46 protein-coding genes and 2 tRNA genes (1 of these 48 only partly in view) are annotated in these 49540 nt (G+C 59.1%); 19 read left to right on the top strand and 29 right to left on the bottom strand.

Annotation, left to right across the window (positions count from 1 at the left end; all coding sequences use genetic code 11):
- Positions 1 to 313 precede the first annotated feature (313 nt).
- Positions 314 to 2407: a TonB-dependent receptor gene (locus tag PVZ80_RS17235; RefSeq protein ID WP_124301047.1), complete on the bottom strand. Its 2094-nt coding sequence runs from the start codon at positions 2405 to 2407 to the stop codon at positions 314 to 316.
- A gap of 254 nt (positions 2408 to 2661) precedes the next feature.
- Here PVZ80_RS17235 and PVZ80_RS17230 point away from each other — a divergent pair, with 254 nt between their 5' ends.
- The 3 genes from PVZ80_RS17230 to PVZ80_RS17220 all read left to right on the top strand — a co-directional run bounded on the left by PVZ80_RS17230 (position 2662) and on the right by PVZ80_RS17220 (position 5321).
- Positions 2662 to 3357 (top strand): DsbA family protein, encoded by a 696-nt coding sequence (locus PVZ80_RS17230; protein WP_016702584.1) that lies wholly within the window; start codon positions 2662 to 2664, stop codon positions 3355 to 3357.
- 27 nt (positions 3358 to 3384) lie between these two features.
- On the top strand, positions 3385 to 3780 hold the full coding sequence (locus tag PVZ80_RS17225; RefSeq protein ID WP_009046492.1) for a nuclear transport factor 2 family protein: 396 nt from the start codon (positions 3385 to 3387) through the stop codon (positions 3778 to 3780).
- 236 nt (positions 3781 to 4016) lie between these two features.
- Positions 4017 to 5321, top strand: coding sequence for an OprD family porin (locus tag PVZ80_RS17220; RefSeq protein ID WP_025808389.1), 1305 nt, complete (start codon positions 4017 to 4019; stop codon positions 5319 to 5321).
- Positions 5322 to 5516: 195 nt separating this feature from the next.
- On the opposite strand, the gene PVZ80_RS17215 is transcribed toward PVZ80_RS17220, so the two are convergent.
- Positions 5517 to 5906, bottom strand: a complete 390-nt coding sequence (locus PVZ80_RS17215; protein ID WP_038582947.1) for a c-type cytochrome — start codon at positions 5904 to 5906, stop codon at positions 5517 to 5519.
- 312 nt (positions 5907 to 6218) lie between these two features.
- On the opposite strand from PVZ80_RS17215, the gene PVZ80_RS17210 reads away from it, so the two are divergent.
- Genes PVZ80_RS17210 through PVZ80_RS17190 form a run of 5 tightly spaced genes read left to right on the top strand, consistent with a single transcriptional unit; the run spans position 6219 to position 11241 of the window.
- Entirely contained in the window at positions 6219 to 7685 is a 1467-nt protein-coding gene (locus PVZ80_RS17210) for a cytochrome c oxidase subunit II (protein WP_150084979.1), read from the top strand.
- 40 nt (positions 7686 to 7725) lie between these two features.
- A complete protein-coding gene (gene ctaD / locus PVZ80_RS17205; protein WP_028683821.1) occupies positions 7726 to 9501 on the top strand; it encodes a cytochrome c oxidase subunit I in 1776 nt (591 codons plus the stop codon).
- Positions 9498 to 10187, top strand: coding sequence for a cytochrome c oxidase subunit 3 (locus PVZ80_RS17200; protein ID WP_124339480.1), 690 nt, complete (start codon positions 9498 to 9500; stop codon positions 10185 to 10187). The genes ctaD and PVZ80_RS17200 overlap by 4 nt, the downstream gene beginning before the upstream one ends.
- A 4-nt stretch (positions 10188 to 10191) precedes the next feature.
- Positions 10192 to 10902: a heme-copper oxidase subunit III family protein gene (locus tag PVZ80_RS17195; RefSeq protein ID WP_273864237.1), complete on the top strand. Its 711-nt coding sequence runs from the start codon at positions 10192 to 10194 to the stop codon at positions 10900 to 10902.
- A gap of 21 nt (positions 10903 to 10923) precedes the next feature.
- A complete protein-coding gene (locus PVZ80_RS17190; RefSeq protein ID WP_016702591.1) occupies positions 10924 to 11241 on the top strand; it encodes a cytochrome C oxidase subunit IV family protein in 318 nt (105 codons plus the stop codon).
- Between the two features lie 31 nt (positions 11242 to 11272).
- On the opposite strand, the gene PVZ80_RS17185 is transcribed toward PVZ80_RS17190, so the two are convergent.
- The 7 genes from PVZ80_RS17185 to PVZ80_RS17155 all read right to left on the bottom strand — a co-directional run bounded on the left by PVZ80_RS17185 (position 11273) and on the right by PVZ80_RS17155 (position 18232).
- The gene (locus PVZ80_RS17185) at positions 11273 to 11827 is read right to left on the bottom strand and encodes a hypothetical protein (RefSeq protein ID WP_009046500.1); all 555 of its coding nucleotides are present in this window, start codon (positions 11825 to 11827) and stop codon (positions 11273 to 11275) included.
- A 390-nt stretch (positions 11828 to 12217) separates the two neighbouring features.
- Positions 12218 to 12817, bottom strand: coding sequence for an NAD(P)H:quinone oxidoreductase (wrbA, locus tag PVZ80_RS17180; protein ID WP_007922573.1), 600 nt, complete (start codon positions 12815 to 12817; stop codon positions 12218 to 12220).
- A 403-nt stretch (positions 12818 to 13220) separates the two neighbouring features.
- Positions 13221 to 14015 carry a hypothetical protein gene (locus PVZ80_RS17175; RefSeq protein ID WP_016702593.1) on the bottom strand — a complete coding sequence of 265 codons (795 nt, stop codon included), beginning with the start codon at positions 14013 to 14015 and terminating at the stop codon, positions 13221 to 13223.
- Positions 14016 to 14028: 13 nt separating this feature from the next.
- Positions 14029 to 14856, bottom strand: coding sequence for an acid phosphatase (locus PVZ80_RS17170; RefSeq protein WP_273864236.1), 828 nt, complete (start codon positions 14854 to 14856; stop codon positions 14029 to 14031).
- A 43-nt stretch (positions 14857 to 14899) separates the two neighbouring features.
- Positions 14900 to 15751: a MipA/OmpV family protein gene (locus PVZ80_RS17165; protein WP_273864235.1), complete on the bottom strand. Its 852-nt coding sequence runs from the start codon at positions 15749 to 15751 to the stop codon at positions 14900 to 14902.
- Between the two features lie 146 nt (positions 15752 to 15897).
- Positions 15898 to 16932: a DUF1254 domain-containing protein gene (locus PVZ80_RS17160; RefSeq protein WP_016702596.1), complete on the bottom strand. Its 1035-nt coding sequence runs from the start codon at positions 16930 to 16932 to the stop codon at positions 15898 to 15900.
- A 316-nt stretch (positions 16933 to 17248) separates the two neighbouring features.
- A complete protein-coding gene (locus tag PVZ80_RS17155) occupies positions 17249 to 18232 on the bottom strand; it encodes an AraC family transcriptional regulator (protein WP_009046506.1) in 984 nt (327 codons plus the stop codon).
- Between the two features lie 699 nt (positions 18233 to 18931).
- Between PVZ80_RS17155 and PVZ80_RS17150 the strand changes: the two genes are divergently transcribed.
- Both PVZ80_RS17150 and PVZ80_RS17145 read left to right on the top strand, forming a co-directional pair.
- A complete protein-coding gene (locus PVZ80_RS17150; protein ID WP_273864234.1) occupies positions 18932 to 20884 on the top strand; it encodes an ATP-dependent nuclease in 1953 nt (650 codons plus the stop codon).
- Entirely contained in the window at positions 20869 to 22863 is a 1995-nt protein-coding gene (locus PVZ80_RS17145) for a UvrD-helicase domain-containing protein (RefSeq protein ID WP_273864233.1), read from the top strand. The genes PVZ80_RS17150 and PVZ80_RS17145 overlap by 16 nt, the downstream gene beginning before the upstream one ends.
- A 159-nt stretch (positions 22864 to 23022) precedes the next feature.
- Here the strand turns inward: PVZ80_RS17145 and PVZ80_RS17140 are convergent, their stop codons facing one another.
- From PVZ80_RS17140 to PVZ80_RS17080, 13 genes are all read right to left on the bottom strand, one after another.
- Positions 23023 to 23298 carry a hypothetical protein gene (locus PVZ80_RS17140; RefSeq protein ID WP_047576651.1) on the bottom strand — a complete coding sequence of 92 codons (276 nt, stop codon included), beginning with the start codon at positions 23296 to 23298 and terminating at the stop codon, positions 23023 to 23025.
- Positions 23295 to 24275 carry an integrase domain-containing protein gene (locus tag PVZ80_RS17135; protein ID WP_273864240.1) on the bottom strand — a complete coding sequence of 327 codons (981 nt, stop codon included), beginning with the start codon at positions 24273 to 24275 and terminating at the stop codon, positions 23295 to 23297. Before PVZ80_RS17135 ends, PVZ80_RS17140 begins: the two co-directional genes overlap by 4 nt.
- 904 nt (positions 24276 to 25179) lie before the next feature.
- Positions 25180 to 26502 (bottom strand): tyrosine-type recombinase/integrase, encoded by a 1323-nt coding sequence (locus PVZ80_RS17130; RefSeq protein WP_273864232.1) that lies wholly within the window; start codon positions 26500 to 26502, stop codon positions 25180 to 25182.
- 171 nt (positions 26503 to 26673) lie between these two features.
- Positions 26674 to 26749: transfer RNA gene (locus tag PVZ80_RS17125), tRNA-Thr, on the bottom strand.
- A gap of 206 nt (positions 26750 to 26955) precedes the next feature.
- Entirely contained in the window at positions 26956 to 28053 is a 1098-nt protein-coding gene (locus PVZ80_RS17120) for a type VI immunity family protein (RefSeq protein ID WP_038630394.1), read from the bottom strand.
- Between the two features lie 16 nt (positions 28054 to 28069).
- Positions 28070 to 28783 (bottom strand): VRR-NUC domain-containing protein, encoded by a 714-nt coding sequence (locus tag PVZ80_RS17115; protein ID WP_039967602.1) that lies wholly within the window; start codon positions 28781 to 28783, stop codon positions 28070 to 28072.
- Complete coding sequence (locus tag PVZ80_RS17110) at positions 28780 to 29289, bottom strand: PAAR domain-containing protein (RefSeq protein WP_096372819.1); 510 nt, start codon at positions 29287 to 29289, stop codon at positions 28780 to 28782. Before PVZ80_RS17110 ends, PVZ80_RS17115 begins: the two co-directional genes overlap by 4 nt.
- Before the next feature lie 351 nt (positions 29290 to 29640).
- Positions 29641 to 30471: an FkbM family methyltransferase gene (locus tag PVZ80_RS17105; protein ID WP_273864231.1), complete on the bottom strand. Its 831-nt coding sequence runs from the start codon at positions 30469 to 30471 to the stop codon at positions 29641 to 29643.
- A 354-nt stretch (positions 30472 to 30825) separates the two neighbouring features.
- Positions 30826 to 32037 (bottom strand): methyltransferase, encoded by a 1212-nt coding sequence (locus PVZ80_RS17100; RefSeq protein WP_273864230.1) that lies wholly within the window; start codon positions 32035 to 32037, stop codon positions 30826 to 30828.
- Positions 32038 to 32117: 80 nt separating this feature from the next.
- Positions 32118 to 32807 carry an ABC transporter permease gene (locus PVZ80_RS17095; RefSeq protein ID WP_007922607.1) on the bottom strand — a complete coding sequence of 230 codons (690 nt, stop codon included), beginning with the start codon at positions 32805 to 32807 and terminating at the stop codon, positions 32118 to 32120.
- The gene (locus PVZ80_RS17090) at positions 32804 to 33499 is read right to left on the bottom strand and encodes an ABC transporter permease (protein ID WP_009046512.1); all 696 of its coding nucleotides are present in this window, start codon (positions 33497 to 33499) and stop codon (positions 32804 to 32806) included. The genes PVZ80_RS17095 and PVZ80_RS17090 overlap by 4 nt, the downstream gene beginning before the upstream one ends.
- 78 nt (positions 33500 to 33577) lie before the next feature.
- The gene (locus tag PVZ80_RS17085) at positions 33578 to 34333 is read right to left on the bottom strand and encodes an ABC transporter substrate-binding protein (RefSeq protein WP_009046513.1); all 756 of its coding nucleotides are present in this window, start codon (positions 34331 to 34333) and stop codon (positions 33578 to 33580) included.
- 13 nt (positions 34334 to 34346) lie between these two features.
- Positions 34347 to 35120: an ABC transporter ATP-binding protein gene (locus tag PVZ80_RS17080; protein ID WP_009046514.1), complete on the bottom strand. Its 774-nt coding sequence runs from the start codon at positions 35118 to 35120 to the stop codon at positions 34347 to 34349.
- A 554-nt stretch (positions 35121 to 35674) separates the two neighbouring features.
- Between PVZ80_RS17080 and gabP the strand changes: the two genes are divergently transcribed.
- The gene (gene gabP, locus PVZ80_RS17075; RefSeq protein ID WP_009046515.1) at positions 35675 to 37072 is read left to right on the top strand and encodes a GABA permease; all 1398 of its coding nucleotides are present in this window, start codon (positions 35675 to 35677) and stop codon (positions 37070 to 37072) included.
- A 195-nt stretch (positions 37073 to 37267) separates the two neighbouring features.
- On the opposite strand, the gene PVZ80_RS17070 is transcribed toward gabP, so the two are convergent.
- Both PVZ80_RS17070 and PVZ80_RS17065 read right to left on the bottom strand, forming a co-directional pair.
- Positions 37268 to 37666, bottom strand: a complete 399-nt coding sequence (locus tag PVZ80_RS17070) for a hypothetical protein (RefSeq protein WP_016702600.1) — start codon at positions 37664 to 37666, stop codon at positions 37268 to 37270.
- Positions 37667 to 37770: 104 nt separating this feature from the next.
- Entirely contained in the window at positions 37771 to 38736 is a 966-nt protein-coding gene (locus PVZ80_RS17065; protein ID WP_273864229.1) for an alpha/beta hydrolase family protein, read from the bottom strand.
- Between the two features lie 350 nt (positions 38737 to 39086).
- Between PVZ80_RS17065 and PVZ80_RS17060 the strand changes: the two genes are divergently transcribed.
- Complete coding sequence (locus PVZ80_RS17060) at positions 39087 to 39545, top strand: hypothetical protein (protein ID WP_009046518.1); 459 nt, start codon at positions 39087 to 39089, stop codon at positions 39543 to 39545.
- Between the two features lie 87 nt (positions 39546 to 39632).
- Here the strand turns inward: PVZ80_RS17060 and PVZ80_RS17055 are convergent.
- The 5 genes from PVZ80_RS17055 to PVZ80_RS17035 form a co-directional block, all read right to left on the bottom strand.
- A tRNA-Phe gene (locus tag PVZ80_RS17055) sits at positions 39633 to 39708 on the bottom strand.
- Positions 39709 to 39811: 103 nt separating this feature from the next.
- Positions 39812 to 40084 carry an oxidative damage protection protein gene (locus tag PVZ80_RS17050; RefSeq protein WP_007921798.1) on the bottom strand — a complete coding sequence of 91 codons (273 nt, stop codon included), beginning with the start codon at positions 40082 to 40084 and terminating at the stop codon, positions 39812 to 39814.
- Positions 40081 to 41148: an A/G-specific adenine glycosylase gene (mutY, locus tag PVZ80_RS17045; RefSeq protein WP_273864228.1), complete on the bottom strand. Its 1068-nt coding sequence runs from the start codon at positions 41146 to 41148 to the stop codon at positions 40081 to 40083. Before mutY ends, PVZ80_RS17050 begins: the two co-directional genes overlap by 4 nt.
- Positions 41145 to 43388, bottom strand: coding sequence for an AsmA family protein (locus tag PVZ80_RS17040; RefSeq protein WP_273864227.1), 2244 nt, complete (start codon positions 43386 to 43388; stop codon positions 41145 to 41147). Before PVZ80_RS17040 ends, mutY begins: the two co-directional genes overlap by 4 nt.
- A gap of 68 nt (positions 43389 to 43456) precedes the next feature.
- Positions 43457 to 43867 (bottom strand): acetyl-CoA sensor PanZ family protein, encoded by a 411-nt coding sequence (locus tag PVZ80_RS17035; RefSeq protein ID WP_028683804.1) that lies wholly within the window; start codon positions 43865 to 43867, stop codon positions 43457 to 43459.
- 389 nt (positions 43868 to 44256) lie between these two features.
- Here PVZ80_RS17035 and PVZ80_RS17030 point away from each other — a divergent pair, with 389 nt between their 5' ends.
- From PVZ80_RS17030 to PVZ80_RS17000, 7 genes are all read left to right on the top strand, one after another.
- On the top strand, positions 44257 to 45918 hold the full coding sequence (locus PVZ80_RS17030; protein ID WP_041985450.1) for an OFA family MFS transporter: 1662 nt from the start codon (positions 44257 to 44259) through the stop codon (positions 45916 to 45918).
- 264 nt (positions 45919 to 46182) lie between these two features.
- Positions 46183 to 46776, top strand: a complete 594-nt coding sequence (gene hisB / locus PVZ80_RS17025; RefSeq protein WP_007921806.1) for an imidazoleglycerol-phosphate dehydratase HisB — start codon at positions 46183 to 46185, stop codon at positions 46774 to 46776.
- Positions 46776 to 47414, top strand: coding sequence for an imidazole glycerol phosphate synthase subunit HisH (hisH, locus tag PVZ80_RS17020; RefSeq protein ID WP_009046523.1), 639 nt, complete (start codon positions 46776 to 46778; stop codon positions 47412 to 47414). Before hisB ends, hisH begins: the two co-directional genes overlap by 1 nt.
- Positions 47415 to 47678, top strand: a complete 264-nt coding sequence (locus PVZ80_RS17015) for a DUF2164 domain-containing protein (protein WP_009046524.1) — start codon at positions 47415 to 47417, stop codon at positions 47676 to 47678.
- 95 nt (positions 47679 to 47773) lie between these two features.
- Positions 47774 to 48523, top strand: coding sequence for a 1-(5-phosphoribosyl)-5-[(5-phosphoribosylamino)methylideneamino]imidazole-4-carboxamide isomerase (gene hisA, locus PVZ80_RS17010; protein WP_009046525.1), 750 nt, complete (start codon positions 47774 to 47776; stop codon positions 48521 to 48523).
- A gap of 85 nt (positions 48524 to 48608) precedes the next feature.
- Positions 48609 to 49379, top strand: a complete 771-nt coding sequence (gene hisF, locus PVZ80_RS17005; RefSeq protein ID WP_007921812.1) for an imidazole glycerol phosphate synthase subunit HisF — start codon at positions 48609 to 48611, stop codon at positions 49377 to 49379.
- A 63-nt stretch (positions 49380 to 49442) separates the two neighbouring features.
- Positions 49443 to 49540, top strand: partial view of a substrate-binding periplasmic protein gene (locus PVZ80_RS17000; protein WP_009046527.1) — the start only. Its footprint extends 658 nt past the window's final position; only the first 98 of its 756 coding nucleotides appear in the window; the start codon lies at positions 49443 to 49445; the stop codon falls past the right edge of the window.

The following is a 49540-nucleotide window of genomic DNA, read 5'->3' as shown; positions in this document are numbered from 1 at the left end:
CGCGGTCGATCGCAGCCTCGCGGTGCTCGGCAGCGGCTACAGGGTGCAATCCGATAGTACGGTACATGCGATCGTGTGTAGCCGCTGCCGCAGGCTGCGATAGGTCCGAAGGACCTCCAGCGGGCCCAAGAGCGGCGCCCGCTTCGCGGTCGATCGCAGCCTCGCGGTGCTCGGCAGCGGCTACAGGGTGCAACCCGATAGTTCGGTACACGCGATCATGTGTAGCCGCTGCCGCAGGCTGCGATCGGCCGCGCAGCGGACGCCAGGCCGCCACCGCGCTCACGCGATGGCTGGCCGTATCCATGGCTGCGTTTTAGAAGCTGTAGGTACCGGTCACCACCAGGCTGCGCGGGTCGCCGAACTGGATCTGCCCGGCGCTGGTAGCCGAGGAGTAGTAAGTGCGGTCGCTGATGTTGTTCAGCGCGGCCCGCAGGTCCCAGTCCTTCTGCCGGAAGCCGGCCAGGGCGTCCCAGCGGCCATAGCCCGGAAGCATCACGGTATTGGCGTTGTCGGCATAACGATCACCCACCAGGGTCAGGCCGGTCTCGGCGTACCAGCCCATTTCCGGTTTCCAGGTCACGAACAGGCTGCCGTTGCGCTTGGCCACGTTGTTCACCCGGTTACCTTCGTCACCGTTATTGCTCTTGACCACAGTCGCGTCCTGCAGGCCGATGCCACCGCGTATCGACCAGTTGCCAACGATCTTGCCGGCCGCGGTCAGTTCCACGCCGCGTGAGCGTTGCAGGCCGGTCAGCAGGATCACGTTCGGGTCTTCCACGCTGCGGCTGCGGCGGTTGTAGAGCTCCAGCTCATAGACCGCCAGGGTGGTGCTGAAGCGGTCGTCGAGCCAGTCGCTCTTGACCCCGATTTCCTTCTGCCGGGTACGCTCGGGGCTCAGGTCGTTGGTGTTGCCGTTGGCGTTCGGGGTGATGCCGATCAGGCCACCGCCGACGGGGGAGAAGCTCTTGCTCCAGGAGGCGTAGAAGGAATGGTTCTCCAGCGGAGTCCAGACCACACCCAGGCGGGGGCTGGTGCTGTGGCTGTCGCGGTCGTCCTTGCGATCCAGAAGCTTGTTGTGGGTCTCGACGTTGAAGTTGTCGTAGCGCAGGCCGGCGAGCACTTGCCACTGATCGTTCAGGCGCAGCTGGTCCTGGACATAGACGGCGCGGCTTTCCACCTCGCTGTGGTTGTAACTGGACGCCACCATTTTCCCGGTATGGCGCAGGTTTTTATCCGGGTTGAACGGGTCCAGGGACGGCACGGCCTGGCCACCGGCGCTGACCGCCGCTGCGGTGTAGAGCTTCGGATCGCGTCGCTGGCTGCCCAGCTCGACACCCGTCAGCAGCCGGTGTTCGAGGCCGAAGGTATCGAAGGTGCCTTCGACTTCGAGGTTGTTGTAAATGTTGCGGGTGTTCAGGTCCTGCTGCCAGCGCTGGCGGTTCACCCGCTTGGTGCGGCTGTCGTAGCCGGTCTGGTAGGTGTTGTCGAAATCGCTGTTGAGCTTGAACAGGCTCAGGGTATGGCGCAGTTGCCAGTTGTCGTTCAGCTCGTAGCTGAGCTTGGAACGCAGGGACTGGGACTTGTCGTCGATGTAGTCGCGCTTGTCGCCGTAAGTGGTGTCGCGGCTCACGTCCGCCGGGCGCCCGTCGATCCCCGGGATGCCGCGGTCCGGCGTGCGGTTGTAGCGGCTGTATTCGTACTGCACCAGCCAGTTCAGGTCCGGCGTCAACTGCCAGCTCATGGACGGCGCGAACAGCTGGCGACTGCCACTGACGCCGTCGCGGAAGCTGTTGTTGTCCTGGTTGCCCATGTTCAGGCGCAGGCTGATGTTCTCGCTGGGGTCGGCGCTGAGGTCGGCATACAGGCTGCGCAGGTCTTCGCTGCCGCCTTTGACTTCGACGCTGGAGTGGCGGCCGAACTGCGGCAGCTTGCTCACCCGGTTGACGATCCCGCCCTGGCTGCCACGGCCGTAAAGCACCGCCGCCGGGCCCTTGAGCACCTCGATGCGCTCGATGTTGTGCAGGTCGCGCACGTACTGGCTGTCGTCACGGACGCCGTCGAGGTAGAAGTCGTTGCTGGCGTCGAAGCCGCGAATGCGCAGGCTGTCGAAGCGAGTGTCGGCGCCGCTGCTGACGTTGGGAATGCCGCTCAGGGCCGTGCCCAGATCGTTGATGCCGTAGTCCAGCACGTTGCTGGTCTTCACCGAGTCGATGGCTTGCGGCACATAGCGCACCGGCGTGGCGGTGCGGGTCGCGGTGCTGACTTCCTTGACTCGTGGATCGTCGGCATCGACTTCTGCGCTGATGGCGGTGGCTGGCAGGGTGGTCGGGGCGGCGCAGGTGAAACCGGCCGTCAGTGAGGCGCAAAAGCCAAGGGTGAGGGGAGTCAGGCGGAAGGGGGCAGGCATGGAAAAACGCATCCAGAAGGGTGAAGGAAACAGTGGTCGCGAATGGTAATGCTTGCTATTTACTTTCGTTAATTATTCTTGGAAAGTTCCCCGGGCGGATTGTTTCAATTTGTGTCTTGATTGAAATGAAGTGGATACACGCCGATTCGACCGATTCCCGAAACAGACTAAAAGCCATTCCAGCGTTTTTTCCTGTGGGCCACGGGCATAGTCTGCCGCCATCGAATTTATCGGCCTTTGTCCCGGAGCCTTGCATGTCGGCAGCGACCCTTCATTACATCTACGATCCTTTGTGCGGCTGGTGCTACGGCGCCAAGCCGCTGGTGCAGGCGGCCCAGGCGGTGCTGCCGGTGGTGGCCCATGGCGGCGGCATGATGACCGGGCGCAACTGCCAGCAGGTTTCGCCGCAACTGCGCGACTACGTCATGCCCCATGACCGGCGCATTGCCGAATACACCGGGCAGCCGTTCGGCGAGGCCTACTTCGAAGGTTTGCTGCGCGATCATTCGGCGGTCTTCGATTCGGCCCCGCCGATCGCCGCGGTCCTGGCGGCGCAGGCGCTCGCCGGGCGCGGCCTGGAATTGCTCGGACGCTTGCAGACGGCGCATTACGTCGAAGGGCGACGCATCGCCGATGTCGACGTACTGTTGGAGCTCGCCGAAGGCCTGGGCTTTGAGCGCGGCGAGTTCGAGGAAGCCTTCGAATACGCCGCGGCGAATAGCCTGGACGAGCACATCAAGGCCAGCCGCGCCTTGTTGGCCCGGGTCGGTGGCCAGGGTTTTCCGACCCTGGTGCTGGAACAGGACGGTCAGTTCAGGCTGATCGATATCAGCCCCTGGCTGGGCAAGCCGCAGGCGTTCGCCGACTGGCTGCGCGAGGCCTTCGGTACGCCTGAGGTCGAGCTTTCACCGAGCCTGCAGGCCTGTGGCCTGGACGGTTGCGCCCTTTGAAACACCCACTTATTGACGGAGTCACCCATGGATAACCTGGCACTGATCAAAAGCACCTACGAAGGGGCCAACTCCCAGGAGAACGCGAAAAACACCGCCGCCGCCCTGGCCGCCGATGCGCGCTGGACCGAGGCGGCAGGCTTTCCCTACGCCGGCACCTACATCGGTTTCGATGCCGTGGTGGAGAATGTCTTCAAGCGCCTGGCCACCGAATGGGAAGGCTTTGCCTTCACCGTCGAGAACTATGTGGCCCAGGGCGACAAGGTGTTCGCCTACGGCAATTACAGCGGCGTCTATAAAGCCACGGGCAAACCGCTGAATGCCCGCGTGGCCCATTTGTGGACCCTCAAGGATGGCAAGGTCACGCACTTCGAACAGTTCGTCGACAGCCATACCGTGCAACTGGCCATCAAGGATCGTTAAGTTCTTAGACGATTTTCGCCTATTTTCAGACGATTCTTGAAATTGACACACTGTTCGGGGCGCAGATAGGATTCGCGCCAACGCCTGTGGCCAACGGCCATAACATTCAAATAATAAAAGGCCCGCCGCGACTCTTCGTGGGCGGGTCTTTTTGTTCTGGCCTGAAAAAAGAGCGCTTAAGCGCCGTTTCCAAGGAGCACCACAGCGCGTCATCAACCCGTAATAAGGAAAATAAAATGTTGAACAAGCGGATCGGTCTGATCGCACTGGGGATTCTGAGCAGTACTCAAGTTATGGCTAACGACCAGGCTGAGTCCAAGGGTTTTGTCGAGGACAGCAGCCTGAAAATCCTGCTGCGCAACGCCTACATCAATCGCGACAAGAAAAACGGTAACGATGACCAGCGCGAGTGGGGTCAAGCGGCCATCGGTACCTTCTCGTCGGGCTTCACCCAAGGCACCGTGGGCGTGGGCGTCGACGCCTTTGGCCTGTACGGCCTGCGCCTGGATAAAGGCAGCCACAGCGGCGGCCAGGGCATCGACTTCTTCAAGCCAAGCGAAGGCGGCAACAAGAGCCCGGCAGGCGACCTGGCCAAGGCCGGCGCCGCGGTCAAATTCCGCCTGTCCAACACCGTCCTGACCTACGGTGACCAGATGCCGGCCCTGCCGGTGCTGAGCTACGACAATGGCCGTCTGCTGCCGGAAAGCTACACCGGTACCCTGATCACCTCCAAAGAGATCAAGGGCCTGGAGCTGAACGCCGGTCGTTTCACCGCCGAATCGCGTAAAAGCGCCGAAGGCCGTGACAGCGGTGGCCTGAAGTCGATCAACGTATTGGGCGGCAGCTACCAGTTCACCGAACAGTTCAAGGGCTCGCTGTACGCTTCCGACGTCGAAGACGTGCTGAAGAAGCAGTACGTGAACCTGAACTACGTGTTCCCGCTGGCCACCGATCAGTCCCTGACCTTCGACTTCAACGGCTACCGCACCAAGCTGGACAAGTCCTACGCCGAGTTCAAAGAAGCAGGCGGCCAGGACAACAAGATCTGGAGCCTGGCAGCCACCTACGCCACCGGCCCGCACTCCTTCACCCTGGCGCACCAGCGCAGCACCGGCGACAGCAACCTGGGCTACGCCTACGGCGGCTACCAGAAAGAGCAGCACCGCGTGGGCGATGGCGGCAACACCATCTACCTGGCCAACTCCTACTGGTCCGACTTCAACGCTGAAGACGAGCGCAGCTGGCAGCTGGGCTACGGTCTGGACTTCGGCGCCTTCGGCGTACCGGGCCTGACCTACAACCTGGCTTACGTGCGTGGTGACAACATCACCTCCACCAACAGCGAGGGCCACACCACCACTGGCGGCACCGAGCGCGAAATTTTCAACCAGTTCAAGTACGTGGTCCAGAGCGGCCCGGCCAAGGACCTGAGCGTCAAGGTTCGTAGCTCGATCCTGCGCGTATCGCAGAAGTCCAGCGGCTACAACGACAGCGGTAACGAACTGCGTGTGTTCGTCGACTACCCGATCAACGTGTTCTGATGAATGCCTGATCGCGGCCTGATACCAGGCCAACAATAGAAAAAGCCCCGACTGGTTCGGGGCTTTTTTGTGGGTGTTGTCCCATCCAGGGACGAGCCTCCTGTAGCCGCTGCCGCCAGGCTGCGATCGGGCGCGAAGCGCCCGCGGATCGGAGAGCGGTTGTTGCTCAGTCCGGGTTGATCTCCGACCGACGAGTTATTGCGCCTGAAAGCTCTGCAGATAAGCCAGCAGATTATCGATCTTCTCCTGATCGCTCAGCCCCCAGAAAATCATCCGCGTACCAGGCACCACCGCCTTCGGATCTTCCAGGTAGGCCACCAGCTTGTCGCGGGTCCAGACGATGCCGGACGACTTCATCGCATCGGAGTACTGATAGTCCGCCACGCTCCCCGCCGTGCGCCCGAAAATGCCATTGAGCTGCGGCCCGAAAGAGCTGCGCACCGAAGGCCCGATATTGTGGCAGCCGCCGCAAATGCGCTTGAACAGCTTGCCACCGGCCTCGGCATCGCCCACTGCTTCTGCCTGGGCGTGGAGCGACAGCAGGCTGAGCATCAGGGTCAAGGTCAGGGCGGCGGTTCTTTTCATGTTCGGCTCCGGATCGGGTGTGGCTTGTGGCAAAAGCGGGGGGGGGGCTATTTGAGCATGGTTGGCGGGTGTTGGGGATGGCCATCAGGGGAAAGGGACGTGGTGGTGCCACAGCTCCCTGGCTCGGTGTCGCGTAGGGACCCGGCGCCGCACGTCCGTTGGGGCGCACTATACTTTTCAGAAGATTTGCCCCGGGGATAGAGGCAATGTTCCAGCAGGCTTGGGAGGAGGATTAGACATCGGTGTGACGCTGCGGTTGGGCGACGTTGCGTTTGCATGGCCACAGAACAACCGGCACAGGATGACGAGAAAATGGCGATAGCAATCATCTTGGTTCTAGTCGTTGTCGCTTCAGTGCTGTTTCACCTGCTTGCTCCCTGGCAGATGACGCCGGCGGCCTCCAACTGGGGGTCGATAGACACCACGCTGCTGATCACCCTGGTCATCACCGGCATCTTTTTCATCGCCATCACGGTATTCATGGCCATCGCCGTGATTCGCTTCCGTCATCGGGAAGGTGTCCGGGCGCACTACCAGCCGGAAAGCAAGAAGCTGGAAGGGTGGCTGGTCATCCTCACCTCGCTGGGCATCATCGGCATGCTGGCGCCCGGCCTTGTGGTCTACAACGATTTCGTCCAGGTGCCGCAAGAGGCTACCCAGCTCGAAGTGGTTGCCCAGCAGTGGCAGTGGGCTTTTCGCTTTCCCGGACAGGACGGAAAACTCGGCAAGGCGGATGTCAAATGGATCGATCCCGGCAACCCCTTCGGTCTTGATCGCAATGACCCTGCGGGGCAGGACGATGTGCTGGTCATGAACAATGAAGTGCGCCTGCCCATCGATCGGCCGGTAAAAGTCCTGCTGCGGGCAAAGGATGTCCTGCACGATTTCTATGTTCCGCAGATGCGCGCAAAGATGGATATGGTGCCGGGCATGGTGTCCCACTTCTGGTTTACCCCGACCCGGCTCGGCAAGTTTGAAGTGCTGTGCGCCGAGTACTGTGGCCTGGGGCATTTCAATATGCGCGGCCATCTGATTGTCGAGGAGCAGGGTGCTTTCGACCAATGGTTCGCCAGCCAGCCGACCTTTGCCCAGACGCTGACGAGCGTCGCCACGCCAAGCCGGGACAGCCTGCTGGAAAAAGGTCGCCAACTGGTGGAAAGCCATGGCTGCCGCGCGTGCCATAGCCAGGACGGCAGCACCAGCCTGGGCCCGGGCTGGAAGGATCTGTACGGCCGCTCGGAACCGCTGGCCGATGGCAGCAGCGTCCAGGTCGACGAGGCCTACCTCAAGGAGTCGATTCTTAAGCCGCAGGCCAGGCTGGTCCAGGGATTCCCGCCGGTCATGGTGGCCTATACTTTCACCCAGGATGACCTGGCCGCCGTGGTGGCCTTCATCAAGTCGCTGAGTGCCGCGGGGCAGAACGAGCAAGGCCCTGCGGGCGCACAGGATGAGCTGGCGGCGCAGGGACAACGGCTGGCCGAATCGCTGGGTTGCCTGGCCTGCCACAGTGTCGATGGCAGCCAGGGTATCGGCCCGAGCTGGCAGGGTTTGTACGGCAAGACGGAAACCCTGGCCGATGGTTCTCAGATCAAGGTCGATGAGGGCTACCTGAAGGATTCCGTGCGCCAACCTGGCGCTGCGATCGTCAAGGGTTATGCCGCAGTGATGCCGACCTTTACCCCCAATGACAAGGAACTGGACGCTCTGATCGCCTTCATCAAGTCGAAAGCTGCTGTCGACGCGGATGCCGGCAAGGTGGAATCGGGCAAGTCGCCGTAAATAGCCGGAAATGCTCCGAAACTTAGCGGAGGATGACCTGATGGCTTATGTCGAGCACGCAGAAACAGAAGTCCTGCACGAACCGAAGAGCTTCTTCACGCGCTATATCTGGAGCCAGGACCACAAGGTCATCGCTATCCAGTATTCCTTGACGGCGATATCCGTGGGGCTCGTCGCCCTGGTGCTGTCCGGCCTGATGCGCATGCAGATCGGCTTTCCCGGCAGCCTCGAGTTCATGGATGCCAGCACCTATTACCAGGCGATGACCATGCACGGCATGATCATGGTCATCTACCTGCTGACGGCGCTGTTCCTGGGCGGTTTCGGCAACTATCTGATTCCGCTGATGGTTGGCGCCCGGGACATGGTCTTCCCCTACGTCAACATGCTGAGCTTCTGGTTCTACCTGCTCTCGGTCCTGGTGCTGCTTTCCAGCTTCTTCGTCCCGGGCGGGCCCACCGGGGCGGGCTGGACACTCTATCCGCCGCAATCGATCACCCAGGGCACCCCGGGAACCGAATGGGGCATCGTGTTGATGCTGGTGTCGCTGGCGATCTTCATCGTCGCCGCCACCATGGGCGGGCTGAACTACGTGACCACGGTGCTGCAGGCACGCACTCGCGGCATGACGCTGTTTCGCATGCCGCTCTCCGTCTGGGGCATCTTCATGGCCTCGATCCTGGCCCTGCTGGCCTTTCCCGCCTTGTTCGTCAGCGCCGTGATGATGCTGTTCGACAAGCTGCTGGGCACCAGCTTCTTCATGCCGGCGGTGATCTCGATGGGGCAGCAGCTCGCGCACCAGGGCGGCAGCCCGATACTGTTCCAGCACCTGTTCTGGTTCTTCGGCCATCCGGAGGTCTACATCGTCGCCCTCCCGGCGTTCGGCCTGGTCTCCGACCTGATCAGCACCCATGCGCGCAAGAACATCTTCGGTTACCGCATGATGGTGTGGGCCATCGTCGCCATCGGCGTGTTGAGCTTCGTGGTCTGGGCGCACCACATGTACGTCAGCGGGATGAACCCGTACTTCGGCTTCTTTTTCGCCGCCACCACCTTGATCATCGCCGTGCCGACCGCGCTGAAAGTCTACAACTGGGTGCTGACCCTGTGGCATGGCGACATCCACCTGACGGTGCCGATGCTGTTCGCCCTGGCCTTTATCGTCACCTTCCTGGTCGGTGGGCTCACCGGCTTGTTTCTCGGCAACGTGATTGTGGATATCCCGCTGTCGGACACCTATTTCGTGGTGGCCCACTTCCACATGGTGATGGGGGTGGCGCCGATCCTGGTGATATTTGGCGCCATCTATCACTGGTTTCCGAAGATCACCGGGCGCCTGATGAACGACACCCTGGGCAAGCTGCATTTCTGGATAACCTTCCTGGGGACCTACTGCATCTACTTCCCCATGCACTACCTGGGGCTGCTGGGCATGCCCCGGCGCTATTACGCCTGGCAGAACTACGACTTCATCCCGCAATCGGCGCAGCAACTGAATGCGTTCATCACCGTTGTCGCGCTGACGGTCGGGGTATGCCAGCTGCTGTTCCTCTTCAACCTGGCCTGGAGTGCCTTCAAAGGCAAGCCGGCAGGCCCGAACCCATGGGGGGCGGCCAGCCTGGAGTGGCAGACGCCGGACACCCCGCCCGTCCATGGCAACTGGGGGCCGGAGCTGCCGGTGGTGCACCGTTGGGCCTATGACTACAGCGTGCCCGGGATAGAGCAGGACTTCGTGCCGCAGACGGTCTCTGCCCAGGAGCTGGAGCAGATGAGGCAGCGCAGCGCAGAAGCCAGGATCGCGGGCGAAAGACCATGAACGGGCCGCTATTGAAAAACACCGAAAGCGCCGGCGCCGGAGGCCGTTGGAGCCAGCCCCCCGACAGCTCTCGGGTGCCAGGCTTCGATAGGGCGAAAGCCGCAAAAGTGGGCCTGCGCGTGTTCCTGGGGGCGGTGACCTCGTTGTTCCTGCTGTTCCTGTTGGCCTTTATCGCGCGTTCGCAAATGGTGGACTGGCAGCCGCTGACCGACCCGTTGGCGCCGCTGGCCAGTGCCCGGCAACTCTGGCTGAACACGATCCTGCTGGTGCTGGGCAGTGTCAGCCTGCAGTGGGCGCGACTGGCCGCCCGGCGGGGCGCGTTGAGCGGGACCCGCCTCGGCTTCACCCTGGGCGGCGTCTTTGCGATCGCCTTTATCGGGGGGCAACTCTGGGTCTGGAAGCAGTTCGTCGACTGGGGTTATTTCGTCTCCGCTAATCCGGCCAACAGCTTTTTCTATCTGCTGACCGGCGTGCACGGGCTGCATCTGCTGGGAGGCCTGGTGGCCTGGGGCACCGTCGGCGCCCGGTTCCTGCGACGGGTTGCGCTGTCGCAACTGGCCTCCAGCGTGGAGCTCTGCGCGATCTATTGGCATTACCTGCTGGGGCTCTGGATCGTCCTCTTCTTCCTGCTGACCAGCACGCCGGAAACCTATCAAGCCATCGCCGCGTTCTGCGGCCTGAGGTGAAGCCATGGCATTGCCCTCAGCAACCCCTCCGGAAGATCCCGTCCCGCCCCCACCCGATACGCTGGTAGCGGGGTGGAAGAGCATCGCCACCGACTGGGCCTCGGATCAGGATGTGTTCAAGCGGGTGCCCTGGGGCAAGGCGATGATGTGGATCTTCCTGCTCAGCGACACCTTTATCTTCACCTGCTTCCTGACCGGCTACATGTCGGTGCGCATGAGTGCCACCGCCCCCTGGCCGACCCCCAGCGAAGTGTTCGCCCTGACCATCGGTGGCGTTGAAATCCCGTTGATCCTGATCGCCATCATGACCTTCGTGCTGATCAGCAGCAGCGGCACCATGGCCATGGCCGTGAACTTCGCCTATCGCCGTGTACGCGGCAAATGCGCGGCCCTGATGCTGGCTACCGCGGCCTTCGGGGCGACCTTTGTCAGCATGCAGGCGTTCGAGTGGAGCAAGCTCATCGCCGAAGGCGTACGCCCCTGGTCGAACCCCATGGGCGCCGCGCAATTCGGTGCCAGCTTTTTCATGATCACCGGATTCCACGGGCTGCATGTATCGATCGGCGTCATTTATCTGTGCATCGTCGCCTTCAAGGTATTGCGCGGTGACTACGAGCGCTCCGGCAACTATCAGATCGTCGAGATCGCCGGGCTGTACTGGCACTTCGTGGACCTGGTGTGGGTATTTATCTTCGCTTTCTTCTACTTATGGTGAGCCCGCAGAGGAGTACCGGCGATGGCACATGCACAAGGTCAACAGCATCCAGTGAGCTTGTACCTGAAGATCTGGGGGCTGTTGTTCGTACTCAGTACCCTGTCCTACCTGGTCGACTACTTTCACTTCCAGGGCTATTTCAGGTGGTCGCTGATCCTGGTCCTCATGCTGTTGAAGGCGGGCCTGATCGTTTCCATCTTCATGCACATGGCGTGGGAACGCCTGGCGATGGTCTACGCCATACTCGTCCCGCCCTTGTGTCTGCTGGTGCTGGTGGGCCTGATGGCAGCCGAGGCGGATTACGTGTTTTCCACCCGGGGGATTTTCCTCGGGCAATGACCTGCTTCCGCCTCCGGCGTTCAACGGCGTTCTATATCGTTCGCTTGAACTGATGCCATTTCTGCAGCCAGGCCACTACCCAGTGAGGGGCTGCTGCGCCGGTTCCGGCGACCTGCAGCTGTGGGTGATGGCTGATGACCCGATCCAGGACAGCTTCCTGAGCGGGTTCCACATCCACGAAGAAGATGTGCTCGCCGTCCCTTACCGTCTTTTTCAAATTGCTGAAATGGGCATTGGGTACCTGGATACCAAAGAAACCGCCTTCCCAGATACAGAAGCCCAGGATCACGATCGCCAGGAAGATGAACGGCACCCAGCCTGCCGCGGACTCGGTCCAACCTGCCAGATAGGCACCGAGCAGTACCAATGCCGCGAGCGGTATGCCAATGACCGCGCCAATCTCACCGGAGTGAACGACATCCTGCTTCATGAGTGAATTCACATCATGCAGGTGATGCTGCTCGACATCGGCATCCCGGTCGCTGAGCACATGAATCTGCTCGGTACTGATGCCGCTGGCTTCCAGTTCGCTTTCAACGGTTTCCAGCTCGTCGAGATTATCGCTGATGTAAAAGTGTCGGTTCATGAGTCACCTCCTACTTCATCGTCGCAGAGGCCCCCATTTTTTCTGCAGTCGTTATCTGAAATTCCAGACCGTTTTTCCTGCCGCTCTGGATAACACCGCACGCTTGTCGCTAGCTAAAAAAGTATAGCACCACCCTCCGCAACGCCTTGCCGGCCGGGGGCTGCGGGCACATAGGGCAATCTGAGGGGGGTGAGTCCTTCTGTTCGAATTGGCCTGGTGAAGTGGGTATTAGCAGTCGGTGCCCGCTGTCTCGGGAGGCAGGGGCATTAGCCCAGAAACAACAAAGCCCTCGCAACGATGCGAGGGCTTTGTTTTGTAGGGTGCCACGCCGGGAGTCGCAGCCAGACACTGCTTATGCAGTGTCTGCCTCAGCGCTTACCTGGCGATTTATTACTTGCTCAGTTTGACCGCCAGTTGTGCCACGTATTGGCCTTGATGACGGGCGATCTCCAATTCACGGGCATCAGGCTGGCGAGAGCCGTCACCACCGGCAATGGTGGATGCGCCATAAGGCGTGCCACCGCCGACACTGGAAGTGTCGAACAAGGCTGGCGAGCTATAACCGATGGGCACAATGATCATGCCGTGGTGAGCCAGGGTGGTCCACGTGGAGGTAATGGTCATTTCCTGGCCACCACCAGTACCCGTCGAGGTGAATACACTGGCGAGCTTGCCAACCAGGCCACCCTTGGCCCACAGCCCGCCGGTCTGGTCGAGGAAGTTGCGCATCTGGCCCGACATGTTGCCGAAGCGGGTCGGAGTACCCAGGATGATTGCGTCGTAGTCGCCCAGCTCGCCTGGTGTGGCCACCGGAGCGCTCTGATCCACTTTCCCATGGGCAGCCTTGAAGGCTTCCGGGTCCATGGTTTCGGGTACGCGTTTGAGGGTGACCTCGACCCCGGGAACGCTCCGGGCACCTTCCGACACGCTCTGGGCCATTGTTTCGATATGACCGTACATCGAATGATAAAGAACCAATACCTTAGCCATGCGTACTTCCTCTTGAGGTGTGTTTTGAGCTGACTGACTGCCTGTTAAATAGGCGATCAGATTAGTTATCCATCCCACCGTTTCACCCTGCATCTGCGTGAGTCGTGGCGCATGATCGATCTAATTGGCTTCTGTGAATATGAGAAAATATCGAACGGGATGTTCGAGAAAATTGATCGTTGTAAAACAACGATGACTGATGGGGGCGACTGTTCTTTTATGAACAGGTCATGAATGTTTTTACTTTCTGCGGCAGGAGTGCGTTTTTAATTGATTGAAATATATAAGGAATATATTTGGATTAAATAACTGATAGCCCCCTTGATAGGGGCTTGGAGAGCGGCGTGGTACTGAAGGGAATTTGAAAGCGAGGAGGGATGTCGGGCAAGGCTCTATGAAAGACTCAGAATCGCCCACTGATACCCAACAGTGGCCCCTTCTGGACAATGTCGTAGACAAAACCGTCATGGCGATAATTCACCCCCATGGCCCGGTAACCGGCCACCGCGGAAAAGCCGGGCAAGAACTCCCAGCCCGCCAGTGCGGCCAGATCCCAGTCTTCCCGGGACTGCCCGGCACCCACCATGCCCCAGGATGACAACCAGAATCGGTCATTCACGGCATAGTGCCCGCGCAGCCCCACCATGGCGTCCGCCCAGGTAGCCTGGTCGGACCCGGACAGGCCGCCAGCAGGTCCACCATGCAGGGTGATGGCGGTGCTGCTGTACCAGACGCGCACGCCGCCCGCGACGTCCAACCGATGATTGTCATCCCCCAACACGGTATATCCGCCCCCCAGGAATCCGGAAGCCGTCTTGCTTTCCACCTCAAGCTTGGACGCCGGAGCACCCGCTGGTAGACGGTTGCGGGTATCGGTGTCGATGTACATCAAGTCGGCGAGCACGCTGTAGGGGCCGCGCCGCGCCTCGCCCATCAGCATCACCGACATATCGACAGTGCGCGCGATGTCCGAGAAGTCGGACTTTATAAACTGCGTCCCGGTGCTACGGTGGCCCACGTGTCCACGGATCCCGGCGCCCCACAGGTAAGGCCCGCCGTTGAACTGCCAACTGTCATCGTCTGCTGCCATGGCCACGATCGGCAGGCTGGAGCCGGCGGCCGTGAAGGCGCTGACCAGCAGAGCCAGGCGGGCATGCCTGAGCCGTGACGATGAACGGGGGTGATCACTGTGCATCATGGTGTTTCTCCGATCAGTGCTGGGTCAGCGCGAGCGCCACATCCTCGGCCCCACAGTCTTGTGTAGGCTTCAGACCGGCCTTCTGAGCCGCCTTGACCTCTTCCTTCGCCGCCGCCAGGTCCGCCAGGAACGCCGGATTGCTGTGCAGGCTCGCCACCGTGGCGGCCCCCATGATGCGGCCGGCATCCACGTCGCTCTGCCAGTGTGCGTCGCATATCACCCGGCTCTGGCCGTATGCCAGGCCACGGGTCATCAATTCGGTGGCGCGCGCAGGATTGATCTCGGCCAGGACCAGGCCCCAGGCCCAGCCCGCAGCGGAGTGGCCGGATGGCCAGGAACCATCCGTGCGCAGCAGTGGCTCCATGTCCTTGCGGCACGTGCCTTCGTTGTGCACCACGAAGGGGCGGGTACGGTTGTAGGCATTCTTCCCGGCGTAGGTGGAGCCGCCTGCATCCGTCAGGGTGCGCTGCATCAACGTATAGAGATGAGGCGTGTCTTTTTCGCTGATCTGGGTGCCCAGCGCGCAGGAGAATGTTTTCGCCGGGCCCGGGAATGACAGTTCCGCGTCCGCCGCCGCGAGTTTCTCCCGGACCGAGCCACGCAGCGCCAGCGCGGCACGGCGTGCTTCCTCGTCCCGTGCCAGCGCCGCAGAGTCAGGTTTGGGTGGGGCGCCGAGCAACGCCAGGCGCACTGGCAATTCGGCCGGGGCGAGATAGCCTGGAGCCAGCTTGAAATGAGGGTCCGTGACGGTCGTGGTGGCATCCTCGGCAAGTACCAGCCCCGACCAGAGCAAGCCGGCCAGGGACAGCGTCACCCCCCAGGGTTCATGTACTTTTTTCATCGACTGCTTCCTTCTTTATGTCGCACACGGTCCCGGCGGTTGATCAGAACCGGTACAAGGCATTCAGGTAGGCACCTGCTCCGACCTTCTCACCCGTCAGCGGGCTGTCGCGGGCGTCGGAGACCAGGGCATAGGTCTTGATGCCACCTTCCAGTGCCAGCTGTGGCTGCCATTGCCAGGTCAGGCCCAGCTTCAAGGTCACGTCCCGCATTCCGCCACCCGGGTGGTACTCATCGAACCGGGTGCGTGCGGCTTGCTGGGCCGTGACGCCGAAGCGGGCCATCATGTCGTTCTCGTTGCTCCAGGTGCCGTACAGCGTCGAGTCCAGGGTCAAGGTCGAAGACAGTGGGTATGCAGTGGCGACCCCGGCTTCCAGGTACGCCGTGCGCCCCAGGCTTTCGCCATCGTAGTTACGGTTCTGGCTCGATTGCAGACCGCGAACGAACAGGCGGCCGTTCGGCAGGATCCAGTACACTTCCGCCCCGACCAGGGCAGTGCTGTCCAGGTTGCCCATTCCCTTCAAGTAGTCATCACGACCGTCCAGGGTATGAATTCTTTCCTTGCGCCCCTGGTCATAACCGATCAGCAGGGCCACCCCGAAAGGCGCCAGCCCCGGCAAGTCCCAACGCAGCCCATCCGGGAAGGCTGCGGTAAAGGTGCCCCAGTCTTCGGTAGGCAAGACCGCTTTCAGCTTCAGGGACGGGAACGCGGCGTAATGTGAAGAGCCTTCATACAAAGGGCCAACGGCAATTCCGCCGCCTACCGTCACGGATGGCGTGCCGTTTGAATCGTCGAGGGCTGCGTGTGCAGGCAATGCCAGCGTCAATGCGAGTGTCGCACCTATGATGAACATCACCGGATGTCTGAAAAAATTTGGATTATCTTTGGTCGTCATTGTTTATTTCCTTTGGTGTGAACTCTGTAGTGCAGAGCCATCCCTGGCTTGATAAGCCATATCAAACTTGGTGACCTTTGCGTTTAACTCTACTGAGGTGTCAGCCCATTAATCTGACGAACCAGCCACTATTCGAATAATTAAACTTATAGAGCGACGGGCTGCGGCTGTGGAAAACTCCATTGGCCATTCAGTATTTCGTTACTTGGCTGATAAAGCCTGACCGTATAGTTCCATCCGGGCATGGTAGGCAGGCAATTAGCTATCTTTCCGTCGCAACTACCGAACTGAATGACAATCGAACCATCATCACTTTTTTTGGCCGTGAGGTTATTCAACGAATAGGCGTCATATGGGTTTTTTTGAAAGTATCCATCTGCGTTGTAAACACTTACAGACCAGAAACTGTTGACCGGGACATGTCCAACTTTGAGACGGTAAACGGTTTTCCCATCGTTCTGCGGTATCACACCGCCGAGGTAGATTGCGTCCTTGCTCGGGTTTCCGCCCCACCCCGTCGCAGTTCCGATCAGGTGGTGGATCGGATCGACCCCACCTTTAGGGCCAAAGGACTGGTTGTAGTTGGGAATCGTCGAACCAAGAACCGCCAGGGCATCACGCATCTTTTTCTGGCTCGCCTGATCCCACTTCGGCACTGCGAATGCCCCCGGCTTGGCCTGGCTGACCTTGATTGCGTCCTGCAGTCCATGCACCTGCTCAAGGTCTTCTCGATCTGTGGGATCGAAGAACATGCGGACAGCGACAAAAATATAGCGTGTGCCGATATCCTCTTTCGTCAGCGTATGGCGGCCGGCACCGTAAACGACGGCGGTTACGTAGTGATCTTCGTTGACCACTTGCATCGACATGAACCGCTCGCCGGCCTCAGGCAATGTGATCGTGACTGGACCGGCATCGAGATCGAACACCGCTGACGAGTAAAGCGTGTCCCGATTCATTCGGATGACATCCTGAGCGTCGATGGGAACCGGTTCGCGGCTATGGACAAACCGACCAAAACCTCCACTGGCCACCCTTTTACCCATGTAGAGGTCGGACTCGGCACGGATAAAATTATCGACACCCACCAGCGTCGCCCCATCAGAGGATGACTGAGTGTTTGCACTCGCAAAAGTTGCCAGCGTCAGGGCGACGATGCCGGCCGTGAATGAGTAGGGCATTTAAACCTCTTGATCTTATAAGAAGTGATTCCATTCACCAGCTTCAGACTTTTGCTTGTGCCTGGATTGCTTGCTGCACCGCTCGCTGGTGTTGGCATTACCTTTTCAGACTGTATAGGAACGTCTTGATGGAAACTTGCCATTTGGTGCCAAAAGGCGAAGCCATTACGCATCGCCTGTTGGCGGAGTTCGCACAGAAATGGCTGCAGGGATCAGGACGACAAGCCATATCCCGGTAGTTGCAGGCTTCGCAGGTCTCTATTAGATGGTCCGGCGGGAGGGGGGAAGTGGTTAGGCGAAGACGCTGTCTTGAGTTTTAATAATCAAGTTTCAAGGCCGAGCGGTAGCGCGACGGTGAACTCCCAGTCCAGCGTTTGAAGGCTCGAGTAAAGTGCGCTTGATCGCTGTAACCCACCATGTAGGCAATCTCGGTCGCAGTGTATTTACCGCTGGCAATGAGCTGAAGGGCTTCGCTGCGACGCGTCTCGTCGCGTAAATCTTCGAAGTCGATGCCGCAGTATTTGAGACGACGTTGCAGCGTTCGAGAAGACAGTCCGATGTTTCTGGAAATAGCGGTAAGTTTGGATTGATCCTGGTCCGATATCTGCTCGATAAGCACGCCTGCCGCTTCCGCGGTCGACCTCAAGGCTTCGGTGACTTTCCAGGCGTCATCCCGAACAGCTTGCAGGGGAGTGCCTAGCAGCTCACGGTCGAATTCGATCATGTTGTACTGCGCGTTCATTTCGAGATTCGGCCCCAGGTATTCTTCGAGCGCCTCGTCTCCTCTTTCCCTTGGGTTTTGCAGATGCACGCGTATGGCGCCAGGCTCACCGGACATGAGCGGTACTTTTCTAAGCAGCGCAAGAGTGCCGAGAATGACTTGCTTCGGATCAGCCCCGTGCTGTCCGGTAAATTGCTGGATCAGTTTTGTCGTACGGCCTTCGGTGACGATTTTTACTTCTCCTCCTTGATGCAGTAAGTCCGTATAGATCGACGCCACTGCACAAGCCTGAGCGAGGTTGGTTGAGTCCAATATCAACTCGCCCCAGGCACCGAGAGAGCGTACTTCGATCAGGTGTCCCACACATGCGCCGCCGAAGGGGTCCTGTGCGATAGCTGCCATTTCATTGGCTATATGAAAGCAGGCCGCTCGCGGTACCCAGGCATCAGGGTTTTGAAAAACATGAGGGGAAATACCGTAACGCCGAAAGAACTCCAGCGGCGACACCCCTCGCATGCTCAGATAGGGGGCTATGTGCCGAAGAGTGCTGAGTTTGATGGACGGCGTAGCATTCGTCATAAGCGTTCGCACCTGTTTTTAAAGGCAATGCACGTGAAAACCGTCTTAGCCCGCAGGGAACACTAGCGCAAAACTTTTGCCAAGGTAGAGGTCGTCGCCGTCGAAAGCTTGTAGGCGCAGTTGGTGGGCTTGGCTGAGCGGCAAGCCGAATCGGCGAGGAGCTCGACATAAGGGGGCTCCCTTTGTATCGAATGGCCTTAGCCCTAAAACGGCCGCAATCCACCCGGTTTCTGACGGAAACCGATGGAACCCCAAAACGAAAAAACCCGCCAGAAGGCGGGTTTTTCGGGGGTTCCAGAGATTTTGAAAGCCTTCTCTGGAACCTTGTATGGTGCGGCACCAGGAGTCGAACTTTACCTAAAGTCTATATTAATCAATAAGATGTAAAACTTTCGTCAATTAGTACCCCTATTTATACCCCTTAAATTTGCACGAAGTATTGCGCCCTCCGTGCTATCTCCCCTCTAGGTGTACATGCTCCGAGATAATGCGGAGGTTTAAAGCCCTATCTCTGTATGGCAAAATGCTATCCTTGAGCTATATTAAGCCATTTGTTCCGCCAAACATGGGGTGTTCATGAGGGATGCATCTATTCCAAAACGTACGTGGTGAGTCAATTCTACTCGGTGGCTTCCCGTTATTGGTAAGTCAAAAAAGTTAAGTTCTAAGATTTTCTCGAAATGGATGTATGAGATAAATATGAAGATTACCAAAATTTCTGCTGTTAATTTCCGAGCTCTCCAGAATGTGACGCTAGAGCTGCGGGACAGCCTATCTCTGCTTATTGGCAGAAATAATAGCGGCAAAACTTCACTGCTTGTATTGTTTGAGAAGTTTTATGAGCCTGGGGTGTCGTTCAATTATCATGATTTTCCGTTAGCGGTGCGTAAAGATTTAGCGGCAATTGACCACAAAACTGACATGTTGCCGCTATCTATAAGTATGAGGGTTGAGATCGAATATGATGAAAAAGACAGCTTGAGGCATCTGTCAGAATTCATGTTGGATCTTGACAGCGAGATTAACAATGTCAAGATTCTGTTTGAGTGCGTTGTAAATAAGGACTTGTTGCTGAGGGATATTGAGCAGTTCGAGGGGGAACGAGAAAGGTTTTTGAGGAAAAACCTCGATAGGTATTTGCAGGTCAACGTATACGCATATGCTGATGAGGACGACCTGTTACTTGAAAATCGAAGTAAGTTGGTAAAAAAGGAAATAGCCGCAGTTAGAGATCTGATCAACTTTCAGATAATTCATGCTAAGCGAGATGTTGCTAGTAGCGAAGGCGGAAAGAAAATGCTTTCTAAGTTAACTACGCAATATTTCAATAAGGCAAACAAGGATGTAACAGATTTCGATCCGATAAATAACTTGCTTCTTAAGATTGATGAGAGTCTTGAAAGTAGCTACAAGGATTTTTTCGAGCCTTTCCTGAAAACCTCAAAGGCATTTCTGGGGATTGAGGATATTAAGGTCGTATCTAATCTCGAGTCCAATGAAGTGCTGGAGAATAGTTCGCAAGTAGTTTATGGTGACCGTTCTGAGTTTCTCCCGGAAACATTCAATGGTCTCGGGCACATGAATATTCTTTATCTCCTACTAAGCGTAGAGATTAAGAAGGAGTCATTTGCTAAGACAGGTAAAAACATAAATCTATTATTCATAGAGGAACCTGAGGCGCATACACACCCTCAGATGCAATATGTTTTTGCTAATCAGATAAAAAGCATATTGAACGACATTGAAAATATCCAGGCGGTAATTACTACTCATTCCTCTCATATTGTATCTCAATGCGATTTCAAAGATATTAGATATTTGCAAAACTCAGGTGGTTGTACAAGGGTAAAGAATTTCTATTCGGAATTGAAAGCCAAATACGGTAAGGACGAAGATTCATTTAAATTTCTAGAGCAGTACCTGACCCTCAACTCTTGTGAGCTTTTCTTTGCAAGCAAAGTTATATTTATTGAGGGTGTTACTGAGCGGATGTTGTGGCCGTACTTCGTAGAGTTATTTGATAAGTCGAAGGTTCAAAGTAAAGATCATATTTCGTTATTCTCCCAGAATGTCACAATTTTGGAAGTCGGTGCTAATGCTAAGGCTTTCAAGCATTTCCTTGATTTTTTAGAAATTAAGACTCTGGTCATCACTGATATCGATACAACCAAAAAAACTATTGATACTAAAAAGGCAAACCCGAGAACTATCTATCCATCCTTTAAAGTTGCAGGTGCAGATCATACCAGTAATGCTACGCTGAAACACTATTATGACGCGCCCGATTTCTCTGAGGAGGCTAAGTTTTCCAGTTGGTTTGAAAAGTTAGTCGCACACGAACTAAAGCATTCGTATCCTAAAATTCATATTGCTTATCAGAAAAAAGAAGAAGGCTACCACGCTAGGAGTTTTGAGGATGCTTTTGTGCATCTAAATAGGGACGTAATCAAAAAGAAAATTGATAATATCAATGGGCTGAAAAATACGCACGAATTTGATGGCGCGCTTGATGCGTATGATCTGATTGAAACAGTTTTAGATAAGAAGTCTGCGTTCGCGTCTTCTCTGTTGTACCTAGCACTGACGGATGATGAAGTCACTTGGCGTATTCCGGCTTATATCGGGGAGGCGTTGGAATGGATATCGGAATGACTCCTTTTGAGAATATTATATCTTGCCTGGAAAGAGGTGAAAGCTTTGTCCTGCAAGGAGGTGCTGGAAGTGGAAAAACAGAAACCCTGAAAAAATTGTTGGATTACATATCTAAACACATGCCGGAAAAAAGAGTGGCATGTATAACACATACAAATTTGGCTGCGGATGAAATCAAGGCTCGTGCAGGAGAGTTGCATGCTATTAGCACGATTCATTCGTTTCTGAACGGGATCATCAACTCCTTTCGTATAGATTTGCATAAAGTAATACATGAGCTTTTCCTATTGCCAGAATTTAGAGTAGGGCAAGCCATGGATGACGACAAGGAGTATAAAAAGCGCGAGCATGAACGTTATAAAAAGGCCTACGGAAAATATGCAGATAAAGCATACCTTATTCTCAAGATAAAAGAGGCCAAGGTCTTGGGGAAACCAATGTATGACAAAGATCCTCAAGCGGCAAATACTGTATTAAATGAGAAAATAAAACACCTTAATGCAAGTGTGCTTGAGCATATTAAGAAAGCTTCACCTCAAAAGGTTTGTTATAACGAGACCGCATTCGATAGTTTTCGCGATTTAAGCTTTGGTCATGACGGGCTTGTTAAGTTGGCTGTCTCGTTAATGTGCGAAAGAAAAAAATTAAGAAAGATATTGGCTGATAAGTATGATTATATATTTGTCGATGAGTATCAAGATACTTCTCCTGATATAGTCAAGGCGTTTCTTGATTATGTCGTAAAAGACCAGAATATAGTATTCGGGTTCTTTGGTGACTCGATGCAGGGAATATATGAGGATGGCGTCGGAGATGTAGAGAATTATGTGCAAGCAGATGCGATAGAGAAGATAAACAAAGAGGATAATTACAGGTGCTCGGAACAGGTTGTCAAGCTCATTAATAACCTAAGGGACGATGGGCTGGAACAAAGTGTTGCATTCAAAACTCGGGAGAATGGAGATTTAGAAACCCTGGCGGACCGCCAGGGTAGAGTCAAGCTCGTTTATGCAATTTGCGACGATAAGCCTACCCAGCACAGCCCACGCGAAGACAAAGATTCATACCTTAAAAAGCTTAATAAATTGATTGAAACGGCGCGGGGTATCGATAACTATAAGATGTTGATGTTGACAAATAAGGCTGTTGCTTCTGAAGCTGGATTCAGTCAGTTGTATGAAATATTTAACTCTAGATTTGGACAAGCAACAAATGAGAATTTAGAGAAAGTATTGGCAATATGCCATTTTTCTGAGCTATATGAGTTGCACGAAGATTATGGAAATAAAAGATATGCAAAAGTCATCCGTTTCGTAAAAAAATCTGGCTTCGTATTGGATTCGGTTTTCCACAAAGATGAATTGTTGGTCGCGTTCAAGAGTGTTTTTGATTTGAGCTCTCCAGCGCATGATGCGATACATGAATCGTTTAAATTGAAGCTATTGAAGCAATCGGATTCGTATGAACGGTTCGTGAGAAGAAGAGAAGAATTTTTCGAGGCTGCTATGGGGAATTCCAGATACTCTGCTTTCAAAGATCACTACGTGTCTGGGTTTGATAGTCTTAGTAAGTTAAACAAAGCTGGCTTTGATATTGATGAGTATGAGTTTGGTGATCTAGAGCGTGATGTAAAGCGAGAGCTATTTTATAATGATTTTTTTGGAGGAAAAATAACTCTGGGTGAAGTGTTCAAGTATTATGATTATTTGTCAGAGAAAACAAATTTCATAACTATGCACAAGACGAAAGGTTCGGGGATCGAAAACGTTTTGGTGGTAGCAGACGAGTTTTTTTGGAGGGACTACAAGTTTGGTAATGTTTTTTCGGCTGGGGATATAACTGCCGAGAATAGAAAGATTATGTATGTTGCGTGCTCTAGGGCTATCAAGAATTTGACGTGTGTGCGGATAATGAGCACTGAAGAATCCTCAACTATCAAAGATTATTTCAATGAGATAGAATGTGTAAGTTTGGATTGATTTTTTCGGGGAGTTAGTTGGCTCCCCGCTTAAATGTATCGGTGTTGCTGGATGATAAAATCTCGTTTAAATACTTTCGTTGCAAAGGCTGCCAAGCTTGCTCTGTATGTATAGTGTCATGCATATATGACTTTTAGATTTGTGCGGGTGATTGCTAGCTTAACTGCCAAACACCCATTTTTTGTCTAGTCGCCGGATGAGTAGTTTCAACGTCAGTGAATAGTAGTACTTCGTCGCATTACTATGCCCAGCCAGATGGTGCTGAACGAACCAGGCCATATGCTTCCTTCGCCAACACCAAGGTGTTTCCTGCTTCCAGCGATCTGCGATAGCCGCCTGAATAATTTTCGCCTGCCGCAAATGACGCTGCCGCGTTGCGTACGACCCTGTCAGCACCGCAGCCAAGAACAGCTCCATATCGAATGGCTTGCTCATGTACGTCCTCCAATGTACGCAGCGACCACGTCGATCCGACCGTGCCCCAGCTCATAGCTGATTTGCCTCCGGGCATCACGATCAAGGTACCGTAGTACCTGGCAACATTGGCCGCCGATGATAGGCGCGGGGTGTTGGGTGATTTGCTCATAGCGCTCACATGCGTACGCCGCTCGTAGCTCATGGAAGCCTTTGAGGTTGTGTGCATGCAGGATGTCCCGCGCTGGGCGGATGATTTCTTGCAGAAGACTCAGGTAGCTTTCGTGTGTTGCAATCAAGTTGCGGCTACCCACAGGCGACACTTGCAATGCAAACCCAAGCGCGTCGCGAACATGGTCGTCCACCGCAATCCAACGTGGCGCCGAGGCGCCAGCGCGGCCGCCTTTGGTGCCGTCCTGGATGTTGATCCTGCCGAACTCTTTAGCCTCACGACTTAGCCGCGGCAGGTTAGCCAGGATGGCCTCACGCAAGCGCATACCGGTGGCTCGCGCTAACAGAATGATCGCGGCGGCCCGCAGCTGATGATGGCGGCAAAACGTGTCGACTATCTGCTTAACCTGCTCGCGATCCTGGCCTTGCGGAACTGAGTGTCGAACCCCGGTACGCTGCATACCCAACGCCTTGCTCGGGCTGGGCAATTTCACATACTGATCACCGCGAAGCGCCGCCATAGTCCTGTTAACGCTGGATAGCCGATTTTGTGCGGTGCTGACGGCGAGGTCACCGCGCCCAACCACGTCGCGCAGATACGCCGCATAGTCGGCCAATACCTTCCGATCAATCTGCCGCGCATCATTGATACCGGGCCCCTGTTCGGAACGGCACCATTTGACGAATGCCTGCCACCGATCACAGTGCGCTTTGACCGTGCCGTAATGACCGCCGCCGAACATGTCTTTCAGCGCTTGCGGCCCTGCGTAGCTCAATTGCCTGCCATAGCCGAAATTACGACCATCGCGTCTACCCACCAATGCCATGTCGGTCACCTCATCTTCCGTTCTCCGATCCTCACCCCCACGTCATCCCGCCAAGAATGCTGAGTGTTATCAGGGATCAAGGCCCCTGCGACCTGTGGGGATGTCCTCTAACGCGGGACTGGCGGCTCCTTACGACCGGGAGCACGGGCATCTCATGATCTAGCCTCCTGAGCACCGATACCGGTGGGCGGGTGGAGGCTGCGTTGGCTGACGAGACCAGTGCCGCGAGATCCTGAGCCGCGTGGAAGTAGCACTGCGATGACCGGGGCATGCCTGACTGTCAGTCAGGTGCAGTCCATTCCGTGGTCTGCGGCACCATCATCTGCATCGCTGTTGCTGGTGACTTCGGTGTTTGTCACGCCGATTGTCACGAGGGGGAATGCCGCAAAGCCTTGTACGAGTTGGGCTGCAGCAGCGGTAGGAGCGCCCGTCTCTTTCCGGGAGAAAGAGACGGGCGCAGGTTGGCGCACGGGAATGGCCAAGCGGATAGGTTGCTGCAGGGCAGCTATGAAAGGGGATGAGTTGCCGCAGTGGGCACACTGCTAAAAGTAGGCATCCTTCACATCGCTGTGACCGTGCGAGCCGCCGGACGCTAATCGCACTTTGGGAGAACCACCACGGTGTGGCGTAGCCTTAAAGGTTCTGGCTACCTGGGTTGCTGTCAACGACAGCGCTTGCCCGATCTTTTCTACGCCTGTGGGTAACTCGGGTCAAGGCTCGAGTTTTCGGGAGTTCTGCGGCTGTGGATGAAATTATCCACTGGTGGAAATCAGTGGTTTTCCACAGACAGTTGCATGGGCTTTAGATTTTTTAAGTGAGGTCCATCCAAGCAGGGCGGCTTTGCAGCCCTGTTTGGATGGACCCGCGTGGACAAGCGGATCGCTGAGATATGAAGACCGAGCGCTTACTCAGTTGCTCCACGTTTTGCTTTTAGGCGAGTGACGTTCGCTCCGGTCTGGTTCGCGAATTCGTGTGGAGTGACATGCTCCTGCCGGTTGGCCTCCAGATACCGACTCCACCAGTTCATGATCAGCCTCCTCTCTTCGATAAATTCAGCCTTGTGGATATAGGCCGCCCGGACGTTGTTCCTCTCCTTGTGGCTCATCTGCCTTTCAATGGCTGTCTCGGACCACAGCCCTGACTCAATCAGCGCGCTACAGGCCATCGACCGAAACCCATGCCCGCAAATTTCGGCTTTGGTGTCGTAGCCCATCTTTCTGAGCGCGCTGTTCACCGTGTTTTCAGACATGGGTTTCCAGGGCTTAGCATCGCCTGCAAACACCAGGTCGAATTCGCCAGTGAGGGCGTGGATCTGTTCAAGCAGGGCCACGGCTTGCGGCGATAAGGGTACAAGGTGGATGTCCCCGGCCATCTTCGTTCCCCTTGTTGAAAAGGGTACTCCGTCCAACGCGGGTCGAGTGTCCGGTATCTCCCAGATGCTGCGCTTGAGGTCGAACTCGCTCCAGCGGGCGAAGCGCAGTTCGCTGGAGCGTACGAACACATGCAGCGAGAGCATGACCGTCAGCCGGGTAAGTGCGCGGCCTTTGTAGGCGTCGATACGCTCCTGCAATTCAGGCAGGCGCGATAAGGGTAGAGCGGGGCGATGAATCACTCTCGGGGCTTTGATCAAGCCTTCGAGGTCATAGGCAGGGTTTGCGGTGATCTGCCGTGAACGCTTCGCCTCGCGCATGATGCTTTGCAGGTAGTTTTGTACCCTTAAAGCGACGTCAATCGTGCCGCGCTTCTGGATCGCTTCCAGAGGTTGCATCAGGTCATGGGTATCCAGATCGACAATAGAGCGAGCGCCGATCAGCGGGAATACATGGGTTTTGAGGCGGCTCAGAACCGTCTTCGCATGACCCGGTGCCCATTTGGCAGACATCGCTTTGTGCCATTCCAGTGCAGCGCTTTCAAAGGTACGGCCTTTGATTGCAGCCAGCGTCTTGGATTGGTGTTTGGTCTCGATGGGGTCGATGCCTTTCGCCAGCATCCGCTTGACCTCCAGGCGCTTGTTGCGCGCATCGGCGAGGCCGACCACGGGGTAGCTGCCGAACGAGGTCAGTCCTTCGCGGCCATCAGGTTTTACATACCTGAGACGCCAGCCTTTACGGCCATTGGGTTGGACTAGAAGGTAGAGGCCGTCGCCGTCGAAAAGCTTGTAAGCGCGGTCGGTGGGCTTGGCTGAGCGGCAAGCCGAATCGGAGAGTGGAGCAGTGGTGCGCGACATAAGGGTACTCCCCCTTTATCGAATTACCTTACCCCTAACACTACCCCTAAATCGGTTGGAATCCACCAGTTTCTGACGGAAACCGATGGAACGCCAAAACGAAAAAACCCGCCAGAAGGCGGGTTTTTCGGGGGTTCCAGAGATTTTGAAAGCCTTCTATGGAACCTTGTATGGTGCCGGCACCAGGAGTCGAACCCGGGACCTACTGATTACAAGTCAGTTGCTCTACCAACTGAGCTATACCGGCGTGTCAGGGCGACGATTATAGCGATTGGCAAGGTTCTGTAAACCCCTGAAATCTGACTATTTTTGCAGATGTTCCAGCTACCTCGGGATCGACGTTCGCATGGGTGCCCTTGGAGCAGCTCAAGCGGAAAGTGGTGTAGCACTCATTGGAGTCGCGTCATACCGCCGAACTGGCCGGTCAGGGGGCGTTGCCGGGGTCACTGGTTTTTAACCTTGGGGGCGCAGTCGGTCCTTGAGCGTGTACTGGCTGCTGAGTGCGGGCTGTTCGCTGAGTTTGTGCTGATAGGCGCTCAGCTCGGACAGCGGCACATCAAAGCGTTTCAACCATTGATCCGCCGACCACCCGGTAAGACGAACTTCGCCATCATGAGAGCCACCATGAAGGTCGCCGACTGTTTCGTAACGCAACTCCTTGAGCTCATGGTTCAGCAGCACGTAGGCGGGAGGCCGTGGGAAGTCGGCATCGCCTATCACGGATGGTTCGTTTCCGGCCTGGATGATCACGCCGGCACCGTAGTCATAAAAAGCGAAATGGCTGTCAGGCAACCTGGCCTGTAGTGCCTTTAAACCTCCTGCGCTTTCCAGGCGTGGTTTGTTGAGTACGGTCAGCCAGCTCACGGTTTTGATTTTGTTCTTCTGGAACTCGGGCCGGTTGGCCAATAGGGGGGCCAGGCCTGCATCCAGCCCGGGCATGCTCTCGCTCATGTAGGCTTCTGTTGCTTCGTTGCCGTCTCTTTTGGTCACGGACAGGTTTAGCGCATAACCGGCATAGCCCTGTTCCGCTTTCAGACGGGCTGCACAATCGAGGAACAAGCGCAGGAAGTCGAGACGGTGCTCTTCGAAGAAGAGGATCGGGACTGAAAACTCCAGCACGCTGAGGTCATCCCCCATTTTTGCTTCCCAGCCACGCTGGCCGAACAACTCGAAAAACCAGGGACTGGCGTCTACCGCTTCACGGCCACCGGTGTAGTAAAAACTCAGGTGATCGTTTTCTTTCATGGTGGCCAGCATCTCGATCAGGGATCTGGCCTTGTTGTAAGGGGTCAATGCTGAACCTTCAGGCGGTTCTTCTCGCCATAGCCACCTCAACTCAGGCCCTGCCAGGCGCTGGTAGTCGTTGAAGCATCGACCAAGTTCTTCGCGTACCGGAACGGTATGGGCATCCTTGAAATACAAGGTGCCTCGGATGCAGAGCGCTGCTCCAATGTAGTCTTGCCGCCCACCCTTCATCAGTAAATGGCCCGGGATCTCCAGGGCGAAAGGCATTTTTTCCAGCTCGGCGGCTAAGTCGAAAGGTTCACTCATGGTCGGTTCCTTTAAATCACATGGCGCCGGCGGGTACCGGGAATCTCGGGACAGGCGTCTTGCCGCGGCTCAGTAGCCACGCGGCGGCGGCTGCAATCGCTGCGGCCCACCCCAGCTCTTCAGACGGGACTCTAGAAGTTTGCTCTTCCTGGGTGCAGTCGCATTCTCTGGCATCGAGGGTGACCACCTTATTGCTGCCCCCTGCAATTTTCGCGTATTCAGCCGTCTGTTTCGTGTTTGGAGAATCGGGTGGAAACTTCATTTCCACAACCTGTTTGATGTTGTCTTGGGTCGGAGGTTTTCTCGGGTCATTCACGATGACGACGTCTGGTCGGCGAATCATGCCCGTGCCTGCTTCGAATGGTGGGTGATCTGGGTCCTGATCCCAGTATTTCTTGATCCAGCCGGGGATCCAGCTATGAGGGTTGTCGCCACTCTGGCTGTCCATGATCGGAACGGGCGGCTTTTTGGTCATGTCGTAGCTGACTTCCGGCTTCAGCGGGCTTCGCCCCATAAGGATTTTGTCCAGCCCGTTCAGGCGCGCGGCAACGCACTGCTGTTTAAGGTTTTTGCCGTCCACCGCTACGTTAGGTGTTGCCTGGCAGTAACAGGCCGCCGAGCAGAGAACTTTTTTGTCTCCAGGGGCGAGTCTGGGTTTTGTCAGGCCTACATCCGTTGTCTGCCCTGGTGCTGACATGCCGCCGGTCGACAAGGGGTTATCACCACTCATTGATCATCTCCATAGATCAGGTCGAACTTCAGTGTTTCCGGCTGCTCGTTGTTCACCCAGGATGTGTAGCCTTCTGCATCGGTAGTTTGTATCGACTCTCCGCTGCTGGAGCTGATACGCACTTGTTGGCCGGCGATGGCCTTGCCGGTTTCTCTGTCGAACACCCGGAAGCGGCCTTTGAATGGACTTGTGCTCATGCCCTGGATCGGTGCCATGGGGCTGGGGACGAAGGTATCGCCAATGATGATTGTCCCGGAGCCACCGATCACTACGTTGCCATGGGTGCCGAGGCTATCGACCGTTGCTGCGTTTTTCCCGTTTATGAACACTGTCGCCGAGAGGTTTCCGGACAGCTTTCCTCCGCATGCTGAAGGGTCATCCAGGCGAGCGGCCGGTAGTCCGTCGAACAGTACGTCGGGGGAGCCCGAGGCGATTGGATTGGTACCGTGGCCGGGTAGTGGGCAGGCGGTAGGGTCGGTAACGCGAGCTGCAGGTTTCCCGCTCATATCGGGCTCCGTGTCAGGTCGGGCAGAAGGGATTGAGTACGTGGCGAGTTTGGTTTACGCGAAGCAGGGAGCGTAGCGAGGAGAGGTGGGGCCTTGGGATGACTCACGCTGTCCAGATGCTGCGATAGACACCCAGCCTGAGAGCCGTGCCGCGTTTGCTGGCAAAAAGAAGTCATGGTCGTCTCGTCCTTGTGACCGTATGTGCCTGATAACGCCTCGCTGAAACATATCCCTGTTCGAGCTGAGGTAGGCGGAAATACTCGGCCGCCGAGACTGTTTTTGCAAGCCCGCGGGGAACGTGTGAGTCAAGCAGTCACAGCGCAGCATGAGGCTATTGCTTGATTGACGCTCTCAGTGACGTCCGCCGCGCACCAGCACTTTCTTGAGTTTTTCGATGGCGCGCCATGAGCGGCTGTTGCGCAGGGCGTGGAGTTCGGCTTCGGCGCGGTCGGCGCGTTGGCGTTCGGCGATCAGGGCCTGTTCCAGGTCGGTGGCGGGGGCGACGAAGCGGTGGCCGGGGTTGAACTGGAATTCGTCGAGGTTGCATGGCGGGATGTCGAAGGCGCCCTTGAGGTTCAGGTGTTCTTCGGCCAGGTAGAAGGTGTTGATGCCGTCGAACACCAGCGGGTGGTAGCCGGCGCCGGTGACCAGGGTTTCCCAGGCCTGGTCGCGGTTCCACGGGGTTTCGATCAGCAGGATCCACGGTCGCCAGCGGCTGAAGTCCATGCTGCGCAGCACGGTTTCTTCGTGGCCTTCGACGTCGATCTTGAGGAAATGGATCGGGCCGTCGACATGAGCCTCGCAGATATCGCTCAGGGTGCGCGAGCTGACGATCTGGGTCTGTACCGGCATGCCGGCGTCCTTGTGCTGCTGGGCGATGGCGGGGTCGAGGGTGGACAGGCCGGTGTCGGCGATACCGTAGAAGGTCAGGGCCTCGGCGTTGTCGCCGGCTGCGCATTGCAGGTTGGTGTCCCGGGGGCGCTCCTGGCACAGGGCGTCGTAATAGCTGGTTACCGGTTCGACGTTGATCCCGCTCCAGCCACGGTCGTAGAAGGCGCGGGTCACGGAGTCGGCGGTGGGGTGGTTGGCGCCGACGTCGATGTAGAAGCCTTTTTCGACATGTTTGAGCGCGCGCCACAGGCGGATATCTTCGAAATTCTGTGCATAAGAAATGAACATCACTGTCTTTTCCCGTCAGTCACAAAGGTTCTGGCTCGGACGCGCCCGCGAGCGCCTGCGTCTGTATAACAAGCGCCGCCAACCGGCGCAATTTGCTGCCTGCCAGGTGCCGGTTTTCGGCGGTTATGTCCTTTGGTATTAACGCTTATGCACAATCGATGGCGGTTGCACGGCGATTACGGCCGATTTTGTGGATCCGTTCTCAGTTCGCCGCAACTGGCTGTTTTTTCGTTGATTTATTTTTATGAACAAAAAATGACCAGCTGTGGATTAGTGCTGTAGCAGGCACTTTCAGCGGCTTTGTCAGGAATTCATCAACAGAGTTATCCACAGGTTGGATGGGGTGCTGGATCCAAGTTATCCACGTTCCGCCAGCAGCATCAGGTTGCGTGGGGTGAGCGGTGCCGGGCAGAACAGGCCCAGTTGCACGCGGTAACCCTGTTCCTGCAAAAACAGCCCGCGATCGAGTACCAGCCACAGCTCCAAAGGGCGGCGGAACAGGCCCCGCAGCAGCTCCAGGTTGCGGACCTGGGCCAGGCGCTGCCAGCCGGCGGCCTCCAGCGCCGGCCAGTCCTGCGAGCCGACTGTGGATAAGTGCTTGAGGGCCGCCAGGTCGCGGCAGTAGTCGGCGAAGGGTTTGTCCAGCCAGCTGGCGGGCAGCGACGGGGTGGGCAGGTATTCATCGCCCCCGCGCAGCCGGCGTTGCAGCAGGTCGAAGGCCAGGCGCCGGGCCATGGAGCTGTCGCGCTGGCGGCGTACCCGGGCGCCGGCGGTGACGGTCTCGCTCAGGGGCAGGCCGAGGTCGTCGAGGGAGAGTTGCAGCGTCGAGCCCTTGGCCGGGCCGGAAAGCGGCTGGTACTCGGCGTGGTGGATGCGGTTGTAGCAGCAGGGTGCGATGGCCAGTTGGCGACAGCCGCACTCGCTGGCCAGTCGCATCAGGCGCACATGCAGGTCACCACAGGCGTGCAAGGCCACCGGGGTGTGTTCGGCGCTCAGGCGGACAGCGGCATCGGCGGCGAGTACGTCCTGCTGCAGGTGGCTGGCCGGCAGCCGATGGTGTTCGCTCAGTTGCCGGCCGCTGGCGACCAGGGCCGGGTCGTATTCCAGGCAGGTCAGCTGTTGCCCGGGTTGCAGCAGGCGGCGGCCGAGGTGGCCCTTGCCCGAACACCAGTCCAGCCAGTGGCCGGGTGCCTGGGTGAACTCCAGGCAGGCGGCGAAGGCTTCGATCTGTTGCCATTTACGCCCGGGTACGTCGACGTTGAGGCGTTGGCGGGCAGCTGGTACCTGGTGCGTTGGCAGCTCGGCCACGGCGCCTAGCGCGGCGGCAGTCCGCGCCAGATCGGGGAAGGGCGCGGGAGCATCGAGCAACTCGGGGTGGTTATGGCTGGCCTCGGCGTCGTCCAGGCTGCGCTGGCGCAGCCATTGGGCGAGTTCGTGGTGCCGGGCTTCCCAGGGCAGTTGCAGCTCGGTGAAGGGGCGTGGACGCCAGAGCTGTTGATGGTCGAGCAGGAAGCGGTCCAGGGCCTGGAAGCGGGTGAGGAGTTCGGGGCCTTGGAGGATGGAGGGCATGCTGGGCTCGGCGGTGTCTGGGGGGATGGCAATCGCGAGCAAGCTCGCTCCTACAGGTTAGGCCGGTAGGAGCGAACGGTTCAGCGGCCTTGGCACTGCTCGACGCGCAGCCAGCGTTCCAGCAGCTTGAAGCCTTGCACCAGGACATAGGACATCAGCAGGTAGAACACCCCGGCGGCGAAGAAGATCTCTACCGGCAGGTAGGTGCGGGCGATGATGGTGCGGGCCATGCCGGTCAGTTCCAGCAGGGTCACGGTGCTGGCCAGGGCGCTGGCCTTGAGCATCAGGATCACTTCGTTGCTGTAGGCCGGCAGGCCGATGCGCGCGGCCCGGGGCAGGATGATGTAGAACAGCGCCTTGGGCTTGGACATGCCCAGCGCCCGCGCCGCTTCGATCTCGCCCGGCGGGATGGCCTGGATCGCCCCGCGCAGGATCTCGGCGATATAGGCCGCGGTGTGCAGGGTCATGGTGGCGGTGGCGCACCAGAACGGATCGCGCAGGTATGGCCACATCGCGCTGTTACGCACCGCGTCGAACTGCGCCAGGCCGTAGTAGACCAGGAACAGCTGCACCAGCAGTGGCGTGCCGCGGAAGAAGAAAATGTAGGCATAGGGCAGGGCGCGCACGTACCACAGGCGCGACGAGCGGGCGATGCCCAGCGGAATGGCCAGCAGCAGGCCGGCGATGACCGCGATGGCCACCAGCTCCAGGGTCAGCGTGGCGCCCTGGGCCAGCTTGGGCAGCCACTTGATGATCACTTCCCAGTTCATGAAGCACTCCTCGCGAAGCCACGAGCGGCGCGTTTTTCCAGGAAGTGCATGCCGGTCATGGCCAGCACGGTCAGGCCCAGGTACATGAAGGCCGCCACCATATAGAAGGTGAAGGGTTGCTTGGACACGGTCACAGCGATCTGCGAGTGACGCATGATTTCTTCCAGGCCGATCACCGACACCAGCGCGGTGTCCTTCATCAGGATCATGAACAGGTTGCCCAGGCCCGGCAGGGCGATGCGCCACATCTGCGGCATGATCAGCTTGGTGAAGATCCGCCATTTCGACAGGCCCAGGGCCACGCCGGCCTCACGATGGCCCTTGGGGATGGCGAGGATCGCGCCACGGAACACTTCGGTGGCGTAGGCGCCGAAGCACAGGCCGAGGGCGATGACCCCGGCGGCGAAGGCGTTGAGTTCCAGCTCCGGGTTGCCGAAGAACTCACCCAGGGCGCGCATCAGGTTGACGGTGCCGAAGTAGATCAGCAGCACCCAGAGCAGCTCGGGAACGCCGCGCACCAGGGTCGAATAGGTGCCGCCAAGCCATTGCAGCGGCTTGTACGGGGAAGTCTTGGCCAAGGCGCCGAGCAGGCCGAGCACCAGCCCCAGGCACAGCGCCGAAAGAGCCAGCTTGACGGTCATCAGCGCGCCAGCGGCGAGCGCCGGGCCGAATCCGTAGAGATCGATATTCATGGATGGTTATTCAAGTCGCGGCAGGCTTTGCTAAGGACCGGCGCCCTCGGGGGAGGGCGCCAGGCAGGCCAGTCAGTATCAGTAGATGCTGAACGGGAAGTACTTGTCGTTGATCTTCTTGTAGGTGCCGTCGGCCACGATTTCTTTCAGCGCGGCGTTGAGCTTCTCGCGGATCGGATCGTTCTTGCGCACGGCGATGCCGATCTTGTCGCTTTCTTCAACCGGGTCGCCCTTGAACTCGTAAGGCTTGCCCGCTTCGCTTTTCAGCCATTCGTAGTTGACGTACTTGTCGGCCAGGATCGCGTCCAGGCGGCCGGAAGTCAGGTCGAGGAAGGCATTTTCCTGGGTGTCGTAGAGCTTGATGGTGATGTCGTCGCCCAGGTTGTCTTCCAGCCAGGTGCCGGCCAGGGTGGCACGCTGTGCACCGATGATCTTGCCCTTGAGGGAAGCCTTGTCGGTCTTGAAGTCGGCCTTGTCTTTAGGGGCGATGAACTGCAGCTTGTTGGAGTAGTACGGGTCGGTGAAGTCCACCGCCTGCTTGCGCTCGTCGGTGATCGACATCGAGGAGATCAGGAAGTCGAACTTCTTGGCGTTCAGGGCCGGGATGATGCCGTCCCAGTCGGAGGTGACCACTTCGCACTCGACCTTCATCTTGGCGCACAGGGCATCGCCGATGTCTTTGTCGAAGCCGACGACCTGGCCGCTGGCATCCTTGTTGTTGAACGGCGGGTAGGCCGCTTCGATGCCCATCTTCAGTTTGTCGGCGGCCATCGCATTGGCCGAGAACACCAGAGTGGCGGCAGCGGCCAGGAGGAATTTCTTATAGCTCTGCATGCGTGTTGCTCCGTTAGCGGTTGCTGGACATGAATTGTTTGCAGCGCGCCGAAAGCGGGTTCTCGAACACCTGCTGTGGCGATCCTTGCTCTTCCACCAGGCCCTGGTGCAGGAACACCACTTCACTGGAGACCTGACGGGCAAAGCTCATTTCGTGGGTGACCAGCAGCATGGTCCGGCCTTCTTCGGCCAGGGCGCGGATCACGTTGAGCACTTCCTGGACCATTTCCGGGTCCAGTGCCGAGGTCGGCTCGTCGAACAGGATGACTTTGGGCTGCATCGCCAGGGTGCGGGCGATGGCGGCGCGTTGCTGCTGGCCGCCGGAGAGCTGGGCCGGGTAGGCGTGGCGCTTGTCGGCGATGCCGACCTTGGCCAGCAGCGCTTCGGCCACTTCGATGGCTTCGGCCTTGCTCTGGCCGAGCACCCGGCGCGGGGCCTCGATGATGTTGTCGAGCACGCTCATGTGCGGCCAGAGGTTGAAGTTCTGGAACACGAAGCCGATTTCGCTGCGCAGGCGGTTGATCTGCTTGCCGTCGGCGGCGACCAGTTCGCCGTTCTTGGCGGCCTTGAGCTTGAGTTCTTCACCGGCCACCAGGATCTGGCCCTGGTGCGGGTTTTCCAGGAGGTTGATGCAACGCAGGAAGGTGGACTTGCCGGAACCGGAGGAACCCAGGATAGAGATCACATCGCCGTCGCGTGCGGTCAGCGAGACACCCTTGAGTACCTCCAGCGAGCCGTAGCGTTTGTGCAAGTTGCGGATTTCAAGCGCGGGCGTGGCCTCAGCCATGTGCGGTCCTCATGAGTTCATTGCGCTCCTGCTGGTAGCGGCTTTCCTGGCGAGGCGCCAACCTAGCATAGCGTTCGAATGACAGCCAACAGCGCTTCAGGGTGTAAGCAGACGGCGTGTGACAGGTTGTCGCATCGGCACAGCAGACTGTCGCCCCATCAACAACCGAACGCCCGTTTGAACCCTGTTCCCAGCGGGTGTCGCGTAAAAAAAGGCGCGATGGTGCCAGCTTTGGCCGGGTGTTGGAAGGGTAAAACGGCCAAAGGTTGCGTATCCGCCCTCTATTTGTGCGTCGCACACTTTTTGTGTGTGTTTCTGGTGCACTGGTTCGTTCTACAAATGGGTGGTGCGGTAACGTTCTGGCGCAAGGCCATTAATCTCAAGGACTTACGCTCACCCGCCGGTCGCCTTCGCAGGCCGCGCCGGCTGGGAGCCTGTAACATTTTGGCGCAAATCTTGCGTAAGAAATAAAGAACGCCCTGTTGGATTCTTTTTACGAGAAAGAACATCCAGACCGGGTGGACGCTTTCGCTTTCTTCGCAAAGGTAGTTTCAATGAGCAGTACGCAGACCTCCAATGACCTCGAACAGGGGCTCAAACCGCGGCATGTGACCATGCTGTCGATCGCCGGGGTAATCGGCGCCGGGCTGTTCGTCGGTTCCGGCCACGCCATCGCCGAAGCCGGCCCTGCCGTGCTGCTGGCCTATGCGGCCGCGGGCACCCTGGTGGTGCTGGTGATGCGCATGCTGGCCGAAATGGCCGTCGCCTCGCCAGACACGGGTTCCTTCTCGACTTATGCCGACCGTGCCATCGGCCACTGGGCCGGTTTCACCATCGGCTGGCTGTACTGGTGGTTCTGGGTGCTGGTGATTCCGCTGGAGGCCAACGCCGCCGCGACCATCCTGCATGCCTGGTTTCCCGATATCGCGATCTGGGCGTTCACCCTGGTGATCACCTTGCTGCTGACCGCGACCAACCTGTTCAGCGTGAAGAACTACGGTGAGTTCGAGTTCTGGTTCGCCCTGATCAAGGTCGTGGCGATCATCGGCTTCGTGGTGCTCGGCTTGCTGGCGATCTTCGGCCTGCTGCCGACCAGCAATGTCAGCGGCGTCTCGCACCTGTTCGATACCCAGGGCTTTTTGCCCAACGGCATGGGCGCGGTACTCGCCGCCATGCTGACCACCATGTTCTCGTTCATGGGCACCGAGATCGTCACCATCGCCGCCGCCGAGTCGAAGAACCCGGGCCAGCAGATCAGCAAGGCCACCAACTCGGTGATCTGGCGGATCGGCCTGTTCTACCTGGTGTCGATCTTTATCGTCGTGTCGCTGGTGCCATGGAATGACCCGAGCCTGGCCCAGGTCGGTTCCTACCAGACCGTGCTCGATCGCATGGGCATCCCCAACGCCAAGCTGATCGTCGACCTGGTGGTGCTGGTGGCGGTGACCAGTTGCCTGAACTCGGCGCTCTACACCGCCTCGCGCATGCTGTTCTCCCTGGGCAAGCGTGGCGACGCCCCGGCCGCTTCCAAGCGTACCAACAGCAGTGGCACGCCTTACTGGGCGGTGATCCTGTCTACCGCCGCGGCTTTCCTCGCGGTATTCGCTAACTATGTAGCACCAGCCGCGGTGTTCAATTTCCTGCTGGCCAGCTCCGGCGCCATCGCCTTGCTGGTGTACCTGGTGATCGCGGTATCGCAACTGCGCATGCGCCAGAAACGCACCGCGGCCGGCGAGAAGATCGCCTACCGCATGTGGCTGTTCCCGGGCCTGACCTACGCGGTGATCGTGTTCATCGTCGGGGTGCTGACCATCATGTTGTTCCAGGAAGGGCACCGCATGGAAATCATCGCCACCGGCCTGCTGAGCATCATCGTGATCGCGGCGGGCCTGCTGGTGGCCCGTCGACGCAAGCTGGAGAAGCAGGCAGCCGGTGTATTGAGCCGCGCCTGAGTCTTTCCCGCTAAGCAAAAAGGCCGCTGTCAGCGATGACAGCGGCCTTTTTTATGGTCTGTACCGACGCTTTCGCGGGCAAGCCTCGCTCCTACGGATCACCTCCATCTGTAGGAGCGAGGCTTGCCCGCGATGACGATTGAACATTCGACGCAGCAGTGAGGGTCATGCAGCGGCTACAGATGGTGTTGAGCCTTATTTCTGCATCAGCGCTTCCGAGGCGGCCAGGTAAGCGGCCTGGAATTCCGGGCTTTCGATCCAGGCCAGGGCGCCGGCTTCGTCGGTTTCGGTGGACCACTGGCGGTACTCGATCAGGGCGGCAAGGATAAAGTCCATGGCACCTTCCTCGCCTTCCTGCTCGTAGACGATCTCCAGCAGCGGGTCTTCCAGGAACGCCGCGCACATCGCCTGCTGGCTGGTCTTCTCGGCGTCGATCATCTTCTTGAACAGTTCGGTCAGGTCCACCGATTCAAAGTCGATGCGGTCATCATTCGGGTCCAGCTCCACCGGGGTGGCGTTGCGCTGGGTGCGGTTCTGCTTGGCCTTGGTTTTCGCCCGCTGGGCTCTTTTGTGTTGCTTGTTCGCAGATGCCATGGGCGTCGTACCTTTTGCGCAAATAGGAGGGCCGGGCATCGATACTGCGTCCGGCCTGGCTTTGAGGCGGCAGAGGATGCCAGTAAATGCGCCGCCTGGCACGCTCAACGGCTACCGCTGATCAGGCGTCCCGGCGCATCCATGGGCAGCGCCGCATGTTGCAGCCAGGCCAGGGCGATCGGCCACAGGCGGTCCTGGTAATGGCTGCGGAAAAACGCGAAGTGCCCGACTTCCTGCTCACCGATGTCCCGGGGCTCGATGCGCCAATGGCGGCGTTGGCTGGCCGTGAAATAGTCCAGCAGGCGCTCGATGGCCGGCACGGTGCCGTAAGGGTCGTCGCTGATGCTGATGGCCAGCAGCTGCGCCTTGACCCGGGCGAAGGGCAGCGCCGGGTCCCGGCGCGCCAGATGGCGCCCGCTGGGTCGGCGTTGATAGTGTGCGGTGGGCGTGGCCCAGTCGCGCACCACGCCGGCGGGGGTGTCCTCCAGCCAGCCCAGGCGCTTGCCGGGAAAATAGCCATAAATCGCCGTCAGCAGCGGCATCACGACATGCCATTTGCCCAGCATGCGCCAGCGGCTTTCCGGGGCGTAATCGCGCCAGTAGGCGAACTGCGCGCCCACGGTCACCACGCGGCGGATCAACTGCCCGGACGCCCCCAGTCCCGCCGCGCAACCGCCGAAGCTGTGCCCGACCACATCGATGGGCTGGCCGGGGAATTCCCGCTGTGCGCGTTGCAGCATGGCTTCGAAGTCCAGGCTGCCCCAGTCCGACCAGGATGCCTTCAACTTGCGCATCGAGGCCGGCCGCGACTCGCCGATGCCACGGTAGTCGTAGGTGATGACGTCGAAGCCATGGCTGAACAGGTAATCGGCGAACCGCGAGTAGTGCCGGCAGCGCACGGAAGTGGCCGCATTGATGATCACCACCGGGCGTGCCGGGTCCGGTTCGGCATGGCGCCAGGTGAAGCCGCCCAGCATGAAGCCGTCGGCGGCGGGTTCGCGGAAGGCCGTGCCGGGGCTGCTGGTGGTGCTGGCCGGGTGCAGGGACGAAGGCGGGGATTGCACGGTCATCGGCGCGTATTCCTTTGCGGGCGAAAAGGCGTGTCGGCTCTTTTTGGGTGCAAGCATTAATAACCGCCTGGTCCGCGCCCTGGCAACCGGCGGAATCGGCATCGCTGCTAGGTACTTTTGGTTAAAAGCCTCACACCGAATCGATCTAAACGGCCCTAAATCGGGGCGTACACTGACTAACAAGGCCTGCGGGCAAGCCGCCTGACGGGCTTTTCATTCGAGCATCGCTTGCTGAAACGAGGCTGAGCCATTCGAGAGGAAAGGGGAGACCCGGACGCTACCGCGCTGGGGCCGGACTCTTGGCGGTGGCATCCCATTCAGTGGTTCGAGACGAACCGGGAGTGCTCATCATGAAATCCTTTTTTTCGTGTGTCGTAACAGGCGTTCTCGCGGCGTTCCTGTCCCTCGCGCCGTTCAGCGTACAGTCCGCCACCCCCAGCAACGAACCCATCGACCCGGCGGGCGTGCAGCTGGAGCCTCAACAGCAGAACGGCATTACCTATCTGTCCGGCGGTATCGGCCTGGATGAGTCGCGGGCGCTCTTGCAGACCAAGGGGTACAACCTGCACATGACCTTTTCCGTCGGCCCGGAAAACAAATACACCTCGGATGTCGACCTGGCGATCCAGAATCCGCAAGGGCAATCGGTCCTGACCCTGAATCAGGTGGGTCCGATCGTCTTTGTGCAACTGCCGGCCGGCAAGTACCAGGTTGTCGCCACCCGTGGCGGGCGTACCGAGCGCAACACGGTGGATATGAAGGCAGCGGGCATTCGCGACCTCAACCTGCATTGGAATGAAGGTTATTGAGCGAGGAGGAGGGGCGCAGATAAGTGCCAGTTAATCGCAGGCAATAAAAAACCCCTGAATCTTGCGATTCAGGGGTTTCGGTATTAGTGGTGCCCAGAGACGGAATCGAACCGCCGACACGGGGATTTTCAATCCCCTGCTCTACCGACTGAGCTATCTGGGCAACGGGGCGCATTAAACGGGTTTTTCGGGGGGGCGTCAAGCAAGTTTTGAAAAAAAGTTTAATTATTACCGCCGCTTACGTTCCCACCCCGATTTGCGGGCAATTACTCGGACGGCGGCACGTAGCCGTCGGCCTTGGCGTATTCCTCGCCGGAGAAGAACTTGTCCATCTCGCCCTGCAGGTATTTGCGGTCTTCGGCGTTCATCATGTTCAGGCGTTTTTCGTTGATCAGCAGGGTCTGGTGTTTCTGCCAGTCGGCCCAGGCCTTGGCGGACACGTGCTCGAAAATTTCCTGGCCCTTGGCGCCCGGGTACGGAGGACGCTCCAGGCCCGGCAATTGTTCTTTGTACTTGCGGCACATCACGGTGCGGGTCATTGCAACTCTCCTGCGTTCAATACGTCGGCCGCGCGTTTGAGCAGTTTTTTCACCGGGGCGGCAAGGCCCAGACGCGGCGGGGTGGCGAGGTTATACCAGAGCCAGTCGGCCTCGGCCACGTGATGGGCGGATGCCTGGACCTGCACCAGCCAGGGCTCGATGGCCAGCTGGAAGTGACTGAAGGTGTGCACCAGCCCGGGCATTTCCTGTTGTTTGCCCAGCTCCAGCGAGTGCTGCGAAGCCAGGTGTTCCAGGTCCGCCAGGTCGTCCAGCTCTGGCAGGCTCCACAAACCGCCCCACAGGCCGCTGGAGGGCCGGCGGTACAGCAGGATGGCGCCTTCGTGGTTGGCCAGCATCGGCATCAGCGTGCGTTTCTGCGGGACGGCCTTGCGTGGCTTGGGGATCGGGTAGCGGGTTTCCAGGCCCAGCATGTGCGCTTCGCAGCCTCTTTCCAGGGGGCACAGCAGGCAACTGGGTTTACTTCGGGTGCAGAGGGTGGCGCCCAGGTCCATCATCGCCTGGGTGTAGTGGTTCACCCGGGTCTGCGGGGTGAAGCGCTCGGCCGCGGCCCACAGCTGCTTGGCCACCTTGGGTTCGCCGGGATAGCCTTCCTGCGCAGTAAAGCGCGCCAGCACCCGCTTGACGTTGCCGTCGAGGATCGGCGCGCGCAGGCCCATGCTGATGCTGGCGATGGCGCCAGCGGTGGACAGGCCGATGCCCGGCAGCTCGGTGAGTTTTTCCACGTCGCGGGGAAACTCGCCGCCGTACTCGGCGACCACGATCTTCGCGGTCTTTTGCAGGTTGCGCGCGCGGGTGTAGTAACCCAGGCCGGTCCACAGGTGCAGCACTTCGTCTTCCGGCGCGGCGGCCAGGGCCTGGATCGTCGGCAGCGAGGCCATGAACCGGTCGAAGTAGTTGAGCACGGTGCTGACCTGGGTCTGCTGCAACATGATTTCCGAGACCCAGACCCGGTACGGGTTGATCTCCTGCTGCCAGGGCAGGTCATGGCGGCCATGGCGGTCGTACCAGTCCAGTACCGCCGGTGCGAACTGCTCGGCCCTCATCGTTTGAACAGCCCTTTGAGTGCGTTTTTCAGTTCCGGGCTGACCTTGTCGCCGAGTTTTTCATCGAGCTTTTCGCTGATGCGATCGCCGGCCAGCTTGGCTGCGACCTGGCCCAGGCCGTCGCGGTCCAGGCGACAGGCCTTGGCGCCCAGTTCCAGCGGGCCGCGGCAGCGCAGCGGCAGTTCGATGCCGACAAAACGTTCGCCGACCTGGCAGGCCGGGTCCGGCATGTCGCTCTTGTCGCCTTCGACGATGATGCCGACGCGATAATCCATGCCCAGTACGCGCAGGTCGATGTCGCCATTGCCTTTGACGCTCATGCCCGGGATGCGCACTTTCAGGTCCGGGTTGCTGGCCACGCCGTTACGCAGGGTCAGGTTGCCCTTGAGTTCCTGGAACGGTGTGTCCTTGCCCCGTGGCTCGCTGCTCAGGGCCTTGCGGTTTAGCGTGGCGATGCCCTGGCACACTTGCTGTTCAAGGTTGGCATTGAGCAGCACGCCGTTGTTGACGACGAAGCTGGCGTTGCCGTTGAGGCTGTCGACCAGCGCCTTCTGGCTGTTGCCGCTGCTGGTCAGGTTGCTGTCGAGGGTCACCAGGCCCTTGACCGGTGGGGTCTGCCCCTGGCTTTCCAGGATGCGCTCCACCGGTACCCGGTTGATCCTGGTCTGCAGGCTCAGCTGTGGAGTCGGCTGACGCACGTCGAGGTTGCCGTTGGCTTCGAAGCTGCCGTTGTACAGCTCGCCGCGCAGGCCTTCGAGTGTCAGCAGGCCGCCCTGGCTGTTGGCTTTGAGCGTGGCGTTCTGGATCGGCAGCTTGTCCAGGGTCAGCTGGCCGAAGCTCAGGTCGGCGTCCACATCCAGCTTGCTCAGGCGTTCCACCGGCAGCAGGCGCTCGGTGCTCCAGGCGCCCTTGGTTGGCGCGTCCGGCAGCGGCGAGTTGCCGGCCCCGGCGACGGCGCTGGCTTCGCTGCTCTGCACTTCGGCCTTGCGCGCCACCGCGGCGCTGTTGGCCTCGGCGGACTTCGGCGGCAGGTAGCGGTCGACGTCGAAGGTGTCGGCCTTGAGCTGGGCGCGCAGCGATTGCTTGGCCAGGTCTTCGACCGCCAGGCGGCCGCTGAAGCTGCTGTCGTCGAGTTTCAGGTTGATGTTTTCCAGGGCGATGCTGTTCGGCGTGGCGGACAGGCGGCTGACCAGCTCGACCTTGCTCAGGCTGCCTTCGGCCATGGCCGGCAGGGTCTGGCCGACGCTGTCGACGAACTTGGCCAGGTCGAACTGGGCGATGGAGATACCGCCGTTGAGCTGCGGGGTCTTGTCCAGGTCGTGGACCTTGAGCTCGCCGATGGCGCGCAGCTGGTTGAGCGAGAGCTTCAGGCTGTTCCATTCGGCGACGTTGGCGGCCTGGTCCAGCAGCAGCTGGCCCTGGGCGGCGAAGGTCAGGGTCTTGCCTTGCAGCGGATCGCCGGCGGCTTCGCCGGACAGCTTCATGTCTTCGAACTGATAGCGCTTGAGCACGCGGTCGAAGCGCAGCTCGCCCTTCAACTCGGTGCGTACGCGCACGGCCGGCTGGGTGCTGGCGAGGAAGGCGGTGAGCTTGACCGGGGTATTGGTCGCTTCGTGGATCGGGCCGGTGCTCAGCTGGATGCTTTCGGCGGTGAACTGCTTGCCGCTCTGTTCGTCGTTGTATTCCACCCGGGCGTTGTTCACGGTCAGGCTGTCGATATCCAGGCGGATCGGCTGCGCCGGTTTTTCCGGGCTGGCCGGGGTCGCGGCGGTGGTGTCGCCGGTGCTGGTGTCGCCGGTGCTGGTGGCCGGGGTCGCGGCCTGCTTGTCGGCGGGGGCGATCTTGCCGATGTCTTCCCAGTTGCCGTGCCCGTCCTTGTCGCGGGTCAGGCGCAGGTTCAGGCCTTCGACACGCACATCGCTCATCTGCACTTCGCGGCGCAGCAGCGGCAGCACGCGGACCGACAGACCGAGCATCTGCAGGTCGGCGAACGGCTGGGTCGGGTTGGCCAGGGTGGCGACGCCGGCTTCATGCAGTTCGAGGCCGAGCCAGGGGAACAGGCTCCAGCCGATATCGCCATTGAGCGTCAGCTCGATGTGGGCCTTGTCGCGGGCTATCTGGCGAATTTCTTCTTTGTAGTCGTTGGGATCAAACAGGTGAGTCAGGGCGAAGCCGAGAGCCACGATGATCAGTAACAGCCCGAGAAGTACCAGACCCAGGATTTTGCCGAACGCTTTCATGGGCGAGTCCTTGTAGTGTCGAATTCGAATTTAGCCAGGGAGTATAACGCCCCGGGCCTGGCCACTGGTCACTGATCGCTTTGCAGCACATCCAGCGGTATCTGCAGCTTGGCCGCCAGCGCCTGGGCTTCGAGATGCCCAGCGGGGGCCAGCAGGTGCAAGGCGGCGTCATGCCGGGCGGCCATTTTCTGTGCTTCGCTCACCAGTCGCTCGGCCACGCCACGGCGCCGGGTGATCTTGCGCACGCACAACTGGGACAGGTGCCAGACGCCTGGGTGCCGTTGCAGGCGGGCGGCGCCCAGCAGGCGGTCGTTGAAGCGCCCGGCGATCAGGCTGCCGTCGCCCAGGGCGGTTTCGATCAGCTCCTGGTCATCGCGCTGCGGCGCGAACAGCCAGGGCGGGGCATCGCGGTAGATCTTCTGCAGGTCCTGCTGATCCTGATAGCTGGCTTGTTTCAGCGACTCGACAACGATGGGCATGGGGGATCCTGTGCAGGGCGAAGGAATGGCTGGCCATTATCGACAGCAGCGCGCGGGCTGGCGAGGGGCAGGCATCGTGCAGGCTTCTGTAGGAGCGAGGCTTGCCCGCGAAGCGTTCTGCCTGACACACCGCATAACGCCCATCGCCGGCAAGCCTGGCTCCTACAGAAGCGTTATTGCCGTGTTGCGGAGCAGATGATGCGGAAAAGGTGATGGCAGTTTGCTTTTTCTGTCACGAGCAAATGGTAATCTCTCGCAGTTCATCTGCCCTTCTGCGACCAAAAGTCGCACTCTATGGAGCTTCACTCGATAAAACGGCCACGTCTGCGTGCAAAGGTCGTGGGTGGAGAGTGGCCGGCGAATAATTCCAATAATTGGGGGAAACACTCATGAGCACTAGCACCGAGGCGGGCGTCATTGCCGCCCAGCCGGCGTTCTTGTCCAAAGAACGCATCATCGCCAAGCCCGGTTTCAACCGTTGGCTGGTTCCACCGGCCGCTCTGGCCATCCACCTGTGCATCGGCATGGCCTACGGCTTCTCGGTGTTCTGGTTGCCGCTGTCCAAGGCCCTGGGCGTTACCGCTCCGGTGGCCTGTGCCCCGGACATGAGCTTTATCGCTCAGGTCTTTTCGTCCCAGTGTGACTGGCCGATCTCGATGCTCGGCTGGATCTACACCCTGTTCTTCATCTTCCTCGGCTGCTCCGCGGCGGTCTGGGGCGGCTGGCTGGAACACGCCGGCCCGCGCAAGGCCGGTGTGGTGTCGGCGCTGTGCTGGTGCGGCGGCCTGCTGATTTCGGCGCTGGGTATCTATACCCACCAGATCTGGCTGATGTGGCTCGGCTCCGGCGTGATCGGCGGTATCGGCCTGGGCCTGGGCTACATCTCGCCGGTGTCGACCCTGATCAAGTGGTTCCCGGACAAGCGCGGCATGGCCACCGGCATGGCGATCATGGGCTTCGGCGGTGGCGCGATGGTCGGTGCGCCGCTGGCGGCGGCACTGATGAGTCACTTCGCTTCGCCAACCGGTGTTGGCGTCTGGCAGAGCTTCCTGGTGATGGCGGCGATCTACTTCGTGTTCATGATCGGTGGCGCGCTGTCGTACCGCGTGCCGCCGACCGGCTGGAAGCCCGAGGGCTGGACTCCGCCGGCGAAAAAAGCCGCGAACGCGATGATCACCCACCGTCACGTGCATGTGAACGTGGCCTGGAAAACCCCGCAGTTCCGCCTGGTATGGCTGGTGCTGTGCCTGAACGTTTCCGCCGGTATCGGCATCCTCGGCATGGCTTCGCCGCTATTGCAGGAAGTCTTCGCCGGCAAGCTGCTGGGCAACGAGCTGGCCTTCGGTCAGCTGGATGCTTCGCAGCTGGCGTCGATCGCGGCGATCGCCGCCGGCTTCACCGGCCTGCTGAGCCTGTTCAATATCGGTGGTCGTTTCTTCTGGGCCTCGTTCTCCGACTACCTGGGCCGCAAGAACACTTACTTCGTGTTCTTCGCCTTGGGCTTTGCCCTGTATGCGCTGATCCCGAACCTGGGGCATCTGGGCAACGTCGCGCTGTTCGTGGCGGCGTTCTGCATCATCCTGTCGATGTACGGCGGCGGTTTCGCCACGGTTCCGGCCTACCTGGCGGACCTGTTCGGCACCCAGATGGTGGGCGCGATCCACGGTCGTCTGCTCACCGCCTGGGCGGCGGCAGGCGTGCTTGGCCCGGTGCTGGTGAACTACCTGCGTGAGTATCAGTTGAGCATCGGCGTCGAGCGCGCCGCGGCCTACGACATCACCCTGTACATCCTCGCCGGCCTGCTGGTGCTGGGCTTCCTGTGCAACCTGCTGGTGCGTCCGGTGGCCGACAAGTACTTCATGACCGACGCCGAGCTGGCCGCCGAACAGGCGCTGGGCCATGACAAGGGCGCGGACAGCAGCACGGTGCTGGAGTGGAAAGCCTCGTCCGGCAGCGTGCCGCTGGCGGTCGCCGCCTGGCTGGTGGTGGGCATTCCGCTGGCGTGGGGCGTATGGGTCACCCTGCAGAAGACCGCGGTGTTGTTCCACTAAGGCATCGCTGGCAAGGATGTAGCCGCTGCCGAAGGCTGCGATAAGGTCCGCAGGACCTTCAGCGATTTCAGGATCGCCACGGCCAATTCCGGCCGATCGCAGCCTGTGGCAGTGGCTACAGGTTGCATATTGCTTGTCATGACAGGTACAGCCCCGGCTTTATTGGGTTGCGCCCGTCAGGATCTTGTCCTGCGTGTTCCTGTTTAGCCGCCGTCCGGCCTATAATGATCGCCTTTTTCGCCCAATGATTTTGCGGAGCTGGTGATGGCCGAACGTAAGGCGTCCGTCGAGCGCGACACTCTGGAAACCCAGATCAAAGCCTCGATCAACCTGGATGGCACCGGAAAGGCCCGATTCGATATCGGGGTTCCCTTCCTTGAGCACATGCTGGACCAGATCGCCCGTCACGGGCTGATCGACCTGGATATCGAAAGCAAAGGCGACCTGCATATCGACGACCACCACACCGTGGAAGACGTCGGTATCACCCTGGGTCAGGCCTTCACCAAAGCCATCGGCGACAAGAAGGGCATCCGTCGCTACGGCCACGCCTACGTGCCGCTCGATGAAGCGCTGTCGCGCGTGGTGATCGACTTCTCCGGCCGTCCTGGCCTGCAGATGCATGTGCCTTATACCCGCGCCACCGTGGGCGGCTTCGATGTCGACCTGTTCCAGGAATTCTTCCAGGGCTTCGTCAACCACGCCAACGTCACCCTGCACATCGACAACCTGCGTGGGCACAACACCCACCACCAGATCGAAACCGTGTTCAAGGCTTTCGGCCGCGCGCTGCGCATGGCCGTGGAGCTGGATGACCGCATGGCCGGGCAGATGCCTTCGACCAAGGGCGTGCTGTAATGCAGACGGTCGCGGTTATCGATTACGGCATGGGCAACCTGCACTCGGTGGCCAAGGCCCTCGAGCACGTCGGCGCCGGCAAGGTGCTGATCACCAGCGATGCCAATGTGATTCGCGAAGCCGACCGGGTGGTATTCCCCGGCGTCGGCGCGATTCGCGACTGCATGGCGGAGATCCGTCGCTTGGGCTTCGACGCGCTGGTACGTGAAGTCAGCCAGGACCGTCCGTTCCTCGGCATCTGCGTGGGCATGCAAGCCTTGCTCGACCACAGCGAAGAGAACGACGGCGTCGACTGCATCGGCCTGTTCCCCGGCCAGGTGAAGTTCTTCGGCAAAGACCTGCATGAAGACGGCGAACACCTGAAAGTCCCGCACATGGGCTGGAACGAAGTGAAACAGGCGGTGAGCCACCCGCTGTGGCACAACATCCCGGACCTGGCGCGCTTCTACTTTGTGCACAGCTACTACATCGCCGCCGGCAACGCGCGGCAGGTGGTCGGTAGCGGTCACTACGGCGTTGATTTCGCCGCGGCGCTGGCCGAAGGTTCGCGTTTCGCCGTGCAGTTCCACCCGGAGAAAAGCCATACCCATGGCCTGCAATTGCTGCAGAACTTCGCAGCGTGGGACGGTCGCTGGTAAATGGCGGTCAAGAAGGCTAAAGCGCCGATCCTGACCCTCACCCCCGAGCAGGAGAGTGAGGCCAATCACAAGATCCAGCGCTTCATGGAAGATCGCTTCGAGCTCGACCTGGGCTCGTTCGAGGCAGCCGAGATTCTTGAACTGTTTACCCGTGAAATTGCTCCGCACTATTACAACAGGGCGATTTTCGATGTGCAGACCCAGCTCAAAGAGCGGTTCGAAAGCATCGAAAGCGACCTGTGGGCGCTCGAGAAAAGCAGCTGAAAGCTTCGAGCTTCAAGCTGTAAGAGAGAAACATACACACGCATGCTGGCAGCTTGTGGCTTGCAGCTTGCAGCTCTTTTTACGAAGGAAAAAGCATGCTGATTATCCCCGCTATCGATCTCAAAGACGGTGCCTGTGTACGTCTGCGCCAGGGCCGCATGGAAGATTCCACGGTGTTCTCCGATGACCCGGTGAGCATGGCTGCCAAGTGGGTGGAGGGCGGCTGCCGCCGTCTGCATCTGGTCGACCTGAACGGCGCCTTCGAAGGCCAGCCGGTCAACGGTGAAGTGGTCACCGCCATCGCCAAGCGCTACCCGAACCTGCCGATCCAGATCGGTGGCGGCATCCGCTCGCTGGAAACCATCGAGCACTACGTCAAGGCCGGCGTGAGCTACGTGATCATCGGCACCAAGGCGGTGAAGGAGCCGGAGTTCGTCGCCGAAGCCTGCCGCGCCTTCCCGGGCAAGGTGATCGTCGGCCTGGACGCCAAGGACGGCTTCGTCGCCACCGACGGCTGGGCCGAGGTCAGCAGCGTGCAGGTCATCGACCTGGCCAAGCGCTTCGAAGCCGACGGCGTGTCCGCCATCGTTTATACCGACATCGCCAAAGACGGCATGATGCAGGGCTGCAACGTACCCTTCACCGCTGCCCTGGCCGCGGCCACCAAAATCCCGGTGATCGCTTCCGGCGGTATTCACAATCTGGGCGACATCAAGGCCCTGCTGGACGCCAAGGCGCCGGGGATCATCGGCGCCATCACTGGCCGCGCGATTTATGAGGGCACTCTGGATGTGGCTGAGGCTCAGGCCTTTTGTGATGGCTACGCGGCCAGCTCCAAGTCGTAAGCTGTAAGCTGCAAGTTAAGAGCGTGAACGCGATCCGCTCTTTCTTGCAGCTTGAAGCTTGAAGCTTGCAACTCGAGGATTAACCATGGCTTTAGCCAAACGCATAATTCCCTGCCTCGATGTCGACAACGGCCGGGTGGTCAAGGGCGTCAAGTTCGAGAACATCCGTGACGCCGGCGACCCGGTGGAAATCGCCCGTCGCTACGATGAGCAGGGCGCGGACGAGATTACCTTTCTCGACATCACTGCCAGCGTCGATGGCCGTGACACCACGCTGCATACCGTCGAACGCATGGCCAGCCAGGTGTTCATCCCGCTGACCGTCGGCGGTGGCGTGCGTACCGTGCAGGACATCCGCAACCTGCTCAACGCCGGTGCGGACAAGGTCTCGATCAACACCGCGGCGGTGTTCAACCCCGAGTTCGTCGGCGAAGCGGCGCAGCATTTCGGCTCGCAGTGCATCGTCGTCGCCATCGATGCTAAGAAGGTGTCCGGGCCGGGCGAAACCCCGCGCTGGGAGATCTTCACCCACGGCGGGCGTAAGCCTACCGGGCTGGACGCGGTGGAGTGGGCGAAGAAGATGGAAGGCCTGGGCGCCGGCGAAATCCTGCTGACGAGCATGGACCAGGACGGCATGAAGAACGGCTTCGACCTGGGTGTGACCCGCGCCATCAGCGACGCCCTGGGCATTCCGGTGATCGCCTCGGGCGGTGTCGGCAACCTGCAACACTTGGCCGACGGCATCCTCGAAGGCCACGCCAGCGCGGTGCTGGCGGCGAGCATCTTCCACTTCGGCGAGTACACCGTGCCCGAGGCCAAGGCCTACATGGCACACCGCGGTATCGTCGTAAGATAGCCACTGGACAGCATGGCGGGCTCGCGGCACTCTGGAGCACGCCATGGATTCCGGTAGCCCGTCATGTTCAAACGTCTTCTTCTTGTTCTTGCCAGCGCTTCGGTTCTCTTCGCCGCAAGCGCTCGCGCAGCGCAAACGCCGGACACCTCCCTGGTGCTGCT

Origin of the sequence: Pseudomonas sp. B3G-3 (genome assembly GCF_028640915.1) — a bacterium.
Taxonomy (GTDB): domain Bacteria; phylum Pseudomonadota; class Gammaproteobacteria; order Pseudomonadales; family Pseudomonadaceae; genus Aquipseudomonas; species Aquipseudomonas chlororaphis_I.
This window is presented reverse-complemented; position numbering and strand designations above follow the sequence as displayed.

Excerpts from the sequence above, each read along its gene's own strand:
- PVZ80_RS17165 (WP_273864235.1), bottom strand. The coding sequence starts at position 15,751 with ATGACGACCAAAGATAATCCAAATTTTTTCAGACATCCGGTGATGTTC.
- PVZ80_RS17175 (WP_016702593.1), bottom strand. The coding sequence starts at position 14,015 with ATGATGCACAGTGATCACCCCCGTTCATCGTCACGGCTCAGGCATGCC.
- PVZ80_RS17080 (WP_009046514.1), bottom strand. The coding sequence starts at position 35,120 with ATGGCTGAGGCCACGCCCGCGCTTGAAATCCGCAACTTGCACAAACGC.
- PVZ80_RS17140 (WP_047576651.1), bottom strand. The coding sequence starts at position 23,298 with ATGAGCAAGCCATTCGATATGGAGCTGTTCTTGGCTGCGGTGCTGACA.
- PVZ80_RS17160 (WP_016702596.1), bottom strand. The coding sequence starts at position 16,932 with ATGCCCTACTCATTCACGGCCGGCATCGTCGCCCTGACGCTGGCAACT.
- PVZ80_RS17070 (WP_016702600.1), bottom strand. The coding sequence starts at position 37,666 with ATGGCATCTGCGAACAAGCAACACAAAAGAGCCCAGCGGGCGAAAACC.
- PVZ80_RS17050 (WP_007921798.1), bottom strand. The coding sequence starts at position 40,084 with ATGACCCGCACCGTGATGTGCCGCAAGTACAAAGAACAATTGCCGGGC.
- PVZ80_RS17145 (WP_273864233.1), top strand. The coding sequence starts at position 20,869 with ATGGATATCGGAATGACTCCTTTTGAGAATATTATATCTTGCCTGGAA.
- PVZ80_RS17155 (WP_009046506.1), bottom strand. The coding sequence starts at position 18,232 with ATGACGAATGCTACGCCGTCCATCAAACTCAGCACTCTTCGGCACATA.
- PVZ80_RS17095 (WP_007922607.1), bottom strand. The coding sequence starts at position 32,807 with ATGAACTGGGAAGTGATCATCAAGTGGCTGCCCAAGCTGGCCCAGGGC.
- PVZ80_RS17085 (WP_009046513.1), bottom strand. The coding sequence starts at position 34,333 with ATGCAGAGCTATAAGAAATTCCTCCTGGCCGCTGCCGCCACTCTGGTG.
- PVZ80_RS17170 (WP_273864236.1), bottom strand. The coding sequence starts at position 14,856 with ATGAAAAAAGTACATGAACCCTGGGGGGTGACGCTGTCCCTGGCCGGC.
- gabP (WP_009046515.1), top strand. The coding sequence starts at position 35,675 with ATGAGCAGTACGCAGACCTCCAATGACCTCGAACAGGGGCTCAAACCG.
- PVZ80_RS17065 (WP_273864229.1), bottom strand. The coding sequence starts at position 38,736 with ATGACCGTGCAATCCCCGCCTTCGTCCCTGCACCCGGCCAGCACCACC.
- PVZ80_RS17235 (WP_124301047.1), bottom strand. The coding sequence starts at position 2,407 with ATGCCTGCCCCCTTCCGCCTGACTCCCCTCACCCTTGGCTTTTGCGCC.
- hisF (WP_007921812.1), top strand. The coding sequence starts at position 48,609 with ATGGCTTTAGCCAAACGCATAATTCCCTGCCTCGATGTCGACAACGGC.
- PVZ80_RS17230 (WP_016702584.1), top strand. The coding sequence starts at position 2,662 with ATGTCGGCAGCGACCCTTCATTACATCTACGATCCTTTGTGCGGCTGG.
- PVZ80_RS17200 (WP_124339480.1), top strand. The coding sequence starts at position 9,498 with ATGAACGGGCCGCTATTGAAAAACACCGAAAGCGCCGGCGCCGGAGGC.
- PVZ80_RS17215 (WP_038582947.1), bottom strand. The coding sequence starts at position 5,906 with ATGAAAAGAACCGCCGCCCTGACCTTGACCCTGATGCTCAGCCTGCTG.
- hisA (WP_009046525.1), top strand. The coding sequence starts at position 47,774 with ATGCTGATTATCCCCGCTATCGATCTCAAAGACGGTGCCTGTGTACGT.
- PVZ80_RS17150 (WP_273864234.1), top strand. The coding sequence starts at position 18,932 with ATGAAGATTACCAAAATTTCTGCTGTTAATTTCCGAGCTCTCCAGAAT.
- PVZ80_RS17120 (WP_038630394.1), bottom strand. The coding sequence starts at position 28,053 with ATGAGTGAACCTTTCGACTTAGCCGCCGAGCTGGAAAAAATGCCTTTC.
- PVZ80_RS17110 (WP_096372819.1), bottom strand. The coding sequence starts at position 29,289 with ATGAGCGGGAAACCTGCAGCTCGCGTTACCGACCCTACCGCCTGCCCA.
- hisB (WP_007921806.1), top strand. The coding sequence starts at position 46,183 with ATGGCCGAACGTAAGGCGTCCGTCGAGCGCGACACTCTGGAAACCCAG.
- PVZ80_RS17135 (WP_273864240.1), bottom strand. The coding sequence starts at position 24,275 with ATGGCATTGGTGGGTAGACGCGATGGTCGTAATTTCGGCTATGGCAGG.
- PVZ80_RS17130 (WP_273864232.1), bottom strand. The coding sequence starts at position 26,502 with ATGTCGCGCACCACTGCTCCACTCTCCGATTCGGCTTGCCGCTCAGCC.
- PVZ80_RS17190 (WP_016702591.1), top strand. The coding sequence starts at position 10,924 with ATGGCACATGCACAAGGTCAACAGCATCCAGTGAGCTTGTACCTGAAG.
- PVZ80_RS17115 (WP_039967602.1), bottom strand. The coding sequence starts at position 28,783 with ATGAGTGGTGATAACCCCTTGTCGACCGGCGGCATGTCAGCACCAGGG.
- PVZ80_RS17185 (WP_009046500.1), bottom strand. The coding sequence starts at position 11,827 with ATGAACCGACACTTTTACATCAGCGATAATCTCGACGAGCTGGAAACC.
- PVZ80_RS17195 (WP_273864237.1), top strand. The coding sequence starts at position 10,192 with ATGGCATTGCCCTCAGCAACCCCTCCGGAAGATCCCGTCCCGCCCCCA.
- PVZ80_RS17015 (WP_009046524.1), top strand. The coding sequence starts at position 47,415 with ATGGCGGTCAAGAAGGCTAAAGCGCCGATCCTGACCCTCACCCCCGAG.
- PVZ80_RS17060 (WP_009046518.1), top strand. The coding sequence starts at position 39,087 with ATGAAATCCTTTTTTTCGTGTGTCGTAACAGGCGTTCTCGCGGCGTTC.
- wrbA (WP_007922573.1), bottom strand. The coding sequence starts at position 12,817 with ATGGCTAAGGTATTGGTTCTTTATCATTCGATGTACGGTCATATCGAA.
- PVZ80_RS17220 (WP_025808389.1), top strand. The coding sequence starts at position 4,017 with ATGTTGAACAAGCGGATCGGTCTGATCGCACTGGGGATTCTGAGCAGT.
- PVZ80_RS17225 (WP_009046492.1), top strand. The coding sequence starts at position 3,385 with ATGGATAACCTGGCACTGATCAAAAGCACCTACGAAGGGGCCAACTCC.
- PVZ80_RS17040 (WP_273864227.1), bottom strand. The coding sequence starts at position 43,388 with ATGAAAGCGTTCGGCAAAATCCTGGGTCTGGTACTTCTCGGGCTGTTA.
- hisH (WP_009046523.1), top strand. The coding sequence starts at position 46,776 with ATGCAGACGGTCGCGGTTATCGATTACGGCATGGGCAACCTGCACTCG.
- PVZ80_RS17035 (WP_028683804.1), bottom strand. The coding sequence starts at position 43,867 with ATGCCCATCGTTGTCGAGTCGCTGAAACAAGCCAGCTATCAGGATCAG.
- PVZ80_RS17210 (WP_150084979.1), top strand. The coding sequence starts at position 6,219 with ATGGCGATAGCAATCATCTTGGTTCTAGTCGTTGTCGCTTCAGTGCTG.
- PVZ80_RS17090 (WP_009046512.1), bottom strand. The coding sequence starts at position 33,499 with ATGAATATCGATCTCTACGGATTCGGCCCGGCGCTCGCCGCTGGCGCG.
- mutY (WP_273864228.1), bottom strand. The coding sequence starts at position 41,148 with ATGAGGGCCGAGCAGTTCGCACCGGCGGTACTGGACTGGTACGACCGC.
- ctaD (WP_028683821.1), top strand. The coding sequence starts at position 7,726 with ATGGCTTATGTCGAGCACGCAGAAACAGAAGTCCTGCACGAACCGAAG.
- PVZ80_RS17100 (WP_273864230.1), bottom strand. The coding sequence starts at position 32,037 with ATGCCCTCCATCCTCCAAGGCCCCGAACTCCTCACCCGCTTCCAGGCC.
- PVZ80_RS17030 (WP_041985450.1), top strand. The coding sequence starts at position 44,257 with ATGAGCACTAGCACCGAGGCGGGCGTCATTGCCGCCCAGCCGGCGTTC.